Origin of the sequence: Streptomyces sp. Root1304 (assembly GCF_001426405.1) — a bacterium.
Lineage (GTDB): Bacteria > Actinomycetota > Actinomycetes > Streptomycetales > Streptomycetaceae > Streptomyces.
The window spans coordinates 224,482-282,152 of sequence record NZ_LMEP01000027.1 but is presented as its reverse complement, the minus strand read 5'-3'; the positions used below and the strand labels follow the sequence as shown (position 1 = coordinate 282,152).

At 72.1% G+C, this 57,671-nt stretch carries 43 protein-coding genes (2 of these 43 only partly in view); 12 read left to right on the top strand and 31 right to left on the bottom strand.

Going from position 1 to position 57,671, the window contains the following annotated elements:
* The 6 genes from ASD33_RS32325 to ASD33_RS32305 all read left to right on the top strand — a co-directional run.
* Positions 1–928, top strand: partial view of an MFS transporter gene (locus ASD33_RS32325; protein ID WP_056569010.1) — the 3' portion only. 353 nt of this gene lie to the left of the window's left edge; 928 of the gene's 1,281 nt are visible here — the last part of the coding sequence; the start codon falls outside the window, past its left edge; the stop codon is at positions 926–928.
* A 159-nt stretch (positions 929–1,087) separates the two neighbouring features.
* On the top strand, positions 1,088–1,246 hold the full coding sequence (locus ASD33_RS35645) for a hypothetical protein (RefSeq protein WP_157870108.1): 159 nt from the start codon (positions 1,088–1,090) through the stop codon (positions 1,244–1,246).
* 68 nt (positions 1,247–1,314) lie between these two features.
* Complete coding sequence (gene zapE, locus ASD33_RS32320) at positions 1,315–2,451, top strand: cell division protein ZapE (RefSeq protein WP_242427209.1); 1,137 nt, start codon at positions 1,315–1,317, stop codon at positions 2,449–2,451.
* Positions 2,452–2,537: 86 nt separating this feature from the next.
* Positions 2,538–3,107 (top strand): PadR family transcriptional regulator, encoded by a 570-nt coding sequence (locus tag ASD33_RS32315; protein WP_056568829.1) that lies wholly within the window; start codon positions 2,538–2,540, stop codon positions 3,105–3,107.
* 57 nt (positions 3,108–3,164) lie between these two features.
* Positions 3,165–4,889 carry an acyl-CoA dehydrogenase family protein gene (locus ASD33_RS32310; protein WP_056568826.1) on the top strand — a complete coding sequence of 575 codons (1,725 nt, stop codon included), beginning with the start codon at positions 3,165–3,167 and terminating at the stop codon, positions 4,887–4,889.
* Positions 4,890–5,036: 147 nt separating this feature from the next.
* Positions 5,037–5,858: a DUF4389 domain-containing protein gene (locus ASD33_RS32305; protein WP_063992007.1), complete on the top strand. Its 822-nt coding sequence runs from the start codon at positions 5,037–5,039 to the stop codon at positions 5,856–5,858.
* A gap of 67 nt (positions 5,859–5,925) precedes the next feature.
* Here the strand turns inward: ASD33_RS32305 and ASD33_RS32300 are convergent, their stop codons facing one another.
* The 6 genes from ASD33_RS32300 to ASD33_RS32275 all read right to left on the bottom strand — a co-directional run bounded on the left by ASD33_RS32300 (position 5,926) and on the right by ASD33_RS32275 (position 12,546).
* The gene (locus ASD33_RS32300; protein ID WP_056568824.1) at positions 5,926–6,351 is read right to left on the bottom strand and encodes a hypothetical protein; all 426 of its coding nucleotides are present in this window, start codon (positions 6,349–6,351) and stop codon (positions 5,926–5,928) included.
* Positions 6,352–6,384: 33 nt separating this feature from the next.
* Entirely contained in the window at positions 6,385–6,840 is a 456-nt protein-coding gene (locus ASD33_RS32295; protein ID WP_056568821.1) for an SHOCT domain-containing protein, read from the bottom strand.
* 113 nt (positions 6,841–6,953) lie between these two features.
* Positions 6,954–7,616, bottom strand: a complete 663-nt coding sequence (locus ASD33_RS32290) for an HdeD family acid-resistance protein (RefSeq protein ID WP_056568818.1) — start codon at positions 7,614–7,616, stop codon at positions 6,954–6,956.
* Between the two features lie 58 nt (positions 7,617–7,674).
* Positions 7,675–7,875: a hypothetical protein gene (locus ASD33_RS32285; protein WP_056568814.1), complete on the bottom strand. Its 201-nt coding sequence runs from the start codon at positions 7,873–7,875 to the stop codon at positions 7,675–7,677.
* A 113-nt stretch (positions 7,876–7,988) separates the two neighbouring features.
* The gene (locus tag ASD33_RS32280) at positions 7,989–9,614 is read right to left on the bottom strand and encodes an MFS transporter (protein WP_056569007.1); all 1,626 of its coding nucleotides are present in this window, start codon (positions 9,612–9,614) and stop codon (positions 7,989–7,991) included.
* Positions 9,615–9,819: 205 nt separating this feature from the next.
* The gene (locus ASD33_RS32275; protein ID WP_242427208.1) at positions 9,820–12,546 is read right to left on the bottom strand and encodes a LuxR C-terminal-related transcriptional regulator; all 2,727 of its coding nucleotides are present in this window, start codon (positions 12,544–12,546) and stop codon (positions 9,820–9,822) included.
* Between the two features lie 261 nt (positions 12,547–12,807).
* Between ASD33_RS32275 and ASD33_RS32270 the strand changes: the two genes are divergently transcribed.
* The gene (locus ASD33_RS32270; protein WP_199863633.1) at positions 12,808–13,254 is read left to right on the top strand and encodes a DUF6325 family protein; all 447 of its coding nucleotides are present in this window, start codon (positions 12,808–12,810) and stop codon (positions 13,252–13,254) included.
* A gap of 52 nt (positions 13,255–13,306) precedes the next feature.
* Entirely contained in the window at positions 13,307–13,588 is a 282-nt protein-coding gene (locus ASD33_RS32265; protein ID WP_056568807.1) for an SHOCT domain-containing protein, read from the top strand.
* A gap of 41 nt (positions 13,589–13,629) precedes the next feature.
* On the opposite strand, the gene ASD33_RS32260 is transcribed toward ASD33_RS32265, so the two are convergent.
* A complete protein-coding gene (locus tag ASD33_RS32260; RefSeq protein WP_056568803.1) occupies positions 13,630–14,196 on the bottom strand; it encodes an NADPH-dependent FMN reductase in 567 nt (188 codons plus the stop codon).
* Positions 14,197–14,408: 212 nt separating this feature from the next.
* On the opposite strand from ASD33_RS32260, the gene ASD33_RS32255 reads away from it, so the two are divergent.
* On the top strand, positions 14,409–15,104 hold the full coding sequence (locus ASD33_RS32255) for a phosphatase PAP2 family protein (RefSeq protein ID WP_056568800.1): 696 nt from the start codon (positions 14,409–14,411) through the stop codon (positions 15,102–15,104).
* 36 nt (positions 15,105–15,140) lie between these two features.
* On the opposite strand, the gene ASD33_RS32250 is transcribed toward ASD33_RS32255, so the two are convergent.
* The 23 genes from ASD33_RS32250 to ASD33_RS32140 all read right to left on the bottom strand — a co-directional run bounded on the left by ASD33_RS32250 (position 15,141) and on the right by ASD33_RS32140 (position 46,278).
* On the bottom strand, positions 15,141–16,460 hold the full coding sequence (locus ASD33_RS32250) for a glutamate-1-semialdehyde 2,1-aminomutase (protein ID WP_056568797.1): 1,320 nt from the start codon (positions 16,458–16,460) through the stop codon (positions 15,141–15,143).
* A gap of 7 nt (positions 16,461–16,467) precedes the next feature.
* The gene (locus ASD33_RS32245) at positions 16,468–17,019 is read right to left on the bottom strand and encodes a dTDP-4-dehydrorhamnose 3,5-epimerase family protein (RefSeq protein WP_056568794.1); all 552 of its coding nucleotides are present in this window, start codon (positions 17,017–17,019) and stop codon (positions 16,468–16,470) included.
* On the bottom strand, positions 17,016–18,239 hold the full coding sequence (locus tag ASD33_RS32240; protein ID WP_056568791.1) for a polysaccharide pyruvyl transferase family protein: 1,224 nt from the start codon (positions 18,237–18,239) through the stop codon (positions 17,016–17,018). Before ASD33_RS32240 ends, ASD33_RS32245 begins: the two co-directional genes overlap by 4 nt.
* Entirely contained in the window at positions 18,236–19,183 is a 948-nt protein-coding gene (locus ASD33_RS32235) for a glycosyltransferase family 2 protein (RefSeq protein WP_056568788.1), read from the bottom strand. Before ASD33_RS32235 ends, ASD33_RS32240 begins: the two co-directional genes overlap by 4 nt.
* The gene (locus ASD33_RS32230) at positions 19,180–20,526 is read right to left on the bottom strand and encodes a hypothetical protein (RefSeq protein ID WP_107103801.1); all 1,347 of its coding nucleotides are present in this window, start codon (positions 20,524–20,526) and stop codon (positions 19,180–19,182) included. Before ASD33_RS32230 ends, ASD33_RS32235 begins: the two co-directional genes overlap by 4 nt.
* Positions 20,523–21,776: a DUF4910 domain-containing protein gene (locus ASD33_RS32225; protein ID WP_056568998.1), complete on the bottom strand. Its 1,254-nt coding sequence runs from the start codon at positions 21,774–21,776 to the stop codon at positions 20,523–20,525. The genes ASD33_RS32230 and ASD33_RS32225 overlap by 4 nt, the downstream gene beginning before the upstream one ends.
* Positions 21,777–21,835: 59 nt before the next feature.
* Complete coding sequence (locus tag ASD33_RS32220) at positions 21,836–22,861, bottom strand: SDR family oxidoreductase (RefSeq protein ID WP_056568784.1); 1,026 nt, start codon at positions 22,859–22,861, stop codon at positions 21,836–21,838.
* Positions 22,862–22,864: 3 nt separating this feature from the next.
* Positions 22,865–23,512 (bottom strand): PIG-L family deacetylase, encoded by a 648-nt coding sequence (locus ASD33_RS32215; RefSeq protein ID WP_056568996.1) that lies wholly within the window; start codon positions 23,510–23,512, stop codon positions 22,865–22,867.
* Entirely contained in the window at positions 23,509–24,324 is an 816-nt protein-coding gene (locus tag ASD33_RS32210) for a hypothetical protein (RefSeq protein WP_056568781.1), read from the bottom strand. The genes ASD33_RS32215 and ASD33_RS32210 overlap by 4 nt, the downstream gene beginning before the upstream one ends.
* Positions 24,325–24,337: 13 nt before the next feature.
* Positions 24,338–25,573 carry a class I SAM-dependent methyltransferase gene (locus ASD33_RS32205; protein ID WP_056568779.1) on the bottom strand — a complete coding sequence of 412 codons (1,236 nt, stop codon included), beginning with the start codon at positions 25,571–25,573 and terminating at the stop codon, positions 24,338–24,340.
* Positions 25,570–26,781: a glycosyltransferase gene (locus tag ASD33_RS32200; protein WP_056568776.1), complete on the bottom strand. Its 1,212-nt coding sequence runs from the start codon at positions 26,779–26,781 to the stop codon at positions 25,570–25,572. The genes ASD33_RS32205 and ASD33_RS32200 overlap by 4 nt, the downstream gene beginning before the upstream one ends.
* 7 nt (positions 26,782–26,788) lie before the next feature.
* On the bottom strand, positions 26,789–28,015 hold the full coding sequence (locus ASD33_RS32195) for a hypothetical protein (protein WP_056568773.1): 1,227 nt from the start codon (positions 28,013–28,015) through the stop codon (positions 26,789–26,791).
* A gap of 1 nt (position 28,016) precedes the next feature.
* Positions 28,017–29,588, bottom strand: coding sequence for a right-handed parallel beta-helix repeat-containing protein (locus ASD33_RS32190; protein ID WP_056568770.1), 1,572 nt, complete (start codon positions 29,586–29,588; stop codon positions 28,017–28,019).
* A 2-nt stretch (positions 29,589–29,590) separates the two neighbouring features.
* Complete coding sequence (locus ASD33_RS32185) at positions 29,591–31,579, bottom strand: alginate lyase family protein (RefSeq protein ID WP_199863628.1); 1,989 nt, start codon at positions 31,577–31,579, stop codon at positions 29,591–29,593.
* Entirely contained in the window at positions 31,576–33,759 is a 2,184-nt protein-coding gene (locus tag ASD33_RS32180; RefSeq protein WP_056568765.1) for a bi-domain-containing oxidoreductase, read from the bottom strand. Before ASD33_RS32180 ends, ASD33_RS32185 begins: the two co-directional genes overlap by 4 nt.
* 16 nt (positions 33,760–33,775) lie before the next feature.
* Positions 33,776–35,710: an asparagine synthase (glutamine-hydrolyzing) gene (gene asnB / locus ASD33_RS32175; protein ID WP_056568762.1), complete on the bottom strand. Its 1,935-nt coding sequence runs from the start codon at positions 35,708–35,710 to the stop codon at positions 33,776–33,778.
* Positions 35,711–35,713: 3 nt separating this feature from the next.
* Complete coding sequence (locus tag ASD33_RS32170; RefSeq protein WP_056568760.1) at positions 35,714–37,243, bottom strand: Wzz/FepE/Etk N-terminal domain-containing protein; 1,530 nt, start codon at positions 37,241–37,243, stop codon at positions 35,714–35,716.
* A complete protein-coding gene (locus ASD33_RS32165; RefSeq protein ID WP_056568758.1) occupies positions 37,240–38,649 on the bottom strand; it encodes a hypothetical protein in 1,410 nt (469 codons plus the stop codon). The genes ASD33_RS32170 and ASD33_RS32165 overlap by 4 nt, the downstream gene beginning before the upstream one ends.
* The gene (locus ASD33_RS32160) at positions 38,646–39,911 is read right to left on the bottom strand and encodes a glycosyltransferase family 4 protein (protein WP_056568754.1); all 1,266 of its coding nucleotides are present in this window, start codon (positions 39,909–39,911) and stop codon (positions 38,646–38,648) included. Before ASD33_RS32160 ends, ASD33_RS32165 begins: the two co-directional genes overlap by 4 nt.
* Positions 39,901–41,217 (bottom strand): nucleotide sugar dehydrogenase, encoded by a 1,317-nt coding sequence (locus tag ASD33_RS32155; protein ID WP_056568751.1) that lies wholly within the window; start codon positions 41,215–41,217, stop codon positions 39,901–39,903. Before ASD33_RS32155 ends, ASD33_RS32160 begins: the two co-directional genes overlap by 11 nt.
* Before the next feature lie 82 nt (positions 41,218–41,299).
* Complete coding sequence (locus ASD33_RS32150; RefSeq protein WP_107103800.1) at positions 41,300–42,778, bottom strand: sugar transferase; 1,479 nt, start codon at positions 42,776–42,778, stop codon at positions 41,300–41,302.
* A 537-nt stretch (positions 42,779–43,315) separates the two neighbouring features.
* On the bottom strand, positions 43,316–45,634 hold the full coding sequence (locus tag ASD33_RS32145; RefSeq protein WP_056568748.1) for a M9 family metallopeptidase: 2,319 nt from the start codon (positions 45,632–45,634) through the stop codon (positions 43,316–43,318).
* Positions 45,635–45,849: 215 nt separating this feature from the next.
* Positions 45,850–46,278, bottom strand: coding sequence for a DUF4267 domain-containing protein (locus tag ASD33_RS32140; protein WP_056568745.1), 429 nt, complete (start codon positions 46,276–46,278; stop codon positions 45,850–45,852).
* A gap of 280 nt (positions 46,279–46,558) precedes the next feature.
* Between ASD33_RS32140 and ASD33_RS32135 the strand changes: the two genes are divergently transcribed.
* The 3 genes from ASD33_RS32135 (at position 46,559) to ASD33_RS32125 (ending at position 55,311) form a co-directional block, all read left to right on the top strand.
* Entirely contained in the window at positions 46,559–47,560 is a 1,002-nt protein-coding gene (locus ASD33_RS32135; protein ID WP_242427207.1) for a winged helix-turn-helix domain-containing protein, read from the top strand.
* A gap of 207 nt (positions 47,561–47,767) precedes the next feature.
* Entirely contained in the window at positions 47,768–48,307 is a 540-nt protein-coding gene (locus tag ASD33_RS32130) for an RICIN domain-containing protein (protein WP_056568739.1), read from the top strand.
* 668 nt (positions 48,308–48,975) lie between these two features.
* Positions 48,976–55,311: a DNRLRE domain-containing protein gene (locus tag ASD33_RS32125; RefSeq protein ID WP_242427286.1), complete on the top strand. Its 6,336-nt coding sequence runs from the start codon at positions 48,976–48,978 to the stop codon at positions 55,309–55,311.
* Between the two features lie 84 nt (positions 55,312–55,395).
* Here ASD33_RS32125 and ASD33_RS32120 read toward each other — a convergent pair whose 3' ends face one another.
* Positions 55,396–57,671: the 3' portion of a BTAD domain-containing putative transcriptional regulator gene (locus ASD33_RS32120; RefSeq protein WP_242427205.1), read on the bottom strand. The gene runs 583 nt beyond the window's last position; only the last 2,276 of its 2,859 coding nucleotides appear in the window; its start codon lies off the right edge, out of view; it ends in the stop codon at positions 55,396–55,398.

Below are 57,671 nucleotides of genomic sequence, written 5' to 3'. Positions count from 1 at the left end.
CCCGGTCGTCCTCGTCGTCGCCCGGTTGCTGCAAGGCCTTTCCGTGGGAGGGGAGTTCGCGGCCTCGACCACCTTCCTCGTCGAGTCGGCGGGACCCGGCCGGCGCGGCCTGTTCTCCTCCTTCCAGTACGTGTCCACCTCCGCCGGGCAGCTCGCCGCGTCCGGCATCGCAGCCCTGCTCGTCGGCACGCTCGGCGAGGACCGGATGAACGGTTGGGGCTGGCGCGTCCCCTTCCTGCTCGGCGCGCTCCTCAGCCTCGCCGGGTTCTGGATCCGCCGCGGCGCGGAGGAGACCCGGAGCGCCGCCCAGCGGGAGGCGCCCCGCCCGGGGCTCTTCGACGCGCTGCGCCACCACCCCCGAGCCTCGCTGCTGATCTGCGGCATCACCGCCGGCGGCACCCTCGCGTACTACACGTGGACCTCCTACCTGCCGACGTACGCGGTGCTCAACACCGGCCTCGACAAGGCCGACGCGCTGCTCGCCGGGACGCTGTCCCTGGCGTTCTTCGCGCTGCTGCAGCCGGTCGGCGGCCTGCTCTCCGACCGCTTCGGCCGCAAACCGTCCCTGCTCTTCTTCGGGATCGGCTTCGCCGCCCTCGGCGTGCCCCTGCTCCGCGCGCTCGACGGCTCGTTCCTCTCCCTCCTGCTCGTGCAGTGCGCGGGCATGGTGCTCCTGACCGGCTTCACCTCGATCTCGGCCGCCGTGAACGCCGAACTGTTCCCGGCCCGGGTGCGAGCGGCCGGGATCGGCTTCCCGTACTCGCTCACCGTCGCCGTCTTCGGCGGCACGGCCCCGTACGTCGGGACGCTCTTCAAGGAACTGGACCTCCCCGGGCTCTTCCCCTGGTACGTGGCGGCCCTCTGCCTCGTCTCCTCCGCCGTGTACCTGCGGCTGCCCGAGACGGCCCACCGGCCCCTCGACCGCTGACGGCGATCACCCAGCCGCCCTCCCGACGGCTCCGGTCCCGCCCGTGGGCGCCGCATCACCCGGTCGGCCCCTTCGCCTTGCCGGGGCGGCGCCCGGCGGGTTCCGTGGAGACGAACCGTGCGTCGAAGGGCCGGAGCCGCAGGAGAATCGAGGTCGCCCGTGCCCGAACACCCCCCGATCGCCGGCCACGGGCTGATCGGCGACCTCCAGTGCGCCGCCCTGCTCGACTACGTGGAGGCGCTGGCACGGGCCGGCCGGCTCGACCACGCCCGCTACGCGATGGACAAGATGCTCACCTACGCCGCCGAACGCTACTGACGGGGGGACCGCGGCCGAACGCACCTCGGTGACAGGCGTGTTCATGGCCGGTGCTAGTGTCCCCGCGCGTGAATCAGAAGACACGCGAGCAGCACGAGGCCATGCGCCGCCACCTCCAGCAGGCTGCGGAACAGCGGGGTTTCACTCTCTCCCCGGCCCAGGAACGGGCCGTCGAGCGGCTCGCCCTGCTGGCCGGTGAACTGGCCGGAGCCGGTGGCCTGTTCCGCTGCTCCCGTCCCTCGCCCCGCAACCTCTACGTGTGGGGCCCGGTCGGGCGCGGCAAGAGCTGGCTCGTGGACACCTTCTACGACGGCCTGCCGCTCCATCGCAAGAAGCGGCTGCACTTCCACGACTTCTTCCGCGCCCTGCACGACGGCGTGGCGCGAGAGAGCCAGGCCCGCGACGGCGGGAACAGCGCCGTGGACCGCGCGGTGGACGAACTGCTCGGCGACTGTCGGCTCCTGGTCTTCGACGAGTTCCACGCCCACGACGCGGGCGACGCGATGCTCGTCGCCCGGCTCTTCCGGACGCTCCTCGACCGCCAGGTCACCCTCGTCACCACCTCCAACTACCCGCCCGCCGGCCTGATGCCCGACCCCCTCCACCACCATCTCTTCGAGCCCACCATCCAGCGGATCGAGGAGCGGATGGACGTCCTCGACGTGTCCGGGCCGACGGACTTCCGGCGCCTGCCCGCGCCGGCCCACGGCTCACGGAGGTTCGCCGAAGGGGCCTGCCTGACGGACGGGCCCCACCTCGCGGAAGGAGGCGTCCCGGCGGAGGGGGACGAGGCCCTGCCGGCCGAGCCGGGACCGGACGCGCCGCAGCCCGGCGAGGCCGTCCTCGTGCCCGCGCACCGTCGCGAGCTGCCCGCCAAGGCGGCCCGCGCCGGTCTGGTGTGGTTCGGTTTCGACGCCCTGTGCGAGGCCACCACCGCGGTGCCCGACTACCTCGCCCTCGCCGAACGGTTCGACACCCTCGTCCTGGACGGCGTCCCCCCGCTCGCCTCGTGCACGGCGGACGGGCGCCGGCGCTTGGCCAACCTGGTGGACGTCTGCTGCGACCGCGACATACGCCTCTTCCTGATCGGCGCCGACCCGCTGGCCGGACTGTCCGAGGACTCCGGCCTCCTGCGCGACCTGGACCGTACGGCGAGCCGTCTGGCGATGCTCCGGCGAGGACGGCGCGCGGAGGTCGCGCCTTAGCGACCGGGTCCTTCCCGCGGTGAGCCGTGTCTCATCCGGCCGCTCCCCCTTGTCTATGCAACGAGTTGCATAGAAGGATTCCGGGTGTGGCGATCGAACACGCGATTCTCGTGTCCCTGCTGGAGCAGCCCGGGTCCGGCTATGAGCTGGCCCGGCGCTTCGAGCGGTCCATCGGGTACTTCTGGACGGCCAGTCATCAGCAGATCTACCGCGTGCTCAAGCGGATGGAGAGCGACGGATGGGTCGACGTCCGGGACGTGCCGCAGCAGGGCCGCCCGGACAAGAAGGAGTACTCCGTCGCGGACCTCGGCCGGAGCGCCCTGTCCGCCTGGCTGCACCGGCCCGTCGAACCCGAGAGCCTCCGGCACGACCTCGCGGTGAAGATCCGGGGCGCGGCCTTCGACGACCCCGCCGCGCTGATCCGCGAGGTCGAGCGACACCGGCAGGCGCACGCGGAACGCCTCGCGCAGTACCTCGCCGGAGAGGAACGCGACTTCCCGGGCGCCGGGGCACCCGGCGCGGCCGACGGCCCGCCCGACGCCGGACGGGAACTCCAGCACGTCGTGCTGCGCGGCGGCATCGCGTACGAGCGGATGACGCTCGCCTGGCTCGACGACGTCCTCGCCACCCTGCACCGGCTCGGCTCCGGACACTGAGACGCGCCGCACGAACCCCACCGACCCCCTCGCCCACCGGACCGAAAGACGGAGCACATGGCCGACTCGCCGCTGTTCAACCCCCGCACCTACGACCCCGCGCACTTCGACCCCGAGACCCGGCGGCTGCTGCGCGCCACCGTCGACTGGTTCGAGGCGCGCGGCAAGCGCCGGCTGATCGAGGACTACCGCACCCGCGCCTGGCTGGGCGACTTCCTCGCCTTCTCCGCCGAGGAGGGGCTCTTCGAGACCTTCCTGACGCCGTCCGCCGAAGCCGCCGAGGGCGAGTCCGAGAAGCGCTGGGACACCGCGCGCATCGCCGCCCTCAACGAGATCCTCGGCTTCTACGGCCTCGACTACTGGTACGCCTGGCAGGTCACCGTCCTCGGCCTCGGCCCGGTATGGCAGAGCGACAACGCCGCCGCCCGCGCCCGCGCCGCCGAACTCCTCGCCCAGGGCGAGGTGTTCGCCTTCGGTCTCTCCGAGAAGTCGCACGGCGCCGACATCTACTCCACCGACATGCTCCTGGAGCCCGACGCCGACGGCGGCTTCCGGGCCACCGGATCGAAGTACTACATCGGCAACGGCAACGCGGCCGGACTCGTCTCCGTCTTCGGCCGCCGCACCGACGTCGAGGGCCCCGACGGGTACGTCTTCTTCGCCGCCGACAGCCGCCATCCGGCGTACCACCTCGTCAAGAACGTCGTCGACTCGTCGAAGTTCGTGAGCGAGTTCCGCCTGGAGGACTACCCGGTGGCCGCCGAGGACGTCCTGCACACCGGCCGTGCCGCCTTCGACGCCGCGCTCAACACCGTCAACGTCGGCAAGTTCAACCTGTGCACCGCCTCGATCGGCATCTGCGAGCACGCGATGTACGAGGCCGTCACCCACGCCCACAACCGCGTCCTGTACGGCCGGCCCGTCACCGCCTTCCCGCACGTGCGGCGCGAGCTGACCGACGCGTACGTCCGGCTCGTCGGCATGAAGCTGTTCAGCGACCGCGCCGTCGACTACTTCCGTTCGGCCGGACCCGACGACCGCCGCTACCTCCTCTTCAACCCGATGACGAAGATGAAGGTGACCACCGAGGGCGAGAAGGTCATCGACCTGATGTGGGACGTCATCGCCGCGAAGGGCTTCGAGAAGGACAACTACTTCGCCCAGGCGGCGGTGGAGATCCGGGGCCTGCCGAAGCTGGAGGGCACCGTCCACGTCAACCTGGCGCTGATCCTCAAGTTCATGCGGAACCACCTGCTCGACCCGGCCGCGTACGAGCCCGTCCCGACCCGTCTGGACGACGCGGACGACACCTTCCTCTTCAACCAGGGACCGGCCCGGGGCCTGGGGTCCGTACGCTTCCACGACTGGCGGCCCGCGTACGAGGCGTACGCCCACCTGCCCAACGTCGGCCGCTTCCGCGAGCAGGCCGACGCCCTCTGCGCGTTCGTCACCACCGCCGCCCCCGACGAGGAGCAGAGCCGCGACCTCGATCTGCTGCTCGCCGTCGGCCAGCTGTTCGCGCTCGTCGTCCACGGCCAGCTGGTCCTGGAGCAGGCCCGCCTGACGGGACTCGACGAGGACGTCCTCGACGAGCTGTTCGCCGTCCTCGTACGGGACTTCTCCGCGCACGCCGTCGAGCTCCACGGCAAGGACTCGGCCACCGGGGCGCAGCAGGCCTGGGCGCTCGGAGCGGTCCGGCGGCCGGTCGTCGACGCGGCGCGCTCGGAGCGGGTCTGGAAGGACGTCGAGGCGCTGGCGGGCACGTACGAGATGGACGAATAGCGGACCGGCCCCCGCCCCCGAACCGCTGGCACTCTCGCGGTTCGGGCGGGGGCGCCCTCCTTCCAGTGGCCGATGTCCTGGTGCGGGGCCGGGCGGGCCGCGCCACCATCGAGGTGACCGCGGAATCCAGGAGGAGACGGAGCCGACATGGCGACAGGCTGGGAACCCCGTACCTCGGACGATCCCGACGGCGGCGAATGGCGCCCGGTCCTCGACGTGCCCCCACCGGGCAGCCAGCGCCGCTGGACGGTGCTGCTGCGCTGGCTGCTGCTCCTGCCGCAGTTCCTCGTCGTCGTCGTCCTGTCCTTCGCCGCGTTCTTCGTCACGATCGCGGGCTGGTTCAGCGCACTCGTCCTGGGGCGGCTGCCCGACCCGATCGCGTCCTTCCTCGGCTCGGTCCTCGCCTACCAGACCCGGGTCCTGGCGAGCGCGACCCTCCTCGTCGACCGCTACCCGCCGTTCTCCTTCGACGCCGCCGGCCACCCGGTCCGGATCGAACTGCGCAGCACCCCGCTCAACCGCTGGGCGGTGTTCTTCCGGCTGATCCTGATGATCCCGGCGTCGATCGTCGCCAGCCTCGCGCAGACCGGCTGGTTCGCGATCGGCTGGGTGTTCTGGCTGATCTGCCTCGTCCTGGGACGCCTGCCCGAGCCGGTCTTCGGCGCCACGGCGGCCGTCGTCCGGTACCGGATGCGGCTGTCCGCCTACGCGATGATGCTGACGCCCGTGTACCCGAAGGGCATCCTGGGCGACACCCCCCACCCCGCCGCCGCACAGCCGGCGTCCGCCACCCGGCCGCTCCTCCTGGGCACTCCCGCACAGGTCCTGGTCTGGCTCTTCCTGCTCCTCGGGCTCGCCGGCCACGTGACCTCGGGTACGGTCCGGGGCGACTCGGACGACTACGGGGCGGCTTCCCCGGGCCCGGCCGCACCGACGGAAGAGGGGCGGGCGGCCGTCCACGGCCGATGACTGTCCTGACCCGTGCGCGAGAGGCGGCCCGGGGAACCGTCGCCCCGGGCCGCCCTCAGGACGGCGGCTACTCCGTCGTGGCCCCGTCCCCTCCGCCCACGCACAACGCCCAGATGACGAACCCCGACATCGCGACCATGAGGACCGACCAGACGGGGTAGTACGGCAGGGACATGAAGTTGGCGAGGATGACGAGCGCGGCGATCCCCACGCCGGCGACGCGCGCCCACATCGTCGGCCGGAGCAGCCCCAGGCTCACGATCACGGCGATGACACCCAGGGCGAGATGGATCCAGCCCCAGCTCGTCAGGTCGAACTTGAAGACGTAGTTGGGGGTGTTGACGAAGACCTCGTCCTCGGCGATGGCCATGATGCCCCGGAAGATCCCGACGACACCGGTGATGCCGAGCATGACGGCGGCGAAGATCGTCACCCCGCCCGCCCAGGCCTGTCTCGTCGTGTGTACCGCGTGCGGCGTGTGCGTGGCGGTCATCTCGGTTCCTCGATTCGTGTGCCGGATACGGAGTCAGCGCTCGGGGACGGTCCCCGCGGGCGGGGATGCCGCGGCGGGCCCGGCATCGGTCAGGACCAGCGCCTTCGCCTGTCGGAACTCCTCGTCGGTGATGTCGCCCCGCGAGCGGAGATCGGACAGCCTGGCCAGCTCGTCGACACTGCTGGGACGGGTGGGCGCGGACGCGGTCTCGCGGATGTACGCGTCGAAGTCCTTCTGCTGGGCTCGGGCCTGCGCGATCTCACGGCGCCCCATGCCCTTGCCGCGGGCGATCACGTAGACGAGGACGCCGAGGAAGGGCAGCAGGATCGCGAAGGCCAACCAGCCGGCCTTCGCCCAGCCGTTCATGTCGTCGTCGCGGAAGATGTCGACGATGATCCGGAAGAGGAGCACGAACCACAGGATCCACAGGAAGAACCAGAGCAGCGCCCAGAAGGTGCTCAGCAGCGGAAAGTCGTACGCCAGGTACATGTCTCCTCCGTTCCGGCAGCCGACCGTCGGTCGGTTCCCCTCATTCAGCGTGCCCGTGGCGAGGAGCCGGGTGCCTCACCCGGGACGGGTGAGCGGCGGCCCTCACCGGAGGGTCACGGGGTCGACGTGCCGGGCTCGTCCCGGCCGCCCTTGATGCCCGCCCTGCGGAGCGTGGACCGCCAGGCCAGGGCGACCGCGGCTTCGGCCGCGCCGAGCAGGACGAGCCACAGGCCGAGCAGCCGGGTCAGGGCCTGCGCCGACTCGGAGGGCAGGGCGAGGACGACGATTCCCGCGACGATGCCCAGAATGCCGACGGCCATGACGACGGCACGGTGCGGCATGTTCCTGGTGGCGATGGCGGTGTAGAGGGTGAAGATGCCCGAGACGAGCCAGACGGCGCCGACGATCAGGGAGAGCGCGGCGATCGTCTGCAGCGGGTTCCGCAGGCACAGCACCCCGCCGAGGACGAACAGCACGGCCAGGAGCAGCCCCGGCAGGCGTTCGCCGGACTCCTCGCGCGCGAACACGGCCACGAACCGGAACACCCCCATCACCAGCAGGTACAGCCCGATGAGTACGGCCAGGACGTGCAGCGTCACATCGGGCCAGACCAGCGCCAGGACGCCCGGCACCAGGGTCGCGACGGCCGCGCCCATGATCCAGGTCCACGAGCTGCCGAGGCGCGCCAGCTGGTCCGCGGGGTCCGGCGCGGGAGGCGCGCCCTCGGCCAGGGGTTCCGGTCCGGCGGCGGGCGCCGGGCCAGGCGACGTGGTCATGTCTCCTCCTCGTTCGGTCGGGATCACGGTGCTCGGTCCGGGGTGTCCGGCCGGGCGGTCAGTGCCCCGGCAGCCGGCGCATCTCGACCAGGTGCAGGCCCAGCGACTGGAGGCGGGCCAGCAGCCCGTACAGATGCGCCTCGTCGACGACGGGGCCGAACAGCACGGTCTGGCCGGCCATCACCACATGGCTGAACTCCGGGAACGCGTTGGTCAGCGTGTCCGACATGTGTCCCTCGACGCGGATCTCGTAGTGCATCAGCTGCTCTCCCGCGGTGGCCTGGGGAGATGGACGGGCGGCTCTCTCGCTACGAGCGTGCGCCGGGGGCGGTTCTCCCGCCTCACCTCGTACAGGTGAGTCGGCCGTCGGGCTCAGGAGCTCGGCCCGTCCCCGGCCGTGGACCCGGCGTCCGGCCCGCCGGAACGCCCCGACCGGCCCGCCGGCAGGTGCCGGGTCACCGCGAGACTCGCGAGGGCGATGCCGCCCGTGGCGAGGATCGCGGCCTTGAGGCCGTCGAGCTGCGCCGAGGCGTAGGAGTCCGTGACGGCCTCGACCTCCGCGGCCGGCAATCCGGCGTTCTCCGCCCCCGTACGCACCTGATCGGTGGAGACGAAACTGATGCCCGCCTCCAGCGCCACACCGGTCTGGTGGCGGGCCTCGTCGGACAGACGCGGGTCGTTCGCCACCTGGGTGGTGAAGGCATTGGCCAGGGAGCCGATCAGGATCGAGCCGATGAGCGCGGTGCCCAGCGCGGAACCCAGGTTCTGGGCCGTGAACTGGAAGCCGCCGACCTCGCTGCGCTCGCCCTCGCCGGCGCTGGACTGCACGACGTTGCCCAGCTGTGAGGCGAGCAGCCCCATCCCCACGCCCAGCACCGCCATCGCCCCGGCGAACTGCGCGTCGTCGATGACCGGGTCGATGGTGGCCAGCAGCCACACGACGGCACCCAGCAGGGTCACCAGGGCCAGCTGGACCACCCGGCGCGGCCCGACCCACCGCCCCAGCGCGGTTCCGGACAGCGACACCACGACCATCGCGACGGACACCGGGAGCAGCCGTAGCCCCGTCTCGAAGGCGTCGAACCCCTGCACCACCTGGAGATAGAGGGGGATCGTGAAGAACAGCCCGAGCAGGATGAGGTTCTGGCTCACCAGGGTCAGCAGCCCGGCCCGCAGCGGCGGCCTGCCCAGCAGGGACAGATGCACCAGGGGGTCGTCCCCCCGGCTCTCGCGCCGGTGCTCCCAGCTCCTGAAGAGGACCAGGAGGGCGATCCCGGCGGCGACGACGAACAGCGTCGGCGCGAACCCGAGGATCGTGAAGGGCGGGTTACGGGGTTCCACCCATCCCCATGTGCTGCTCTGCAGGATGCCGAGCACGCCGAGCCCCAGCCCCGCCGCCGAGAGCGCGGCGCCGACACCGTCCAGGTGGGGCCGACGGCCGGTGTCCTCGGTCCGGGGGATCGCCCGGTGGGCGCAGAGGACGGCCACGACGACCACGACCTCACCGGCGAAGACCAGCCGCCAGGTCAGGTACGTCGTCACCCAGCCGCCGAGCAGCGGACCGATGGCGATTCCCGCGCCAGCGAGACCGCCGATGACCCCGTAGGCGACGGCCCGGTCCCGCCCCCGGTACGACTCCGCGACCAGGGCGGCCATGGCGGGCAGTACCAGGGCGGCGCCGAGTCCCTCGATGACGGACCAGCCGAGGGTGAGCACCCACAGGGTCGGTGCCACGGCGGTCAGGGCCGAGCCCGTGGCGTAGACGACCAGTCCGAGGAGAAACACGCGGCGGCGGCCCAGGATGTCCCCGAGCCGGCCGCCGATCAGCATGAACGCGGCCATGACCAGCGCGTACAGCGTGATGACGGCCTGGATGGCGGTGACCTCGGTGTCGAAGTCCTCCACCAGCTGGCTGATGGAGACGTTCATGACGGAGGAGTCGAGCACCATCAGGAACTGAGCCGTCCCCAGGACGATCAGAGCGCTCCAGCGTCTCACGCTGTCCACCTCGCCCTCTCGGGCCGGGCCACGGTCGGTGCCCGGACGGGCGGCGGCCCGGAGCGGCCCGCCGCCCGTCCCATTGGAGCGGAGAGACCGGCGCTCCGCCTCACCCGTCGCGGGGGAGGCGGAAGAAGTACGGGGCGGGCGCGGGCCCTTCCACGGCGGGGCGGCGCCCCACGGCGCGGCGGCACCCCCCGGCGGCTCACAGCAGCCCGAGCTCGCGCGCGCGGCGCACCGCGTCGTTGCGCCGGTTCACCGCGAGCTTCCGGTAGGCCCCCTTGAGGTGGGTCTTCACCGTGTTCACCGAGAGGTACAGGTCGGCGGCGATCTCCTCCGTCGACATCATCAGGGCCAGCCGCCGCAGGACGTCGCGCTCGCGTTCGCTGAGTCCCACCACGGCGAGCGGCGGCGCGGGATCCGCCGCAGCCGCCCCCGGGGCCGCGGCCGCCGCCGGACCCGGGGTGAGCCACCCGGCGGCCAGCTCCCGCAGGGGCGGCACGGCCAGGAGGTGCCGTATCCACGGCCGGGCGTCCAGGAACGGCCGGCGCAGCCGTTCGCGCCGGGCGTCGAGGAGTGCCTGCGCGACGAGCTTGCGCGCGGTGTCGCCGTCCCCCGCCTCCTCCGCCACGTGCGCCCTGACCAGCGCCGCCCGCACGGTGACCGCGGGCCCGGCCCGGCCGCCGGCGCGGATGCCGTCCACGAGCTCGGCCGCCGCCTCGGCCCGGCCCGCGTCGAGCAGGATCCGGGCCGCCTCCACGGCGACGGCCGGATGATCCGGAGTCACGTCGCCGAGCAGCTCGGCGGCCTGCTCCGGCCGCCCTTCGGCCAGGTGGGCCGCGGAGACGACCAGCGCCTCGTGGCCCGACGCCCAGGGCGAGTCGACGGCCGCCGCGACGGCGGGGTGCGCCGCCGCGGCGGCGGCGCGCGGATGGCCCTCGACCAGCAGCAGCCGGCCCAGGGCGAGGGCCCGTCCCGCCGAGGTCACCGGATCGTGCGTCGCCGCGTCGAGCTGCGCGGTCTCGTCGAGGAGCGCGCGGGCCCGGTCCAGCTCGTCGCGGTCCACGGCCACGGCGGCGAGGACGATCCGCCCCAGCGCGAGACCCGGCCCCAAGCCGAGACCTGGTACCGGAGCCGGACCCGCACTCGCATCCGCGCGTCCGGGGCCGGGCTCCGGAGGGGGCTCCGCCTCCGTCCCGGCCGCCCCGGCCAGCACCCTCCGTTCGGCCCTGCCGGGCCAGCCGTTCAGGTGGTCGATCAGCGCCAGGTGCTCTCTCGACTCCTCCAGGGGGAGCGCGACGGAGTCCGAACGGGAGCTCTCGGCCACCGAGGTCAGCGTGGCGCGCGCGTCCTCGAAGCGCCCGGCCCACAGCAGCGCCGAGCCCAGATGCGTCCCCAGGAGCGCGCCGTGCTCGGGATGCCCCTCCAGCAGCCGGGCGGGCACCTCCTGCCGTAGCCGTTCGGCCGCCTCCGCCGCCCTCTCGGCCCGTACGGGACAGCCCGTCAGGCGTGCGGCCAGCGCTTCGAGGAGCGCGCGGCCGAGCTGCGCCTCGGGCGCCTCCGAGGCGGGGGAGTCCGCGAGCTGTTCCCCGGCCCGGCGCAGGTGCGCGAGGCCACGGGGGAGGTCGTACCGGGACAGGTCCAGGGCCGCCCGTACGAGTTCCGGCGCGGTGCCCGTGGCCTCCGGCGGCATCGCGGAGCACAGCCGGACCAGGTCGTCGGAGCGCAGACCGGTGAAGAGCTGCCCCATGGCCAGATCCTCGACGAGGGCGTCGGCGGCGAAGCCCCATTCGCCCGCTGCGGTGCTGTGGGCGAGCGTCTCGTACAGCGACCCGGAACGGCGCAGCCACCGTGCGGCCCGGCGGTGGAGTTCCGGCTCCAGCGCGGGGAGACGTTCCCGCAGGTGGGCCCGGAGTATCTCCCTGAACAGCGGGTGGAGGCGGTACGAGGAGTGTCCGAGGGCCTCGACGAACGCGTTCTCCCGGACCAGCGCGCAGAGCAGCGGCTCGGCGTCGATCCGGCCGGTGAGGGCGTTCGCCAGGCCGGGGTCGAACCGGGTCAGGACGCTGACCCGCAGCAGCAGGTCCTGGGCCTCTTCCGACCGGCCCTTGAGCACTTCCGCGAGCAGGAAGTCCGCGACCGTGCTCCGGTCCGCCTCGAAGTCCTTCAGATACGCCTCCGGGTCGGGGCTCTCGCGCGCCGCCAGGGCGCAGAGCCGCAGGCCGGCGGCCCATCCCCGCGTCCGGTCCACCAGGGCGCCCACCGCGTCGGCCGACAGACTCAGGCCGTGCAGGTCGAGCAGGGCGCCGGCCTCCTCCCGGGTGAAGGCCAGCTCCGCGGCGCGGATCTCCGTCAGCCGTCCGGCCAGCCGGTAGCCGTGCAGGGGCATCAGGGGCTCCGTGCGGGTGCCGATGACCAGGCGCAGGCCCGGACCCGCGTGCCGCAGGACGAGCGCGAGCTGCTCCGCGACTTCCGGGGAGGTCACCCGGTCGAACTCGTCGATCACCAGCACCGCGGGCTCGGCCAGCTCGCACAGCTCGGCCGCGAGCGCTTCGAGCAGCCGGGGGTCCACCCCGGGCGCGTCCGGCCGGACCGCCAGCGCGGGCCGCAGGGGCGTCCCGCTGCCGCGCAGCGCCTGGAGGACGTACGTCCAGAACACCGCGGGCCGCTCGTCCCCGGCCTCCGCGGTGAGCCAGGCGACCGGACGGCCCAGGCCGGCCGCCCAGTCCGCGGCCAGCAGCGTCTTGCCGGCCCCGGCGGGACCGTTCACCAGGGTCAGCGGCGTGCCGGGGGCCGGACCGAGGCGCTCGACGAGCCGGGGCCTGCGCAGGAACGTGGCGGGCAGCGTCGGCGGCACGATCCGCGTCCGCAGGAAGGGATCACCGAGGGGAAGCCCCGGCGTGTCCTCGTCGGTCTCGACCACGGCGCTCACCGTCACCATCCGTCGGAGCCGGGCCGGTCTCGGGCCGGCCTGTGGCGCTCCCCTCCCAGGATCCGCCGATACGCCTCTCGGCGCACGGGGCCGGGCGCGACGCGCCCGGGACCGGCTCAGGGCGGGAGGGACATCAGGTGCGGGGCATGGCGGGTGGTGTTGGAATGGCAGGGGTGCCGCCCCGCCGTCCCTCACCGATGAGGGCGGCGGTCCGGTTCCTCCCGCGCGCTGGGGCGCGAGCCCGAAGGTGAAGGAGTGGCGATGAGCGAGGATCTCTCGGAGCTCGAGGACATGGGGCCCGTCGACTACCTGATTGTCGAGTTTCCCGGCAGCCGGATGACGGGCGAGGGATTTCCCCTGCTCGTCGATCTGGTCGACCGAGGCATCATCCGGGTCCTCGACCTGCTGTTCGTCCAGAAGGGCGAGGACGGTTCGGTGTCCGTCGTGGAACTCAGGGACATGGGGGGCGAGATGGACCTCTCGGTGTTCGAGGGGGCCTCGTCGGGACTGCTGGACCAGAGCGACATCGATGACGCCGGTGGTGCGCTGGAGCCCGGGAACTCCGCCGGGATCATCGTGTACGAGAACGTGTGGGCGGCCCCGTTCGCACGGGCCATGCGGCGCGGCGGCGGGCAGCTGGTGGCAGGCGGGCGGATTCCCGTCCAGGCGCTGCTGGCCTCGCTGGAAGCGGCGGAGGGCGCGGCGTGAGCCGTGCGGTCGTGGCCGGATCCGTACCTATGTTCCTGGGAGTTGACTGATCATGCCCGGACTTCTTCGTGGCGTCGCCCGTACCGCCGTCGTGGCGGGTACGGCCACCGCGGTGTCCAACCGTGTGTCGCGCCGGCAGGCGGGACGCTGGGCGCAGCAGGAGGAACAGCAGTACCAGCAGCAGCCCCCGCAGCCGCCGCCGGCGGCCCCGGCGCCCGCCGCCGACGACATGAGCGCCAAGATCGACCAGCTGAAGCAGCTGGGGGACCTGAAGGAACAGGGCGTGCTGACCGCCGAGGAGTTCGAGGCCCAGAAGCGGCGCATCCTCGGCTAGCGGGGAGCGGTTCTCCCGGCCGTACGGTCAGGACCGTGCGGTCAGGCCGGGTCCGCCACGGCGACCGGCGCGGCGGACCCGGCCAGCAGGCCCAGTACGCGGGCGATCTCGCCCCGTACGTCCGGGTCGGTGATCAGACCCTGCCCGTCGACCGTCCCACGGTCCACGGGCACCTTCACACAGGCCTGCTCCACGATGGCGGCGCCGGTGTAGCCCAGCACGGTCCGCAGGGTCGCGTCCGCGCCCTGGCCCCGGCCGGGAGCGGCGGCGTTGATCCAGGCGGTCGGCTTGTCGCAGATCTCGGTTCCGCCGACCGTCCAGTCGAGCAGGTTCTTGAACGAACCCGGCAGGGTGCCCGCGTACTCCGGGGCGCAGATCAGGATCCCCGCCGCCGCGTCGATCGCCGCGCGCAGCCCGGTCACGGCGGCGGGCAACGGGTCGGTGTCCTCGTCGGGGTTGAAGTGCGGAAGCCGCGCCAGACCGTCGTACCGGACGGCGCGCACGTCCACGGACGACGCCAGGTCCTGCGCGGTGCGCAGCACGGCCTCGTTGGTGGAACCGGAGCGGAGGCTTCCCGACAGCAACAGGATCAAGGGCGAAGTGGTCACCCGCTCAACCTACCCGGCGCATGCGTCCCCGCGCGGCGCACTCCCTCGGGTCATCCGCCGTGCGCACCCCCGCAGTTGGTTAAGGTGCCGTGGAGGACCTTCGGGGGAACGTCCGCGGAGAACCGGGGGAGTTGACGATTGCTGCACACGTCGGATTCGAGGGACACAGCGGGTCCGCCGTCGACCGCGCACCGGCCGGACGCGGTGGGTGGGTGACCGGCCGACCGGCGCCCCCGGTGCTGCACCCGCCGCTGCGCGCGTGGCTGGGGCCGCTCGCGGTCCTCGCCGCGCTGACGGTCCTCGCGCTGGGAGTGCTGTACGCCGACGGCGGCGCGCCCGGCAGGGTGGACGCGCGCATCGGGGCGGCGGTGGACGGCGTGGCGCCGCGGTGGCGGGACGTCGCCCTGGCCGTGGACTTCCTGGGGGAGCCCGTGGGAGCGGCGACGCTGATCGGGATCACCGTGACGGGCTGCCTGCTGCTGCGGCGTCCTCGCGCGGCGGTGCTCCTCGTCGCCGGCGTCGGCCTCACGGTGGCGACGACGACGCTCCTCAAGCCCCTGGTGGGACGCACCATCCACGGCGAGGAGAACCTGTCCTTCCCGAGCGGGCACACCGCCTTCCTCACCGCGTTCGCCCTGGTGGTGGCGCTGCTCGTGGCCGGCCGCCTCCGCCTCGGCAGGACGGCCGGCACCTCGCTCGTGCTCGCCGCGGGGCTGATCGCGGGCGCCGCCATGGGCGGGGCGCAGGTCGCCCTGGGCGCGCACTACCCGACCGACACCCTCGGCGGCTGGTGCACGGCGCTCGCGGTGGTGACGGCGACCGCGTGGCTGGTCGACCGGGCGGCCGACCGGTGGGCCGTCCCCACGGACGACGGGACGGCCGACACCGGCCGACGGGTGCGCCGCTGACGCTTCCGCACCTCACGACAGCGGCACCGCCTCAGCTCACACCCTGCGCCGGAACACCGGCTTCACCGGCCGCCCCGCGAACCAGGCGCCCGGATCCCCGGCGTCCAGCGCCTTCCGGTACACCGCGCACGCCTCGGCCACCACGTCGACGGTCCGGTCGATGTCGTCCTCGTCGAGCGCACCGCTGACCACGAACGACGGGGCGAGCACCCCGCCCGCGAGGAGCCGGCGCAGGAACAGCGTGCGGTACTCCTGCGACGGCTGCCCGTCCCCGTCGAGGGTGGCGAAGACCAGATTGCTGGCCCGTCCCCGTACGACGAGGTGGTCACCGACGCCCATCGCCGCCGCGGCCCCGCGCACACCGGCGGCGAGCCGCTCGCCGAGGGCGTGGAGCCGCGCGGTGACGCCCTCCTCGACGTACGTGGTCTGCACCGCCATCGCGGCGGCCAGCGAGTGGGTCTCCGCGCCGTGCGTGGTGGACAGCAGGAACACCCGGTCGCCGGAGTGCCGCAGGCCGCCCCACTCCATCAGTTCGCGGCGCCCGGCCAGCGCGGAGACGGCGAAGCCGTTGCCGAGCGCCTTGCCGAAGGTCGAGAGGTCGGGGACCACGCCGTAGAGGCCCTGGGCGCCTGCCTCCGACCAGCGGAAGCCGGTGATCATCTCGTCGAAGACGAGCACGCAGCCGTGCCGGTCGGCCAGTGCGCGCAGACCGGCGAGGTACCCGGGCGGCGGTTCGGAGTGGGTGGCCGGTTCGAGGATGAGGCAGGCGATCTCGCCCTCGTGGCGGGAGAGCAGTTCCTCGGCGGCGGGCAGGTCCCCGTAGGGGAACGTCACCGTGAGGTCGGTGGCCGGGATGCCCGCCGACATCGGCGTCGTACCGATGAACCAGTCGTCGACGGAGAAGAAGGGATGGTCCCCGCAGAGGGCCACCCGGGGGCGCCCGGTGACCGCGCGGGCGAGGCGCACGGCGGCGGTGGTGGCGTCGGAGCCGTTCTTCGCGAACTTCACCATGTCGGCGGTCGGCACGGTGGCGAGGAAGCGTTCCGCCGCCTCGACCTCCACGAGGGACGGCCGGACGAAGTTGCTGCCCCGGCCGATCTCCCGCCGCACCGCCTCGACCACGCGCGGGTGGGCGTGCCCGAGGCTGACCGACCGCAGGCCGGAGCCGTACTCGATGTAGCGGTTGCCGTCGACGTCCCACACATGGGCACCCAGGCCGTGGCTGATGACCGGGGCCAGGCCCTCGGGATACTGGTCGTCGCCCTTGGCGTAGGTGTGCGCGCCGCCGGGGATCAGGGCGTGCAGCCGCTCGTTGGCCCGCCGCGACCGGGGGAGCTCGAACTCTTCGGTGGTCACGGGTCTCTCAGCTCTCTCTCTGCTTCAGGACCTCGGCGAGGCTCGGCGCCTCCCGGTCCCGCCGGGACATCGACGTGGCCGGGAGCGGCCACGGAATGGCGAGCTCCGGGTCGTCGAAGGCGATCGTCACGTCCTCGGCCGGATCGTGCGGGCGGTCGATCCGGTACGAGGTGTCGGCGGTCCCGGTCAGCGCCTGGAAGCCGTGCGCGCATCCCGCCGGGATGTACAGGGTGGCCTGTGTCTCGTCGGACAGTTCGAAGAAGGCCCGGTTGCGGTAGGTCGGCGAGTCCGGACGCAGGTCCACGACGACGTCGAAGATCCTCCCGTACGAGCAGCGCACCAGCTTGGCCTCGCCGTCGCCGGAGCGCAGGTGCATGCCGCGCAGCACGCCACGGACCGAGCGGGACAGACTGTCCTGGACGAAGGCGCCCGGGTCGAGGCCGACCGAGCGGACGACGTCGGCGTCGAAGGTGCGGCTGAAGAAGCCGCGTTCGTCGGCGAAGGGGGTCGGCTCGAACAGGTACGCGCCGGCGATCTCCGGTACTGCGGTCGCTTTCATGGAGCCTCTCGATACGCGGGGGCACGGGTGGGGGTGGTGGCCGGGAACAGGGCCGCGGTCAGGGCGTCGAACTGGTGCCGGAGGCTCAGGGCGGCGGCGAGGTTCCGCTCGGTGAGGGTCCGCCGCAGCTCGGCCGACCGCTCTTCGAGTGCCCGGAACTGGGCGAGGAGCCGGTCGGCGTCGACCTCGCGCGCCGGGTGGCAGTACGCGCCGAGGCCCATCCGCTCCATGAGCGCGTCGCTCTTGGCCGCGTAGCCGAGGGCGAGCGTCGGCGTTCCGGCCTTCAGCGCGCAGACCAGATTGTGGTACCGGGTCGCGACCACGCTGTCGGCCGCCGCCATCTCCTTCATCAGGTCCGCCAGCGAGGCCGCCTCGGCCGCGGTGACCAGCGGCGAGTCCACCGCGTCGAGGATCGCGGCGACCACCGACGCGTCGCAGGCGTCACCGGTGAGGAGCCGGACCGGTCTGCCGTCCTCGGCCAGCGCGCGGACGAAACGCGTCGTCCCGTCGAGATAGCTCCGGTGGATCTCCTCGGCGCGGGCGCGGTCGTCGTTGCCCCCGTGGAAGTCCATGACGCCCACACAGACCGTGCCCGGCGGGCCCGGGGGCCCGCCAGGAGGGGGCGCGGGCAGGGCGAACGCGAGGTCCGGGTAGACCTCGTCGCGCGCGGTGTCCACACCCATCGCCCGCATCGCGTCGCGCGACAGGGAGTCCCGGTACGACCGGTACGCGGCGAGCCGTGCCGACCAGCGCACCAGGGCCCGCGTCGGCCGCTCCCGGATCGGGGCGGCGCCGACACCGACGAGCGCCACCGGGGTGCGCAGCAGCCGGCCCGAGGCGCAGAGCAGGAACAGCGCGTACGGGAATCCCCACGGCCGCAGCGGCAGCGTGGCCTCCAGGACGCCCATGCCCGGCACGATCACCACGTCGTGCCGGCGCACCCAGGCGGCGGTGCGGAAGGCGTCGACGAGTTTGCCGAGCCCCTTGCCGGCGATCGCGCCCGCGCGGGACGCGGTCCGGTACTCACCGCGGTACCAGTGCAGCCGGGTCGCGGGGATGCCGTACCGGGCCGCGACGGTCTCGGGGCCGCCGCACAGCGCGTCCACGGCCGCCTCCGGGTGCTCGGCGCGGAGGTACCCGAGGACGGCCTCCAGCGAGCCGTCGTTGCCGAGGTTGCCGGAACCGAGCAGACCGAACACCCCGACCCGGACCGGAGTCACGCCCGCCTCCCCTCGCGCCCGGCGACGATCGCGTCGAGGGAGACGGTGAGCAGCGCCGGGTCGACCGGGGTGCGGTCCTCGACCCGCTCGCCGGCGCCCGGCCGGGCCCGGCTGGCCGCCCACTCCGCCAGATGGCGGAAGCACGCGCGCCGGTCGGCCGGGGACAACGGCGCCCGCCGGATCGCCGCGACGAACCCCCAGACGTACTCGGCGAGCAGCCGGGGCGTCGGGTGCAGCGGGCCCGCCCTGCGCGGATCCAGGTTGACGCACCGGGACCGCTTGGACGGGTTCGCCCGCTCGGCGCGGGTGGGGTGGTCGCGGCGGAAGTACAGCAGCTCCGGCACCTGGTGGAAGGGCCCGTTCAGGCCGATCTCGGCGACGAACGTACGGTCCGCGTGGTGGTAGCTGTCGTGCGGCTTCACCCGGCGCAGCACGTCGGCCCGCATCACCCCGTAGAAGTCGTCGCCGCCGGGCTCGAACAGCATGCTGCGGAAGCGCTCCGGGGGGCGCGGGGACGCGGTGGCGAGCCCGTACTCGTACGGGACCTTCACCTGTCCGTCGCCGTCGATGACCGCCTGGTCGGCGTGGGCGAGGATCACCTCGGGGCGCTCGTCCAGCGCCTCCACGCAGCGCCGCAGCAGGTCCCGGGCGTAGAGGTCGTCGTGCGAGGCCCACTTGAACAGTTCGCCGTGGCACTGGGTGAACACGTAGTTGTGGTTCGGCGCGGCGCCGATGTTCCGGGGCAGCCGGATGTACCGGATGCGCGAGTCCCGCGCCGCGTACGTCCGGCAGACCTCCTGGGTCCCGTCGGTCGAGGCGTTGTCGGAGATGACCAGCTCGAAGTCCTCGTACGTCTGGCCGAGCAGCGCTTCGAGCGATTCGGCGAGATACTCCTCGCCGTTGTACACGGGCAGGCCGATGCTCAGCCTGGGTCGGGCGGTCATGAGGTCCTCACTTCGGGGATGGGATTCCGGTGGTGCTCGCGCAGGGCGGCGTGCAGCTGCAGCCACCACACGGCCGAGCTGCCGAGCGTCGCGGCGGCGACGCCCCAGGCCGAGCCGACCGTGCCGGCCGCGGCGGCGCCGCCGAGGCCGCCGGCGACGTAACAGGCGGAGGCGATCAGCTGGCTGCGCAGACTGCGCCCGGCCGCGCCGAGCGCGCGCAGCCCGGCCGCCGCGCCGGTGCCGAGTCCGGCGCCCGCGACGCCGAGGGTGACCGGCACGACGAGCTGGGAGGCGGAGTGCCAGACGCCGCCGAGCACGAGCTCGCCGAGCCGGTCCGGGACGAGCAGCAGTGCCCCGCCCCAGAGCGTCGCGGCGACGGCCTGCCCGCCGCCGAGCAGGAGGCAGAACGAGGCGAGCCGGTGCGGGGCCCGCCGCAGCACCCGCGCCGCCTCCGCGACGGTGACCAGGGACAGCCCCATCAGCACGGCGAGGAACGGGCCGAGGAGCAGCTCGGCGCCCCGGACCACCCCCACCGCGCCGACCCCGACGATCGCGCCGAGCCCGTACGCCCGCAGCTGGCTCGCACCGCTGTTGGTGACGTTCTCGACCAGGTATCGGGAGCCGAGGTCGTGGTGTTCGCGCAGCCACGCGCGGGCTCCGGTCGGCCGGGGCCAAAGGCCTGCCTGGAAGCCGCCGTACACGGCGGCCACCGCCGCGGACACGCCCCAGGCGAGGACGAAGGAGCCCACGCCGCCCGTACGGGCCGCCACCACCATGGCGGGGACGAGCGCGACCGCCCACACCATGTCGTTGACGAACGCCTTCCGCCCGGCGCCGGCGGCGAAGAACGCGAACCGCCAGGCGTCCTGCAGCAGCAGCCCCGGCAGCACGGCACCGAGGCAGGCGAACGCGGTTCCCACCGGGCCGCCGAGGGCGAGACCGAACACCAGGGACACCGCGCCCAGGACCGTGCCCACGCCGAGCGCGGTCCCGGACGCCCGGGCCACTGCCGTACGCCAGGACGCGGCCGGCACACCGCTGAAGCGCACCACCAGCGGATCGGTGGCGAGGCCGCGGGAGACGTTCAGCACCACGCCGTAGGTCACCCAGGCCAGGCTGAACACGCCGAACGCGGTCAGCCCCAGCGAACGCGCCACATAGATGCCCACCGCGAAGTTGGAGATGCTGGAGGCCGCCTGGTCGGCCAGCCCCCAGGACAGCCGCCCCGCGACGGCCCGCCGGGCCGTCGGCCGGGCGTCGCCGGCCCCGGCCTCCGCCTCCGCCGCCGGCGGAGGCGTCAGTGATGTGGGTGGGGTCCCTCCCTCGGCGGCCATGGGCGTCATGCCTTGATCAGCCCGGCGCCGCGCAGGGCGTCGGCCGCGGCGGCGACGGTGTCGAACGGCAGCCCCGACCGCTGGGCGACGTCCAGCAGGCTGTGCCCGCCGTCGGAGAGGTTGAGCACCCAGAGCATGGCCATCTGCGCCTGCTGGGTGTCGCTGCGCCCACCGAGCGCCTCGTACAGCCCGCGCCGGCCCAACTGCGGTTCGCCGTAGGGGCTGAGGTTGACGTACCGCCGGTTCCGGTCGAGCACGGCGAACGCCTCGCGGCAGACGGCGAGCGTGTCCGCCATCGCCTCCGGAGAGACGAAGTCCGGGTTGTCCGCCGAGGTGTGATACTCGGGGTAACCCGCGTACGGGGTCCGGGTGAGCGAGCCCACCCCGAGATCGAACCCGGGCGAGCAGAACTGCCGCTCGTCGTAGCCGTACGGAGTGAACTCGTTGACCTGGTGCGGCCGTTCGGACGTGGTCAGCACATGCCGCATCACCCGGTCGATCTCGGCGTCGCCGCGCCTGCTCTGCTTGTACGTCACCTGGCCCCGGTCTCCCGCGCAGGCCAGCACGAGCCCGTGCTTGACCCGGTCCACCCGCTCCGCGTTGCGGGCCAGCCAGGTGATCGCCCCGATGGTGCCGGGCGCGAAGATGAACCGGTAGGTGTAGTACGGGTTCCGCTCCGCCAGCTCGCGGGCCAGGAACGTCGCCACCGCGACGCCGGCCAGGTTGTCGTTCGCCAGCGACGGGTGGCAGACGTGGCAGGAGACGATCACCTCGTCGGCTACCCGACCGGGCACCACGTGCTCGGCGTAGGTGAGGTGCCCGTCGGCGAGGGTGGAGTCGACGCACACCTCGTACTCGCCGTCCGGCAGCGCGTCCAGGGTCTCCTGGGCCAGGCAGAACCCCCACTCCGGCTTGTAGTAGCTGGTGCGGTACGGCACCAGCGCCGGCTGGTCCGGCAGGGTGTGCAGATGCCCGCGCAGTTCGGAAAGCGGCATGGTGCGCGCCACCGGCACGCTGTAGCCGAGCACGTGCAGGCTGGACGCGGCGAAGTCGACGACACGGCGGCCCGAGCCGTCGGCGACGTACGCGTCCCGGATGTTCCACTCCTGCGGCACCGTCCAGTCGAGCACCTGCGTCCCCGTCGGCACCTCGTGCACCTGGAGCGGCAGGTACTCGCCGACGATGTCCAGGGTCGCGCGCACCCCGTCACCGGTGATGCTCCGGCACAGCGGGTACAGCCGCTCCACCAGTGCGTGCATCCGGTCACCGGTCGCCCGCGCCTCCCGGCCGGCCGCGTCGTCCTCTCCGTCGGCCGCGGTCACCGGCGCCACCGCAGCGTGTCGTCGACCGTGCCGGCCTCGGACGCCGCGCGCAGCACGGCCAGCCGGGTGAAGAGACGCTCGAAGTCATCCTTGGTGAGTTCGAAGTTCCGGTAGGCGTCGGCGAGTTCGAGCGCTCCCCGCTTCACCGTCCACTCGCAGTCGAAGCCGGGAATCGCGGCGCGGAACCGGGAGAAGTCCACCCGGTACGACCGCGGGTCGGCGCCGTGCTCCCCGGTGATCCGCACCTTCGATCCCGGCACCGCCTCGGCGACCTGCCCGGCGATCTCCGCGACCGTGACGTTGTTGGCCTCGCTGCCGATGTTGAACGCCCGGTCGTGGACCGCTTCCCACGGTGCCTCCAGCGCGGCCGTGAAGGCGCGCGCGATGTCGGCGGCGTGCACCAGCGGACGCCACGGGGTGCCGTCGGAGAGCACGAGCACCTCGCCGGACAGCAGCGCGTGGCCCACCAGGTTGTTCAGCACGATGTCGGCGCGCAGCCTGGGGGAGTAGCCGAAGGCCGTGGCGTTGCGCATGTACACCGGGCTGAAGTCGCCGTCGGCCAGCGCGTGCAGGTCGTCCTCCACCCGCACCTTGGACTCCGCGTACGGGGTGACCGGGCGCAGCGGGGCGTCCTCGGCCACCAGCGCCTCGCCGCCGGCGGCGCCGTAGACCGAACACGTCGACGCGTACAGGAAGCGCCGCACCCCGGCCTCGCGGGCCAGCCGGGCCAGCCGTACGGACGCGTGGTGGTTGATGTCGTAGGTGAGGTCCGGTGCCAGCGAGCCCAGCGGGTCGTTGGAGAGCGCGGCCAGATGGATCACCGCGTCCACCCCGGCCACGTGCTCGGCCGTGACGTCGCGCAGGTCCACCCGGACTCCCGGCGGGTCGGCGGGAGTCGGCCCGAGCACACAGTCGGCGAACAGGCCGGAGTCGAGACCGACGACCTCGTGCCCGGCGGCCGCGAGGACGGGAGCCATGACGGTGCCCAGATAGCCCTGGTGCCCGGTCAGCAGTACGCGCAAGGTTCATTCCCCCAGGTCGAGAGTGAGTTTGGTGACGGCGAACGCCTCGGCGTAGCGCGCGTGGCATTCGATACCGCGAATCCGGGCCAGCCCGAGGAAGGCCTCCCGGTCGTACCAGGGACGGTGCCGCTGCGAGGGATAGTGCTCCTGCAGCAGCCGCACCTTCCGTTCGGCGATCTCCGTCGACAGCGGCTGGTACGCCACCGGCCGGCCGAGATCGGCGTCCCACTTGACGATCTCGTAGCCGAGCACGAGATGGTCGCGGAACGCGGTGGGAAGCAGCCGCGCCAGCCCGCGGTGGTCCTGATGGGCGTCCTCGGTGCGCGGGGCGAGCACCAGATCCGGATCGGTCCGCTCGCGCAGTTCCTCGACCGCGGCCTTCGCCTCGTCCCAGTGGGCGGGAAGACGCCCGTCCGGCAGCTTCAGCACCGTCAGCCGCAGATCGGCACCCGGACAGAAGGCGGCCAGCGCGGCCCGCTCCTCGTCCTCGCGCTCGCCGCCGCCACCGGAGAGCACCAGCGCGTCGACGCGGACGCCCGGCCGGGCCAGGCACAGCGTGAGCAGCGTGCCCCCGGCGCCGATGGCGATGTCGTCGCAGTGCGCGCCCACCGCCACGACCCGCTCCACGCGCCCGCCCCCGAGCCGGATCACGCCCGCGCCCCGGAGGAGTCCGGGGCGACGGTCACGCCGTCCCGCTCCCACACGGCCCACGGGCGCTCGCCCCTGGCGTACGCCTCGTCGAGCGCGGCCCGCTCCTTCACGGTGTCGGTCGGCTTCCAGAAGCCCCGGTGCTGGTGCGCCACCAGACGGCCGCGCTTGGCCAGTTCGGCGCACCCGTCGGCGACCAGGTCCCCGTTCTCCGGGATGTGGTCGAAGACCTCCTGGCGGAGCACGAAGTAGCCGCCGTTCTCCCACAGCGGCAGCTCGCTCACCGGGGTGATGCCCCCCACCAGCCCGTTGTCGCCCAGGTCCACGCAGTGGAACGAGGACTGCGGCGGCACCACCATCATCGACGCACCGGCGTCCCGCCGGGAGAACCGGTCGATCATCTCCGGCAGCGGGGCGTCGGTGAGCACGTCGGCGTAGTTGGCGAGGAACATCTCGTCGCCGTCCAGGTGGTGCCGCACCCGGCGCAGCCGCTCCCCGATCGGCGACTCCATGCCGGTCTGCGCGAAGGTGATCGTCCAGTCGGATATGTCGGTGGACAGCAGCTCGGTCCGCCCGCCCCGCAGCACGAAGTCGTTGGACGTCGTCTCCTCGTAGTTGAGGAAGAAGTTCTTGATGTGATCGGCCCCGTAGCCGAGGCACAGGATGAACTCGGTGTGCCCGTAGTACGCGTAGTAGCGCATCACGTGCCAGATCAGCGGCCGGGGGCCGACCATCGCCATCGGCTTGGGCACGTCGTCGGAGGCTCCGCTGCGCATCCGCAGCCCGTAACCGCCGCAGAACAGTACGACCTTCATGCTGCTACCTCTTTCACGACGTGGCCTCGACGACGGTGAGTTCCGGGATGGGGAAGACGAGCCGGCCGCCCCACTCGTGGACGAAGGACAGCTGCTCGGTCAGTTCGGCCCGCAGGTTCCACGGCAGGACGAGGACGTAGTCCGGCCTGTCGGCGGCGATCCGCTCGGGCGGCAGGATCGGGATGCGGGTGCCCGGGGTGAACCTGCCGTGCTTGTAGGGGTTCCGGTCGACCGTGTAGGCGAGCAGGTCGGGCCGGATGCCGCAGTGGTTGAGCAGGGTGTTGCCCTTGCCGGGGGCGCCGTAGCCGACGACGGTCTCGCCGCGCTCGGCCGCCTCGATGAGGAACCGCAGCAGGTCCCGGCGCACCTTGGCCACCCGGGCGGAGAACTCGGCGTACCCGGAGAGGTCCTGGAGCCCGGCGGCCTTCTCCCGGTCCAGCACCTCGGCGACCCGCGCGGCCGGCTCGCCGGCCACCTCGGACGGGCGGGCCCACAGCCGGATGGAGCCGCCGTGCGTGGGCAGCAGCTCGACGTCCACGAGCGTCAGTCCGCCGCTCGCGAGCGCCCGGATCGCGGACGCGACCGTGTAGTACTGGAAGTGCTCGTGGTAGATCGTGTCGTACTGGTTCTCCTCGATCAGGGTCAGCAGGTGCTGCACCTCGATCGAGACCCAGCCGTCGTCCGCGACCAGGGCCCGCAGCCCCTGGGTGAACCCGACCACGTCGGGGATGTGCGCGTACACGTTGTTGGCCACGACCAGGTCCGCCGGGCCGTGCTCGGCACGGACGGCCGCCCCGGTCTCCGGGCTCAGGAACTCCGTGAGCGTGGGCACGCCCGCGTCCCGCGCCGTCGCCCCCACGTTCACCGAGGGCTCGACGCCGAGGCAGCGGATCCCCCGGTCCACCACGTGCTTCAGCAGGTACCCGTCGTTGCTCGCGACCTCGACCACGAAGGCGTCGGGGCCGAGCGCGAGCCGCTCCACGGCGTCGGCGACGAAGGTCCGCGCGTGCTCCACCCACGAGGTCGAGAACGACGAGAAGTACGCGTACTCCTTGAAGGTCTCCTCCGGCGTGATCAGCGGAGGGATCTGCGCGAGCCAGCAGTCGGCGCAGACCCGCAGATGCAGCGGGTACGCGGGCTCGGGACGGTCCAGCTGGTCCGCGGCGAGAAAACTCTCGCACGGTGGCGTCGCCCCCAGGTCGACGACGCTGGTCAGCGCCGCCGAACCGCAGAGTCGGCATCGTGTCATTTACTGCCCCCCATTGATTCCGTCCGCCCCGCTGTCGCGGAGCGGTACTCCTCCACCAGGCGCTCCAGACCGACGGCCGGGCTGAAGCCCCGCTCGTAACGGCGCTGGGCCGCCCGGCCCATCTCCCTGTTGCGGTCCGGCCCGGCCGTGATCCGGCGCAGACAGGACGCCAGCGAGGCGGCGTCGCCCGGCCGGTGCAACAGCCCGGTCACCCCGTCCTCGACGAGTTCGACGAAGGCGCCGTGCCCGGCGGCCACGGCCGGCACCCCGGCCGCCATCGCCTCCGCCACCACCAGGCCGAAGGTCTCCCGGGCCATCGACGGAGCGACCACGCAGACCGCCCGCGACACGGCCTCCCGGCACTGGGCCGGGTCGTACAGGCCGACGTACCGCACGTCGTCCCGGCCCGCCGCCCAGGCGGTCACCTCCGCCTCCAGCGGCCCCGCACCGGCGACGACGAGCGGCACGCCCACCCCGCCGTCCGCCGCGAGCGCGTCCCACGCGGACATCAGCAGCCGTATGCCCTTGGGCTCCGCGAGCCGGCCGAGGAAGAGCAGGTGCTCACCGTCGCCCGCCCGCACGGTGCCCGGGTCGGGCACGAAGTTGTGCTTCACCACCAGGCGTTCGGCCGGCATGCCGGACCGCACGAGGATGTCGCGCTGCGCCGCCGAGATGCAGAAGAACCGCTCCACACCGGACCACCACCGCCGCCGGTTGACCGACAGACCGACCGCCAGCGGAACCGTCGCGAGCCGGGAGTTCCGGTAGCAGCCGTGCCGGACGGCGGGCAGCGACGTCGCCGACCCGACGCACTCGGTGCACGGCCGGCCGTCCCGGTGCAGCGTGCCCGGCGGGCACACCTGGGTGTAGTTGTGCAGCGTGGCGACGACGGGCACGCCGACGTCGGCGCAGGCGGCGAGCACCGCGGGCGAGAGCAGCGGGAAGACGTTGTGGACGTGCACCACGTCCGGCCGGTCGGTACGGAGCCGGGCGGCGAGTTCCGTGCGGACCCCCGGGTTCCACGGCACCAGCAGCGGCACCGCGACCTTGCCGAGCAGCGACCGGGCGGCGATGTCGTCGCTGCGCCGCTCGAACAGGTCGACCCGGTGGCCGGCCGCGCGAAGCAGCCCGACCTCCTCGTCGACGACCCTGTTCTCGCCGCTCGGCTGCGCCGAGGAATAGCGGTTGTGCACCACGAGGACATGCATGGTCAGATCACCTCCGGGCCCATCGCGGGACGCGTTGTCGGGGAAGTTCCGCCGCCTGGAGCGGCGGCGGGGCCGTCGCCGCGGGCACCACCAGCAGCGAGGCGGCCAGGGTCAGGTGCAGCAGATACGCCGAGGCGTCGCCGAGACCGACCTCGGTGTACGAGGACAGCGCGCAGTAGCTGATCAGGAAGATCGCGCAGGCCCTCGGCAGCGACGGCGGGCGCAGCAGCGCGACGGCGCCGAGCACGACGACCATCGCGGCCACGAGCGTGACCCCGATCAGCCCCTGCTCGTCGTAGACGGCCAGCCAGCTGTTGTCGATCGGGAGCCCGTCGAAGGACTTGTCGCCGAGTCCCGTGCCGAACAGCCGCTCCGAGGTCGTCCGGGGCGCCGCGAGCAGGGCGTCCCAGACCTTGGCCCGGCCGGTGAGGTTGGAGAAGTTCTGCTGGCTCTGCCCGCGCAGGAACCAGGCCCGCAGCGCGGAGCCGAACACCACCGCGGCCACCGCGGCGCACAGCACCGCCCAGGCGAAGGACCGGCGGGCGGCGCCGCTGGTCAGGACCAGCGAACCGATCGCCAGCACCAGGCCGATGATCAGCCCGAGCGTGGCCGTCCGGGTGTGGGTCATCGCGAGCAGGACCAGCGAGGGCACGATGATCACGGCCGCGCTCCTCCCGGAGATCCGGCGGTTCAGCGCCAGCAGCACGGTGAGCCCGATGACCACCGCCGCGTACTGCCCGATCTGCGGCGGGGTGAGCGGCCACAGGGCCCCGACCAGCCGCCCGCCGTAGTACTCGGGCATCGCCGTCCCCGGCGCGAGGACCAGACCGGCGGCCACGAGCCCGAGCACCGCGAAGTACATCCGGATGTGATGGCGTACGAAGGTCAGCCCGCCGTCCCACCAGCGGCTGAGCAGCCACAGCGTGGCGACGAACAGCGCCAGCCGCGCGCAGCGGAAGAGCGCGCCGGGGCCGACCTCCAGATGCACGCTGGAGATCACGCTCGGCACCAGCAGCAGCGTCAGCAGGAACACGAACGCGCTGGGCCGGACGCGCAGCTGGAGATTGGCCGCGAGCGCCAGCGCGAACGCGGCGACCAGCGCGCCCATGGTGACCATCTGGATGAGGGAGCGGGGGAGCGGGACGACGGTCTTCGCCCCCGCGGACCCGAGCGTGTTGAGGGCGAGCAGCGCCCAGGCCGTCCCGACGAACTTCGACGTGTGGTCCCTCACCATCTCAACCACCGTCCCGTGCGCGGAGGGTGCTGCCCGCGTCCTGCCCGTACGGCGCGCCCCGCCACTGCCCGAAGCCGAGCGTCCGGCCCGCGTCGTGGGCGACGAACGTCCACGGCCCCACGTAGACGTTGTCGTGCCAGCGGTTCCGCTGCTCGCGGGTGATCGCCTCGGCCACGCGCCCGCCCCGGTACGGCGACCAGTCCGGATCGGTGCCGTGGTTGGCCAGCACCGCCATGCGGTCGCAGCCCACCGTGCAGTCGACGACGGTCTTGTCCAGCGCGAACCGGTTGCCGTGGATGTCCACCCGCTGGGTCTTCCACCGGCAGTCGGCGTAGAGCGGGGCCCGGGAGATCGCCGGCGGCGCGCAGCGGCCGGTGTCCTTCACCAGCAGGGTGCAGTAGCCGGTCGAGGTGTTGGCCGCGCTGTTGCAGAACCGGTCGGCGTTCTCCCACAGGGTGATCCCGGACCAGTTGTCCTCCAGCACGTTCCGGTAGATCTCGATCCTGTCCGTACGGGCCCGCACCCGCGGTTCCCCGCCGGACTCGGAGACGTACACCGTCCCGTACGGGAAGTCGTCGCCCTGCGCGGCGGCGGCGCGGCCCTCGACCCAGTTGTTCCGCCGGATCGTGTTGTTCCGGACGACCGCGTTGTAGCTGGTCTCGTAGATCAGCGCGGCACCGTCGTTGCCCTCCAGGACGTTGTCCTCGATGAGGAAGTCGTTGTTGTTGGTGTCCGCCCACAACCCGGCCCCGCGGTTGTCGTGCACCCAGTTGCCCCGTACGTCGGCGCCGTCCACGGCCCAGAACTTGATGCCCCCGGTGCAGCCGCAGCCCGGCTCCCGCCGCTCCCAGTCGTCGGTGTTGTTGCCCACGACCTCGTTGCCCTCGACCACCAGGCCCTTGAGGGAGTCACCGGTCTTGTAGGCGTTCATCCCGTACTGCCCGTTGGCGCGCAGACAACTGCCGCGCAGCTGCTGGCGGGCACCGGCCATCAGCCCCGCGCCGGAGTTGTACTGGATCCTCGCGTGCTCGATCACCCACCCGTCGGCCATGTCGTGGTTGACCACGCCCTCGTTGTTCGGCGCGACGAAGCCCTGCACGGTGAGGAAGCGGAGGGTGACGTCACGGGCGGTGCCGCCGAACGCGTACTGGTTGACCTTCCGGCCGTCGAGCACCGCACCCGGCGCGCCGAGGTAGCGGTTCCCCTCCTTGGGCGTGACCTGGGCGTAGAGGTCCGCCTCCAGCGTGTGCGTGCCCGGCCGGAGCCAGAACGTGGTGCCCGGGGGACTGTTCTCGGTCTTCGCGGCCAGGTCGTTCACCACCGCGGGGTCGACCGTCACCGCCCCCGGCGGCGGCTTCGCCGGCCCGGGAACGGGCGCGGCGCACACCCGGGCCACGGCGGCGGAGGGCGCACCCGCGCCGGAGGGCGCGCCGGAGGCGGTGCCCGCCCCGGCCGTGGGGCGCGCACCCGTCGCCCCCGCCGGGGCGTCCGGCGTGGCCGTGCAGCCGGTCGCCGCGAGCAGGAGCAGCACCAGCGGTGCCGTCGGCACCGTCAGGCGCCGCCGCTCGACCACCCTCACACGCCCTCCCGGCCGCGGAACCCGAGGACCGTGGTGAAGCTCCCGGCGCCCTCGGTGAACCCGGTGCCGACCAGGGTGGTCGCGGGTTCCTTCCGGCCGAAGCCCGCGGAGTACCAGCCCAGCGGCGGGTCGCTCTCGCCGCGGTGCGCCCGCCAGGTCAGCTCCCCGGGCAGGTCGAGCACCGCGGAGCGGTCCTCGCCGTCCCGGGTCCAGACGAGCACCGCCCGGTTCCCCACCAGCTCCGCGGTGACCGCGGGGCCGAGGTGGAACGCCAGGCGCACGGGCCCGCGCTCGCCGTGGACCTCGTCGACCACCCGCAGTTCCCGGGTCGCGGCGGTCAGCTCCACCCGGCGGCGGTGCACCGAGCCCTGGTAGCCCTCGTGCTCGGCGGACCAGCGGGCCGTCCCCCCGTCGGAGACGTCGGACGGGCCCGCGGCCAGGACACGGGTCCGGGCGTGCCGGGTCCACAGGAACGGTCCGCCGGACACGGACTGGTCGGCGCCGTCCCGCTCCAGGGTGTTGTGGCCGAGCGTCGACCGGAAGTACCGCCGCCACTCGGGCTGCCCGTGGTAGCAGTACGTCCCCGGGTCGGCGAGCACGTCGACCCCGTCGTGCCGTACCTCCACGGACAGCGCGTCCGCGTGCGCGTGCGCCGCGATGGACAGGAACCCGTGCGGGCCGCCGTCACAGCGGCACCAGATCCCCTCGGGACCCCGCAGGACGGTCATGCCCGCGTCGGCGAAATGGCCCGGCCGGGCCGCCGGACGGGACACGACCGGAGCGGCCGGGCCCTTCGCGTACGGCCGGACGAGCGCGGCGAGCAGCGGAGTGCGGACATCGGTGCCGGAAACCTCCGGCCACCAGTCGAGTCGGCCGAACACGGCCTCCCCGGTGGCGAGCAGCGAGCCCCAGCGGTCGGTTCCGGCGCCGTCCACGACGAGCCCGTGGCCGTCGTCCGCGTCCCCCTGGCGCGGCGGCCGCAGCCGCCCGTCCACGACGGCCGCGAGCGCGTCGGTCATCCGCAGCAGCACCAGCCGGATCGACGGGGGGACCGGCTCCCCGAAGGCGTCCGCCTCCGCCACCGCCGCCAGGCCGAGTTCGAGGACCAGCCCGTGGTACTCGGTGGCCAGCTCGCGGTTGAGGCCGGAGAGGAAGGTGTTGCTCCGCAGATGGCGGTCGAGGGACCGCATCGCCTCGGCCCGCCGGCGCGCCGAGGCCGGGAACCAGCCGAACGCGCAGGACGCCGCCAACTGGCCGGCGGCCTCGGCGATGACGTGGTTGTTCGCCGAGGAACCCCGGCTGGGGAAGGCGGCCAGCCAGCGCTGGTGGTGCCAGATCTGATGGAGCGCCACCGGGTTCTCCTCGAACAGCCCGGCCGCGCCCGGCCAGCCGTCGAGCAGCCGCCGGACCCACACCCAGGACAGCAGCCGGATGCCCAGCTCGATGCCGCTGGTCCAGTGCACCCCGCGCAGCGGCGCGTTGGCCGCCCACCACGAGCGCAGGTGCTCGGCCACCCGCTCGGCGTACCGCTCGTCCCCGGTGACCGCGTAGGCGGCGGCGAGCACCGTGAGGTACTGGTGCCGGGACAGCTCCCAGATCTGCTTGATGTCCCCGACGGCCTCCTCGTCCCGGTACGGCACGTCGAAGGCGTAGCCCCACGGCGCCCGGCGCCCGGTCTTCGGGTCGTACCACCAGTCCGGGGCGACCAGGTCGTCGCGTTCCACCCCGAAGTACTCGGCGTGCCCGGCCATCAGCCGGTCCGCCTCCGCGACCAGCCGCTTCGCGGCGTCCGGAGGGATCGCGGCGACCGTCCCCGCGGGCAGCACCGCGGTGAACCGGGCGCCGGTCACCCTCGGGGCGCCCGGCCGGGCCGACCGCCAGTGCCGCCTGCGCGCCGCGTCGAGCGCCCGGCCGCCGACCTCCGCCGGCCCCATCCGGGACAGCCGCCGCAGGTACCAGCCCGGACTTCCCGAACTCACCGTCATATCGTCCTCGCCAACGACACCGGAGCACCGCCCGCCAGGGCGTCCTGGACGGCGAGGGTGGCCGTCGTGGTGGCGACCAGCGACTCCAGCGGCACCGGCATCGGACCGCCGGTCCGCACGGCCCTGACGAACGCGGCCAGCTCGGCGGACTGGCCCTTGTCCCGGGCCTTGGGCAGCCGCGAGGAGACCCACCGCTTGCGGCCGCCGTCGTACACGGCGGCACGGACGAAGTCGTCGAGCCGCAGCACCCTGCCGTCCGCGACCAGGTCCAGCGTCTCCTTGGGGAAGCCGGGAGCGCCGGTGGTGACATAACTGACGGTGGCGGTGGACCCGTCCGGGTAGCCCAGGACGACCTGCAGGTCCTCGTTGCCGGCCGTGCCGACCGCGTACACCGACACCGGATCGTCCCCGAGCAGCCAGCTCGCCGTGTCGATGAAGTGCCCGCCCTCGCCGACGAACCGCGAGCCCTCGGTGCCCTGCCGGAGGTACCAGCTGCCGTGGTCGAGGCGGCCCGCGTTGACCAGGTAGCGCAGGCTCGCCGGGCCGGTCCGGGCGCCGAACCGCTGCCGGGCCTCCCGCAGCATCGGCGCGAACCGGCGGTTGAAGCCCACCTGCAGCCGGTCGTTGCCGGACTCCTCCACCGCCGCGAGCACCCCGGCCAGTTCCTCCTGGTCGAGCGCCAGCGGCTTCTCCACGAACACCGTCTTCCCGGCGAGCAGCGCCCGCCGGGTCAGCTCGGCGTGCGAGCTGTGCCGGGTGACCACGAACACCGCGTCGACGGAGTCGTCGCCGAGCACGGCGTCGAGATCGGTGGTCGCCGCGGCGAAGCCGAACTTCCGCTGCGCGTTGGCCGCGGACAGCGCCGTCGTGGTGACGACCGCGGACAGCTCGACGCCCTCGCGCCCGGCCAGGTGCGGCAGCAGCATCGACGTGGCGTAGTTGCCCGCGCCGACGAACGCGAGCCGCACCGGCTTTCCGGCGCGGACCGGGGCGGACGCCCCGGTGCTCCGCCGCACCGCCGGCACGGTCACCGCCGGAGCCTCGGCCTCCGTCGTCCGCTCCGGGTACCGGAACAGCACGGTCACGGCCTTCAGGTCGCCGTCCTTCAGCCGCCGGTACGTCTCGACGGCGTCGTCGAAGTCGGCGACGTGGGAGACCAGGGGCTCCACGTCGACCGAGCCCCGGGCGAGGAGATCGAGGAAGCACGCCAGGTTCCGGCGCTCGGTCCAGCGCACATAGCCGATCGGGTAGTCGCGCCCCGCGAGCTCGTACTCCGGGTCGTAGCGCCCGGGGCCGTAGCTGCGGGAGAACCGGACGTCGAGCTCCTTCTCGTAGTACGCGTTCCACGGCAGGTCGAGGCGGCACTTGCCGATGTCGACGACCCGGCCGCGGTCCCGGCACATCCGGGCGGCCAGCTCGACGGGCTGGTTGCTGTCCCCGCCGGCGGCCAGGTACACCTGGTCCACACCGTGCCCGTCGGTGAGTTCGGCGACGGCGTTCTCCACGGCCGCCGAGGAGGGATCGCCGCACGCCGCCGCGCCCAGGCTCTCGGCCAGGTCACAGCGCGCCGGATCGGGGTCGACGCCGACGACGCGGACGCCCGAGGCGACGAGCAGCTGCACCACCAGCTGGCCGATCAGCCCGAGGCCGATGACCAGTGCCGATTCGCCGAGCTGCGGCTCGCCCTGCCGGACGCCCTGCAAGGCGATCGACCCGACGGTGCCGAAGGCCGCGTGCCGGGGCGCGAGACCCTCCGGCACCCGGGCGTAGAGGTTCTTCGGCACCCAGTTCAGCTCGGCGTGCAGCGCGTGCTCGTTGCCGGCACAGGCCACGAGGTCGCCGACCTTCACGTCGTCGATGCCGGGGCCGACCTGCTCGACCACCCCGCACAGCGAGTAGCCGAGCGGCGTGTACGAGTCCAGCTTGCCCATCACCTTGCGGTAGGTGGCGGGCACCCCGTTGGTGGCGACGCTCTGCACGACCTTGGCCACCTGGTCCGGGCGCGAACGGGCCTTGCCCAGCATCGACATGCCGGCCTCGGACACCTTCATCAGCTCGGTCCCGGTGGAGATGAGCGAGTAGGCGGTCCTGACCAGCACACCACCCGGCTTGCAGCCCGGCACCGGCACGTCCAGCACCGCCAGCTCGCCGCTCTTGTAGTTCTGTACGACCTGTTTCACCGAAGTCCTCTTGTCTCTACGCAGTCGAGGAAGCGCTCTGGCCGGACCCGGAGGTCGCGCCGCGATACCAGTACTCGAGGGTCAGCACATGCCACAGATGCTTGGAGTAGTCCTGCTGTCCGGCGGCGTCCGCGGCGACCATGCGCGCCAGCGCGTCCCGGCGCAGCAGCCCGGAGCTGACGAGCAGGCCGTCGTGCACCACCTCGCGCACCAGCGGCGCCAGGTCCCGGCTCATCCAGGCCCGCAGCGGGGCGCTGAACAGGCCCTTGGGGCGGTACACGATCTCCCGGGGCAGGACCGAACTCGCCGCCTCCTTGAGGACGGCCTTGCCCTGCCGGCCGACGATCTTGCGGTCACCTGGCACCGCGAACGCCGCCCGGACCACCTCGACATCCACGTACGGCACCCGCACCTCGGTCGACGCGGCCATGCTCGACCGGTCCGTGTAGGCGAGGTTCAGGCCCGGCAGGAACATCCGGGCGTCGGCCAGGCACATCCGGTTGACGAAGTCGTCGAGGCCGTTGTCCTCGTAGACGTCCGCGTGCTCGGTCAGCACGTCGTCGACCGTCCCCGCCAGATCCGGATCGATCAGGGCGAGCAGCTCGTCCCGGTCGTACATGGTGTAACTCCGCCGGAACGCCGTCTCCTCCGGCAGATCGGCGAAGGAGAGGAACCGCTTCGCGAACCGCACCGACCGGTACCCCCGGCGGGCCGACGCGACCGGCAGCCGGCCCACCCCCGCCGAAAGACCACGCCGCAGCGGCCCGGGGACGCGCTGGTAGCGCAGCGCGATCCGGTTGGCCAGGTGCTTGCGGTACCCGGCGAACAGCTCGTCGGCGCCCATCCCCGAGAGCATCACCTTGACCCCGGCCTCCCGGGCGGCCGAGCAGATCAGGAAGGTGTTGATCGCGGCGGGATCGCCGATCGGCTCGTCCAGGTGGTACGTCATCCGGGGCAGCAGGTCCAGCACGTCCGGCGCGATCTCGATCTCGTGCAGATCGACGCCGAACCGCTCGGCCACCTGCCGGGCGTACCGCAGGTCGTCCGGCATCGCCTCGAACCTGGCGTCCTCGGCGCGGAACCCGATCGTGTAGGCGGAGATCCCCGGGTGCTCACGGGCCGCGAGCGCGGTCAGATAACTGGAGTCGAGCCCCCCGGAGAGGAAGGTCGCCACGGGCACGTCGGAGAGCAGATGGCGCCGGGTCGACTCCTCGACGACGGCGGCGAGATCCGGCAGCTCACCGGAACGGGCCCGCTCCCGGCCCTCGGCCGCGACCTCCTTCAGGCTCCAGAACCGGCCGCGGTCCACCCGCCCGTCGGGCCGGCACCGCAGCCAGCTTCCCGGCGGCAGCTTCTCCGCCTCGCGGAACGCGCACCGCGAGTCCGGCACCCAGTAGTAGAGCAGCGAGGCCACCAGAGCCGCGTGGTCCACCTCCAGAGAGCCGCCGGTCACGGCGGCGAGCGCCTTCAGCTCGGAGGCGAACACCAGACCCTCGCCGCGCCGCAGCAGGAACAGCGGCTTGATGCCGAGCTGGTCGCGGGCGAGCACCAGCTCCCCGGTCCGCTCGTCGAAGATCCCGAACGCGAACATGCCGCGCAGCCGGGGCAGACAGTCCGTGCCCCAGCGCCGCCAGGCCTCGAGCAGCACCTCGGTGTCGGAGGTGCCGCGGAACCGCACCCCGGCGGCCGTCAGCTCGGCACGCAGCTCCGGCGCGTTGTACAGCTCACCGTTGTACGTCAGGACGAGACCGTCCGAGACCATCGGCTGGGCGCCCGTCCCGGACAGGTCGACGATGGCCAGCCGGCGGTGCCCGAGCTGCACCTCGCCGTCACCGACGGGGTGGCTGTACCGGCCGGCCCCGTCCGGTCCGCGATGGGCGAGGGCGTCGGTGAGCCGGTCGGTCACGGCCTTCCCGTCCGGCCATCGGTACGTACCTGCGATGCCACACATGTGCTACCTCACCTCCTGGTCACTGTCCGGTCCCGTCGACGCCCACATCGGCAGCCGCTCCTTCCGCCGCCGGCCCGTCCCGTTCTGCCGGGCCGGCCCCTCCTCCGGGCCACGCGCGGCGCGCCGCGGCCCGTCCCACAGCGTCCCGTCGGTCCGGTCCCGCGGATCGGGGTCGATCAGCACCACGCCGATCACCGCGACGCGCTGCTCGGCGAGCTGCCGCGCCACCGTGTGCAGCCAGGCGACGCTGCCGTGCCCCGCGCGCACGACGAGGAACGTCCGCGTACCGAGGTACGGGAGGTCGCTCCACGCCGCGCCGGGCGCCACCGAACCCACGCCGATCCGGCGCTCCTGCGGCGACACGGCCCCGGTGGCGTCGACGCCGACCACGGTCGGGTCCCCGGGTTCCGGGCGGCGGCGGGCGAGCTGCGGGCCCGGCAGGTCGTCGACGACGACCACGGGACCGTCCGCGGCCAGCAGCCCCGCGAGGTCCAGGGCGATCGTTCCCGCGGCGCGGGGACAGCCCAGTTCGAGCAGCGACACCGGTTCCACGGTGCCGCGCACCGTACGGGCCAGGGACCTGGTGAGCCTGGTCCGCGCCGCCCGGACGCGGCGGCGCTGCCACCGCCTGCCCGAGCGGCCGGGCAGCTCGCCGACGACCGAGGAGCCGAGGTGCGACGCGATCTCCCGGCGCAGCACCGGGCGGTCCGCGACCACCGTGCCCACCGCGGCCACCGCGAGCCCGAGGGCGAGTCCGAGGACGAGCCCGATCCCGGCGTCGGTGGCAAGGGTCTTCGGAAGGGAGCGCCGCACCGCGCGGGGGGCGTCCACGATCTGCGTCCCTGCGATCAGGCGTGGCGCACCGATCCGCGCCTCCTCGGCACGCTGTCCGAAGTCGGATATGCGCGAGGTGAGTTCGGCCCGGCGGGCGAAGAGCGACTCCATGTTTGCCGAGGCCTTCGGCACGCCGTTCGGCGAGCCGCCCCCGATGTCCCTGTTGACCTGGGCGAGTTCCTGCCGCAGCCGGTCGCGCTGGTCCAGGAGCGCCTTCGCGTCGGCCTCGGCGACCTGCCGTATCCGCCGTACGTGGTCCGCCACGAAGGCGTCGGCCAGCGCCTGGGCGCGGGCCACCGCCTCCGCGTCGCTGTCGCCGGTCACATCGATCTGCAGCAGGTTGTTGGTCACACCGGAACCCGTGTATTCCTTCATGAAGTCCTCAGGTTTCTCCGAGGACTTGAGGGTCTCCAGGGCCTTGTCGGCGATCAGGGTCGTCTGCAGCAGCGCGACGTCGGTGCGGATCAGCGTGCCGGGGTCGTTCGGCTGGTCCTCCTGGTGCGCGACCAGCACCTTGGTCACCGCGGTCGGCGGCTGCGGCAGGACGACCGCCACCGCCGCGCCGAGGACCAGGCCGAGGAGCGCCAGGGAGCCCCAGAGGCGCCGCCGCCTCCGGACGGCCACCACCAGCGCCTGGAGGTCGAGGAGCGGCGCGGCGTCCGTGGACTCCGGCGACTCCGATGTCGTACGTGTCGTCACCGTGCGCCTCCCGAAGCGCTCTCGCCCACCGCGAGCACCGGCTCGGCGTCCCCGGGAGCGGCGCTCCGGGGACGGGCCGCGGACCGCTTCGACCGGTCCCGGACCGTGCCCACGAGGACGATGCCGACGACCTCGTGCCGGGCGTCCGCGCAGGCCTCGGCGATCCCGGCGAGCTCGCCCGCCGTCCAGCTGCCGGCACTGACCACGACCAGGGCACCGGACTCGTCGTCGCGGTCCGGCATCATCGGCCGGGACGCGGAGACCCCCACCGTCCGCAGCGCGGGCAGGCCAGGGCCCGCCGGACCCGGGGAAAGAGCGCTCTCCGCCTCGGCGACCAGCTCACCGGCGGCCCGGTGGGCGATCTCGTCCCCGTCCGGGACGACGACCAAGAGGCGCCGGGCGGCCGGAAGCCGGTCCTGGAGCCGGGCGTACACCCGCCGGTAGCGGATGCGCCGGCCGCCTTCGTCGCCGGACCCCCGAGGGTTCGGCATGTCCCAGCGGACGTCGGTGCCGAGCAGCCGGCGGAGCCGGGACCGCAGCCCCCGGCCCTCCGGCCGGTGCGCCGGCCGGCCGCCGGGCACGTCCACGGTGCCGAGGAGCGCCGAGCCCAGCGCGGCGGCGATCTCCGTCTCCGTCCGCAGCCGACGGCTCATCCGCGCGGCCGTGAGATGACCGACCACCGCCAGCAGGAAGAACAGCAGCGCCCCTCCGGCGATGAGCTGCGTCCTGGTCGGCGGAGCCTCGCCCGCCGGCCGGGCCGCCTGCCCCATGACCACCAGGTGGGCCTTCTTGGACGTCGGACCCGCCTGGTCCAGCTTGTCGATGGACTCCTGCAGCGCGGTGCGCAGCCCCTCCAGCTCGGTGCGGGTCTGCACGCTCTCCACGCTCCGACCGGGACCCGCCGTATCGGCCAGTTCGGTGATGCGGCGGCTGGTCTGCACCACCGTCCTGCGCAGGGCGTCGAGCCGGGCCGCCGCCTCGGGATCGCCGGCGTCGCCGACGATCCGCGTGGCGAACGCGACGTACTGCTGGGCCACCTGGTCGGAGAGCCGCTGCGCCCGCTCCGGGGTCTCCGCCGTGCCCGAGATCTTGATGATGTTCCCGTCGGCGGCCTCGGCGGTCACCCGCTCCCGCAGCTCGATGCCGTCCACCCCCGCCCAGCCGAGCGTGGCCGCCACCCGGTCGACCACCACCGAACTGGTCGCGACCTGCGCCTGGGTCAGCAGCTCGCGCTCCTCCCACGCCCCCGGCAGCAGCACCGACACCGAGGTCGTGTAGCGCGGCGGGAACAGGACGGAGGCGCCGTAGCCGACGAGCGCGCCCATCACGACGAGGAGGGTGAGGAGCCGTCCGCGCCGACGGATAATCCGCCCGATGGTGACCAGGCGTATCGTGTCGTCGCTCAACTGCGCGGCCTCGTCCCTGCCCGGTCCGGGTCGCCCGCCGACAGCGGAGGCCGGTCACCGCAGGCAGCGGCGTAGGCGGCGAGCAGCGATCTCTGGGAATTCCGCCAGGACAGCGGCCCGTCGACCCGCTCCTGGCCGAGCTTCCCCATCCGGGCCCGCTGCTCCGGATCGTCCATCAGCAGCGCGATGAGCCGGGCGAACTCGGACTCGTCGTCGGCGGACGCGTACACGGCGGCGTCCCCGGCGGAGACCCGCGCCTCCCGGAGGTCGAACGACACCATCGGCCGGCCCATCACCATGTACTCCAGGACCTTGTTCATGGTCGACACGTCGTTCAGCGGATTGCACGGGTCGGGGGAGAGGCACACGTCAGCGGAGGACAGGTAGCGCACCAGGTCGGCGTCCGGCACGCGCCCGGTGAACTCCACCTGCTCCGAGAGCCCGAGCTTCCGGGACAGCTCCACCATCGCGTCGAAGGTGTCCCCGGCGCCGACGAACACCGCGTGCCAGTCGGTACGCCCCACCTCGTCGCGCAGCTTCGCGAGGGCCCGCAAGGCGTAGTCGACGCCGTCCTGCGGGCCCATCACGCCGAGATAGCACAGCAGATGGGCCTTGCCCCGCTTCAGCTCCGGCTCGGGAGGGACGGGACGGAAGCGGTCGGTGTCGGGCGCGCTGCGCACCACGAAGACGTCCTCGGGCCGCTTCCCGCCCCGGCGCACCGCGACGTCCCGGTAGCTCTCGTTCGTGGCGATCACCACGTCTGCGGCCCGGTAGGTCCGTCGTTCGAGCGCGCACACGGCGCGGTAGAGCAGGTCCTCGCCGCGGTCGAACCGGGAGAGGTACAGCTCGGGCACCAGGTCGTGCTGGTCGAAGACGAACCGCGCGCCGCGCCGTTTCATCCACAGCGCGGGCAGGAACAGCAGGTCCGGCGGGTTGCAGGCGTGCACCACGTCGACCGGGCCGACCTTCCGGGCCAGCCGGAACGTGTGCCACAGCGCCGACCCGTACTCCCGCAGGTAGCCGGCCGGACCGCCGGTGGCCGCGCGCAACGGGTAGCGGTGGATCCGCACCCCGTCGATCACCGCCTCCGGCTCCGTGTCCCGCTTGCCGCCCTGCGGACAGATGACGTGCACCTCCCAGCCCGCGTCGCGCAGCGTCGTGCACTCCTGCCACACGCGCCGGTCGAACGGCACCGACAGGTTCTCCACCAGGATCAGCGCGCGCCGGTTCTTCCCGCCGCCGCCGGTCTTCTCACCAAGCAAGGCCCACGTACCCCGGTTCGGTCCGGCGCGCCTCGGCGTCGGGAAGGTGGATGAGATCGATGATCACCGGGTCGCCGCCGTGCGGCAGCGCCGCCAGGACGGCCGGGTCCCTGGTCCCCACCAGGCACACCTCGGCGTGGTCGAGCACGTCCTCGACGGAATCCGCGAGCAGCTGCGCGAGGTGCGGCAGCCGCGTCTCGATGTACTCGCGGTTCGCGCCGAGCAGCCGGGACAGGCTCACATTGGCGTCGTGGATCCGCAGGTCGTAGCCCTTGCCGAAGAGTCTCTCCGCCAGCTCGACGAGCGGACTCTCACGGAGGTCGTCGGTGCCGGGCTTGAAGGACAGGCCGAAGAGGCCCACCCGCCGCTTCCCGGTCCGCTCGACCAGTTCCACCGCGCGCTGGAGATGGTCGGAGTTGGAGGGCAGCACATGCGACAGGATCGGCACCGAGACGTCCGCCCGCTGCGCCGCGTGGACCAGACTGCGCAGGTCCTTGGGCAGGCAGGAGCCGCCGAAGGCGAAGCCGGGCCGCAGATAGGCGGGGCTGATGTTCAGCTTGCGGTCGGCCAGGAACACGTCGATCACCTGGTGCGAGTCGACCCCGAGCGCCTGGCACACCGCGCCCAGCTCGTTCGCGAAACCGATCTTGAGGCCGTGGAAGGCGTTGTCGGCGTACTTGATCGCCTCGGCCGTCGGGACCGGCACCCGGAACACCTCGCCGGGCAGCCCTTCGTACAGCTTCGCCACCACATCGCCGCTCGCCGCGTCGAGTTCGCCGATGACGGTCTTGGGCGGGTCGAAGAAGTCCCGCACGCTGGTGCCCTCGCGCAGGAACTCCGGGTTGACCGCGACCCCGACGTCCACGCCGGCGGTGCCGCCGACGTACTTCTCCAGGATCGGCACGAGCAGGTTCAGACAGGTGCCCGGAAGCATGGTGCTGCGGAACACGACCGTGTGCCGCCCGCCCCGCTCGGCGAGCGCGGCGCCGATCTCCTCGGTGACCCGCTCCAAGTACGTCGTGCACAGGCTGCCGTTGGGCTCCGAAGGCGTACCCACGCAGACCAGCGACACCTCGCTCTCCATGATCGCCTCGCGGACGTCGTCGGTGGCGCGCAGGGCGCCGGTCCGCACGACCTCGGCGACGAGCTCGCCGATCCCCTCCTCGACCACCGGGGCCTTGCCCTCGTTGACCAGGTCGACCTTGACCTGGTTCACGTCCACCCCGATGACCTCGTGCCCCATGCTGGCCAGGCACGCGGCCGACACACAGCCCACGTAACCGAGCCCGAAAACGCTGACCCTCACGAACCGTTCCTCCCCCCAGGCAGGCCCTCCCGGCCTGCGGTCCACACGCCGTCCGTACGAGGACGACGCCGCCCCCCTTGCATCAGTAGGCCCCCTGCCCGTGGAGCACCGCTCGCAGCGTCTTCCACAAGATCACCGTGTCCAGCGCGAGCGACCAGTCCTCCACGTACCGCAGGTCGAGCCGGACCGCCTCCTCCCACGGCAGGTCGCTGCGCCCGCTGATCTGCCACAGTCCGGTCAGGCCGGGCTTGACCAGCAGCCGGCGCCGGATGTCCGGGCCGTACGCGGCGGATTCCTCCGGTAACGGAGGCCGCGGGCCCACCAGCGACATCGATCCGGTAAGCACGTTGAGCAGCTGCGGCAGTTCGTCGAGCGAGTACCGGCGCAGCACCGCGCCCACCCGGGTCACCCGGGGATCCCGGCGGAGCTTGAACAGCGGGCCGGCGCCCTCGTTGCGGTCGGCCAGCGCGGCCCGTGCCCCGTGGGCCCCGGTCACCATGGTGCGGAACTTGAAGATGGTGAACTCGCGGCCGTCCTTGCCGACCCGGCGCTGGCGGTAGAACGCCCCGCCCCGGCTGTCCACGAGTACCAGCAGTCCGACCAGCGCCATCAGCGGCGCGAAGAGCATCAGCAGGACCGCCGCGCCCATCCGGTCGACGACTCCCTTGACCGCCCGGCGGCCCCCGGTGAACGCCGGCATGCTGAGCCGCAGCAGCGGTATCCCGAGCACCGCGTCGACGTGCAGCCGCGGTCCGGCCACCTCCATCAGCACCGGCGCCACGATCATCTCGGCGTCACTGCCCTCGAGGTTCCACGCCAGCCGCCGCAGCCGGTCCGGAGACCAGTGCGGGTCCGGGGTGACCGCGACGACGCGGTAGCCGTCGCGGCGGACGTGGTTGGCGACGTCCGCCAGCCGTCCCACGACCGGAACTCCGTCCACCTGGTCGCCGTCGGGCCCGAGGCCGTCCGTCGTGCACACCCCTTCGACCCGCCAGCCCAGGTGCGGGAAGTTACGGGTCCGGGTGATCAGATCGCTCACGGTGGACGGGCTCCCGGCGGCGAGCACCGGGCGCAGACACCGCCCTTCCTTGCGCTGCTTGTGCAGCCAGAGGCGCAGCAGATACCGCGCCGTCATGGTGACCAGCGCGATGGCGGGGATCGCGACGAAGATCCAGAGTTTGATGTTGCGCGAGGTCAGGGCTGTCCCGCCGAGCGCCAGGACGACGGTCGCCGCGAACAGCGAGCGTCCGAGCCTGCGGAACTCCTCGGCGCCCTGACCGAGCACGGCCGGAGCCCATGACCGGCTCACCGCGAGGGCCGCCAGCACCAGCAACTCGGTGCAGCAGGCGAGTATTTCCCACTTCTCGTGCCAGTTGGCCGCGTCCCGGGCCCCGAAGAACTCCCCTATCGCCGCCACCACGAAGGCGGTGGCCACGGTGTCACTGATGATCACGGAACGGCGGTACCGCTGTTCCCACTCGATCGTGGGCTGGTCGATGGCCCCGTCCGCCAGACGCTCGCGCGCCGACGGAAAAGGGCTGGCTAGTCCCCCTTGCCGCACAGAACCCCCCAGGTTCCCAGTGGTACGACGTGTTCGCCTCGCACTGTTTCCTCACCGGAGGTCCCCACCCCCCGGCGCGCGACGTGCCGGCCATTGAAGAGCTACGTGAACGACTGAGCCGGGCGGCGGACGTGCGTGTCCCGCCCGACTCTCGAAGTGCGCGACCGGGAACCCTTCGAGACCTCGGGTGCTCCCCGCACCCGAGGCCCCTGACGGGGCCCGGAACCGATCATCCCCACATCCGGCACCGGGGCCGTGACTGACGGCCCACCATGATGCCGGACCTTTGGAACCTTATTGGTCGCCTTGTGTCCGAACAGCTGAAGCACGGTCAATCTAGAGCATCGGGGCGGGACTTGAAGAGGGTATGTGGGAAATTTGTGTTCAAGATTTGGGGTCGGATCCACGGCTCGGGCACCACCCGCGGAAGCCCCCGCGCCGGGGGTGGGCGGGGGCCGACGGACGGGGGTCGACGTGCTGTTCCCGGGAGTGAAAAGGGGTTCGCCGGTGCCCGGTGGGCACCGGCGAACCGGGGGGTCACTTGGTCTGCGTGGAGAGGCTCACCCCGCTGAAGTCCTGGGCGGCGGCGAGGCTGAAGTAGACCCAGCCGGACGGCGGGTTTTCGATGGTCAGGGTCTCGCCGTTCCCGGCGTTGGTGGACTTCGCCTGGTAGGCGGTGGTGGTGGCCCAGCTGCCGCCGCCGTAGTAGAGGTCGGCGTTGCCGGTGCCGCCGCTGCTGGTGATCGTCAGCTGCTTGACGCCGGCCGGCAGGTACACGAAGTGGTAGCTGTAGTTGCCGGCGGCCGCGGCGAGGTTGTCCCGGCGGCAGTTCTGGTCGAACTGACGGGGGTCGCTGATGGTGCAGAGCGGGACGGCGGACACGGTGGCGGCATCCGGCAGCGGACCGCAGTCGTTCGTCGCGCAGTCGGTGGTCAGCCAGGTCGCGAAGTCCGCGTCGTAGCGGGTGCCGATGGTCTGCTTCAGGACGGTACGGGCCCCGGCCCAGTCACCGGCGCGGTACTTGCCGAGCACGGTCTGGACGTCGGCGGGGTGCTTCTGGAGCATGTAGCGGACCGCGAGCCAGCCCCAGCGGTAGACCCGGTTCGAGCTGACCTCGGGGTCCTCGTCCTGGCCGTAGACGGTGTCGAACAGCTCGCTGAGCTTGTACGTCTGCTTGCCGGCCTCGGCTATCGCGTCGGCGTTGCGCTCGTTGCGGTAGCCGTACGAGATGTTCTCGGCGATGCCCTCGACCCACCAGATGGTCGGCGTGGTCATGCCCGCCTCGAAGTCGCCGTACATGTTGAAGCGGCCGTCGAGGAAGTGGGTGTACTCGTGGTTGAGGTTCCAGATCTGGAACTCCGGACGGATCCAGCTGGCCTCGTGCGCGATGAAGCGGGCCTGGTTGCCGGGGAGGGCCGGGTCGCCCTCCTCGTACATGCCGCCGTTGTCGACGTCGATGTTGTAGATGGCCCAGGCGTACAGCGCGTACTGGGTGTAGTCGTCGAAGGCGACGACCTCCAGGTTGGTGTTCACGTCACCGGGGATAGCGCCCTTGTCGCCGATGATCCGGTGGAAGTAGGCGTCCTGGTTGATCAGGCTGGTACAGGTGCTCGCCAGCTGGCCGGGGGACATGTCCTGGGCGCGGATCTTGAGGCCCGGGGTGCAGGTGTGCTGGATCGGCAGGACGACGGGAAGCACGCGCTCGCCCAGGTCGCAGATCGCGTAGGCCGCGCAGTTGCCCCGGTCGTACTGGCGCGTGTACCAGCCCAGGTTCATGGTGATCGGAGCCGTGGGGCCGACGTTCGGGTACCGGTTGATCAGGTCCTTCAGCAGCGGCCGGACCCGGTCCTTGAGCTCGGGGACGTCCAGGGCGTAGCCGAGGTACCGGCCGACGTTGCTGACGACGTCCAGACGGTTCAGCTGGTCGCCGTTGCGCGTGATGAAGCCGGCCCAGGTGTCGAGGACGGCGGGGTCGGCCTTCAGGGCTGCCCGCCAGCCGCGGTCGTCGTTCTTGGCCTTGAAGCCGTTCTCGACGACCCACTCGACGTGCTGCATGGCGAGGTTCATCTGGCCGGGCCACGTACCGTTGTAGCTGCCCAGCATCCACTTCACGACACCGGCGTACCGGCCCGCCTCGTGGGTGCTGTCGATCAGCGTGACGACCTCGTTGAGGATCTCGCCGTTGGCGTCGGTGACGTCCTTGCTGCGCGGGGAGGCGAAGTAGGCGTCCAGCGCGCCGCGCGCCGCACCTGCGAGCGCCGTGCCGTAGTCGCCGACGACGGCCGCGTTGTTGTCCTGGACGTAGTAGCCGGCGCGGAGGAACAGCACCAACTGCCCTAGGGAGGTGCTGTTGTCGCCCGCGTAGGTGGCGGAGCCGTCGCGCAGCGCGTTCGCGACCGTCACCATCTGGTCCTCGCGGAAGGCCTTCCGCGCGTTCTCCCCGGTGAGGTTGAACAGCGGGTAGGTGCAGTCGATCCGGGGGAGGGCCTTGAGCTGCTGGACCAGCGTGCCGCCGGTCGAGTTGATGACGCCGGAGAGGTCCGGGCACGTGTCCGCGGTGGCGGTCAGCGACGACTTGCTCGCCTTGAGCGCGGGCGCCGGCGCCGGGCCGGACTCTTCGGCGCGGTCCTGGGAGGAGAGCCGGAATCGGGGGTTCTTGCTGATGGCGTGCGGCGACTTGGGGACCGGGATCGCCCGCGGCGCGGCGGCGGCCCCGCTGTTCCCGGGTGTCGGAGCCGTGGCGCCGACGGGGGCGGCCTGACTCTGCGGTGCGAACAGGCCGAGGGTGATGAAGACGGCTGCGCCGAGCGCGGGGAGTCTTCGCGCACGGTTCTTCGGTATGCGGAAGGGATGCATCTGTGGGGGCCTCCGAGGCCGCTGTGGCCATGTGCTGGGACACACAGGCAGTGGACGAGCGACCTGTAAAATTTCACATGTCGCATTGTTCTGGAAGCCCTCTGGCCGAATTCGATGCCCCAAGTGCAGGGAAAATTTCCCGACTTCCCGACCGGAACAGACAAAAGGGGTGGTCCGGCCGTATGGCCGGGCCACCCCTTCGGGGTGTGCGGGTGTCAGGCGGACCGCACGGCGGACGTCGGAGCGGGGGCCCGGTGGGCCTTGCCGGTCTCGCGGAGGACCAGCAGGCCGGTGACCGCGATCACGGCCGAGGTCAGACCGTGGATGCCGAACGCGGCGGCGGGGGAGCCGTGATGGGTCAGGACGTTGATCATGTCGCCGAAGGGGGCGACGGCCTCCATCAGCAGGACCCAGCCCAGGGCGCGGCGGTGGCCCGTCGCCAGCAGGACGGCGAGGACCAGTCCCATCGAGAACTCGCGGATCCCCTTCATGACGAGGAAGCCGCCGCCGTCCCCCGCGGGCCAGGTGGGCAGGCCGACGCCCGGAGTGGCCGTCTCGGGGGCCAGGATGAAGGTCAGTCCGAGGTAGAGGACGAACAGGGTGCCGACGGTGGCCAGGACGGTGTTGACGTTCTTGAGCGACATGGTGCTTCTTCCTTCGGGGTTCGGGGTTCGTGCTGGAGGCGGTGCAGGCGTCGGCGCGGAAGTGGGAACCCGCCGGGGCTGAATCTAGTGCCGCTAGCTGTTGAGGCAACGCTAGTGCTGCTGCCGCTTGATTGTCTAGCGGCGCTAGCATCGAGATGTGTCGGTACAGGAACGCAAGGAGCGCGAACGGGCGGCGCCTGGCCTGATCGGCCGTTGTGGGGCCACCGGCCCCTGTCCGAGACTGATGTGTGCGAACGGGAACGCGGGGACGGAATGTTCGGTGAAACGGATCCACTTCACGGGCCAGGACCTCATGCGGATCCGCGTGGCCGGGACGATCGGCGCGGCGGCCGAGACGCTCGACACCGTGCGGCTGTTGCGGACCCCTGACGCCGGGCTCGCCTTCAGGCGCTGGCAGGTGTCGGTCCGGGGGCGCCTGGACGAACGGGCGCGGCCCCTCCTCGCGCTGCTGCCGCCGCTGGGACCCGGGGTCGACATGAGGAGCCTGGCGGGCGACTCGGTGTGCGTCGAGGAGGCGGTGGACCGGCTGCTCGGCGCTCCCCGCGCCCTGCTCCGCGCCGAGTTCGAGAACATCCGCTTCCGTCCGGCGGACCGCTCCTGGGCCCGCGGCCTGGTGGACGGCGACCGTGCGACATGGCTCCAGGTCACCGAGGCGCTGCGGGCCTGCCACAGCGTGACCGTGGCTCCGTACTGGGGCGGGGTGCGCGCGCACCTGGCCGACGTCCGCGCCGCGTGGGCGAACGCGCTGGCCGAGGGCGGAGTGGAGCACCTGCTGAAGACCCTGTGCGGCCCGTTGCTGCACTGGCGGCCGCCGGTCCTCGAACTGGAGCATCCGTACGAGGCGGACGTCCATCTGAACGGACGCGGACTCGTCATCGCCCCCACGATGTTCTCCACCCCGCAGGCCGAACTGCTGCTGCCCGCGCTGGATCCGGACGAGGCCGCCGTGCTGGCCGTCCCGACCGTCACGGAGGCCCTGGTGGGCGGCGCACTGTGGGACGGCGGCGGCGCGACCGACAGCCGAGGCCTCGAGGATCTGCTCGGACGCACCCGCGCCGCGATCCTGGAGGCGGCGACGGCCGGTCGCAGCACCACGGACCTGGCACGCCGGCTCAACATCTCCCCGGCGACGGTGAGCCACCACACCGCGGTGCTCCGCAACGCCGGCCTGGTGGCCACGAGACGGGAAGGCAAGGCGGTCCTCCACACCGTGACGCCGATGGGCATGGCCCTGCTGGAACCGGGCTCGCGCCTCCTCTGACGAACGAACGGGTTCCTCGCCGGAATCCACCGCCACGGGTGCCGATGGTTTCGACGGGGCTCGAATGCTTGGCCCCGCCACGGATCCCGAACCTACGGTGAGTCCACGTCAACCGGCCGCGCCACGAGTCGACCGGCGTGCTGCAGAGCCCGGTTGACGAAGGACCGCGGGAGTCGCTCGCGGTGGCAGGACGAGAGGAGAAGAGAGATGCGTTCGCATTCCTTCCACAGGGGGACCCTCGCGCTGGTGGCCGCGGCCGGATTCCTGGCGGTGGGCACCACGACGGTGTCGGCGCAGCCGGTGACCCGGCCGGCCGCACCCGCCGGGACGGCCGCCACGGCAGGTGCCCTGCGTACGACAGGCGCCGCCGCCGGTGTCCTGGGCGCGACGGACGTGGTCCAGACGTTCGGGAACATGGCCACCGGATCGTGCCTGGACGACAGCCAGCAGTTCGGCCTGCGCGGCTACGGCTGCAACGGTGGCGTCTACCAGAAGTGGAACGTGCACGTCTGGGGCGACGGCACCCGCCAGCTCCGGAACCTCGCGACCAACGAGTGCCTCTACGACGACGGCTACACGCTCGCGACCCGAGCCTGCAACTCCTCGCGGGAGCAGAGCTGGTTCGCCCACAAGAACGGCGACCGGGTCACCTTCGAGAGCCAGGCCACGGGCGAGTGCCTGGACGACAGCGAGTACGGGCTGCGCACGATCCAGTGCTACTACAACCGGAACCAGACCTGGCGCTGACGCGAACCCCACCCGGCCGGGTCCCTGTCCTACGGGGGAGGACGGGGACCCGGCGGGGCGGCAACGGAGGCGGGCTCAGACGGCCGCATTCCGCGAACTCGCCTAAGGATGACTCACCGCATGAACGCGACGGCCTGGCAGCCGTGCTGAATCAGGACCGTGAAGCGGAGATGTACTGAAGGTGATTATTGAACGTCACGGTCGGCGGGGTCTTGGCGGAATGCCTCATGGCCCCACTGGTCGCACTACTCGAAATGCATCTCGCGCGCGTCTCCGAGAATGCCGTCGTCGGAGTGGAACTCGGTGCAGAAATGAAAGAGGTCCCGATCGTCGAGGGAGGCCGCTGAGCTTTGCAAAGTCTTACCCAAGGATGGAAGGATGATTGATCCCTACTTTGGGTCAAATGATCGATCGTAGCCTCATGGGCAAGCGAAGATCATAATGGCGCAAGCGGGAATTCTGAGGCACAAACGGCCTGCCTTGAACGGGGATTGAGCGGTCTGCGCTGCCGTGATGGGGGCATGACAGGCTGTATGTGGCATGTGAAGATGCCGTGCTGTCGCAGCGCATGACTGCGGCAGTGAGGAATTCGCGTGTCATCTCTCTTCCGCAGAACCAAGCGGCACGGATCCGCCGGTTCTGAACAGCCCTATCTACCGGTGCCATCCGTGCGTCGTCTGCGCCCGGTGGCCGCGGCCCTGACGTTGCTGATGGCCGTCGAGGCCGCTGTGGTCATCGAGGCCACGGGTCAGGCCGCCGCTTTACCCGACAAGGCGCAGAGCGTCACGGCATCCAGCAAGGAGACCAAGGATCTGGGCCCCGCGACTGCCGCTTCGGAAGCGGCGGCACGGCTCAAGGCCAGGATCCAGAAACGTCGGATCGAGGTCACCGACGCGCGTACGGAGACGTCGACCCTCTACGTCGACCCTGAGGGGACGGTGACGGAGGAGGCGTACGCCGGCCCGATCCGTTTCAAGGGTGACGACGGCACGTGGCACGGTGTCGATCCGTCGCTGGAGAAGGCCGGTGACGGATCCATCACGGCCAAGGGGCACCCCCACGGGCTGACCCTCACAGGGAGGCACGCTGCCCCGAAGGGCCTGAGGGCGGCCGGCGAGAAGAGTGCCTCGGCTGCGGTGCCGTTGGTCACCATGGAGGACGGTACGGGTCGACAGCTGCGGCTCGGCTGGTACGGAGCGTTGCCGGAGCCCACGATCGAGGGTGCCGGTGACACGGTCGCGCGGTACAGGAACGCGCTGCCCGCCACCGACTTGCTCATCGAGTCCACCAGGACCGGATACGAGCAGTTCCTCGAGCTGAAGGACCGCTCTGCCGTCGGTGCCAACGGCGAGGTGGCCTACAGCCTGACCGCCAAGGGGCTGCGGGCAAAGGCCCAGGCGGACGGATCGATCACCTTCACCGACGACAAGGGCAAGGCCACCGGAGTCCTCCCTTCGCCGATGATGTGGGACGCTCGCGTCGACAAGAAGTCGGGAGAGCACACGCATCGGGCGAAGGTCGGCGTGAAGGTCGCCCAGGTCGGGGACACCGTCACCATCACGCTGACCCCGGACGCGGAGTTCCTCGCGGCCGAGGGCACGCAGTTCCCGGTCACCGTCGACCCGGCGATCAACGTCGGTGCCAGCTTCGACACCTTCGTCCAAGAGGGCTACACCACCGACCAGTCCGCCTCGACGGACCTGAAGATCGGCAACAACGGGTCGTCCCAGGTCGCCCGTTCGTTCCTGTCGTTCCCGATGAAGAACATCACGGGCAAGCAGGTCACAGCGGCGAAGCTGAACCTCTTCAACTACCACTCCTGGTCGTGCACGGCCAAGAGCTGGGAGGTCTGGTCCACCGGGATCGCGAACACGTCCTCCCGGTGGACGGCGCAACCGAGTTGGGGCACCAAATACGCCACCAGTACGCAGACCAAGGGTTTCTCCAGCTCCTGCAACGACGGCTGGGTGAACGCGGACGTCACCTCCCTGGCCAAGTCGTGGGCGGCGAACGGCAACGCCACCAATGCGCTGGGCATCCGGGCCACCGATGAGACCGACCCCTACGGGTGGAAGCGTTTCAACTCGGGCAACGCCGCCTCAAACACGCCCTACATGTCGGTCACCTACAACTCGATCCCCGGGGTTCCGACGCTGATATCCCCGGCCGACAAGGGCGCCACCAACGACACCACGCCGACGCTGTCGGCCAAGGCACTCGACGGCGACGGTTCGCAGGTCACGCTCGACTACGAGGTCTGGGCCTCCAACGGAACGGCCGCACTGCGCTCCGGCTCCAGCGCCTCCGTCGCCTCGGGGGCGACGGCCACCTGGACGCCCACGGCGCTGCCGACCGGCGCGTACAAGTGGCGAGTGCGTTCCGGGGACGGCAGCGTCAACAGCGCCTGGTCGGCCTTCCGCGCACTCACCGTCGACACCACGGCTCCAGCGACGACGGCCGTGTCCTCCAGCGCGTTCCCGGCCGGTCAGTGGTCTGGGACGCCGGACGGCAACGGCGACTTCACGGGCACCTTCACCTTCACTCCACCGACCGGTGACGTGAAGGAAGTCCAGTGGAACCTGGACGGCGCCGCCTGGCAGTCGGTGGCCACCACCGGCACCGCCGTGACCGGCAAGCCGGTCTTCCGAGCGGGCAAGCATGTCTTGACCGCGCGGACCAAGGACGCGGCGGGCAACGTTTCGGCGGGAACGGCCTACACCTTCTACGCGGGTTCCGGCGCCGCTCTGCTCACCCCCGGCGACGGAGACCGTCCGGCCCGTCGTACGGAGCTGACGGGCCAGGGCAAGACGGGCGACACCGGGGCGCGCTATCAGTACCGACGCGGTGAGACGGACACGTGGAAGGACATCCCTGTCGCGGACGTGCGCCGCAAGTCCGACGGCTCGGTGCCGACCGCCTGGCCGGTGACGGTCACGAGCGGCTATGCCGAGGCGCTGAACTGGAACATCACCGACACCCTGAGCGAAGACGGTCCGGTGGACGTCCGCGCGGTGTTCACCGACGGATCCACCACGGACGCTTCCCCGGCCACTGCCGTCACGGTGGACCGCGACGCGGGCGAGGCACCGAGTGAGAGCGTCGGCCCGGGCAGTGTGAACACGCTGACCGGTGACTTCGGCCTGTCGGCCACCGATGCCTCGGGCTTCGACCTGACGGCCACCCGGTCCTTCTCCTCCCGCCGGCCCGCGAACGGTGCCGGCCAGGAGGGGCAGGCCGCGATCTTCGGCCCGCAGTGGACGGCCGGCACGGTCGCCGAGATCGCCGACAGCGACTGGACCTACGTGCGCAAGTCCTCGGCCACCTCGGTGGCGGTCGTGGACGTGGACGGCGAGGAGACCGGTTTCACCGCCACCAGCGGCGGAGGCTGGAAGCCGGAGTCGGGTGCCGAGGACCTGACGCTGACCGGCAGCCTGACCGGCTCCTTCACCCTCAAGGACAGCGACGGCACCACCTCGGTGTTCAGCAAGGTCGACGCCGCCGCCACCACCTGGCAGCTGTCCACCACGTCCCTGCCCACGGACACGTCCACGACCACGGTGATCTCGGAGAAGACCACGGTCGACGGCAAGACTCTTGCCCGGCCCAAGTACGTGATCGCGCCGTCCTCGGCCGTCTCCGCCGCCACCTGCGCGGGCACTCCGTCGACCAAGGGCTGCCGGATCCTGGAGTACCAGTACGCCACCACGACCACAGCCACCGGCACGACGCTGGGCGACACGGCCGGACAAGTGACCCGGATCCGCTTGTGGACCACCGCCCCTGGCGCCACCACCTCCACCGCGACGGTCGTCTCCCAGTACGCCTACGACAGCACGGGCCGCCTGCGGGAGCAGTGGGACCCGCGCATCTCCCCGGCGCTGAAGACGGCCTACGCCTATGACGGCGCAGGTCGTGTCACTACGCTCACCCCTCCCGGTGAGCTGCCCTGGACGTTCGAATACGGCAAGGCCGGTTCCAGCGCGGTGGCCGGGGACGGCATGCTGCTGGCCGCGTCCCGCCCGACCCTGAAGGCGGGCAGCAAGGACGAGCAGGACGGCGCCAGGGCCGTCACCTCCGTCGTCTACGACGTACCGCTGTCCGGTGACAAGGCGCCCAACCAGGTCGCGCCGGGCGACGCCGTCACGTGGGGCCAGACGGACGCGCCGACGGACGCGACCGCGGTCTTCCCCGCCGACCAGGTGCCCTCCTCCCACACCGGCGGAGACCTGGCCGCGGCCGACTACGACAAGGCGAGCATCACCTACACCAACGCCTCGGGGCGCGAGGTGAACACCGGCCTGCCTGGCCGGCACCTGACCGTCACGCAGTACGACCGGTTCGGCAACACCACCTTCGAGCTCACCGCCACCAACCGCGAACTGGCACTGGGCAGCGCGCAGTACCAGGTCAACACCCAGAGCGAACTCGGCATCCTGTCCGACTCCACCGCCGAGCGCGCCCGTCAGCTGGGTACCGTCTCGGTCTACTCGACCGACGGCAAGCGGGAGTCGGAGGAGTTCGGGCCGCTGCACCTGGTCACCCTCACCAAGGCCCTCGCCGGCGACGCGGACAGCCCCGACCTTCCGGCCGGGGTCCAGATCCCGGCACGTGAGCACACCGTCAACAGCTACGACGAGGGCCGGCCCACGGACGGCACCGCCACGGTGACCGACCAGATCACCACCGCCAAGGTGGGGGCAGCGATCGACGGCTACCCCACGGACGGGGATGCGCGCACGACGGCCACCGCCTACGACTGGGTCAAGGGTCTGCCCTCCAGCGTGACGACCGACCCCGATGGGCTGAAGCTGACCAAGTCCACCAGCTTCGATGCCCAGGGCCGGGTCACCAGGACCACACTGCCCAAGTCCACTGGCACCGACGCCGGAGCGACCGTGGTGCGCTACTGGTCCGCCACCGGCACCGGAACCTGCGAAGGCCGGCCGGAGTGGGCCGACCTGGAGTGCTCCACCGGCCCCGCCGGCGCGATCACCGGGGGCGGCTCCAACCCCAGCGAACTGCCGGTGAAGTCCATCGAGTACGACCGCTGGGGCAATCCCTCGAAGGTCACCGAGACGGCCAACGGCGTCACTCGCACCACGACGAACACCTACGACACGGCCGGCCGCCTGAACCGGACTCAGGTCACGGGCGGGGTCGGCACCGCGGTGCCCGCTCAGACCACCACCTATGACTCGGCCAGTGGTGATGTGGCGACCGTTTCCGACGGAACTGCCACCATCAGCCGCACCACCGACCTGCTCGGCCGGGAAATCGCCTACGACGACGGTGCGGGCAACGTCACCCGGACCGAGTACGACAGCCGTGGACGCAGGACGCGGGTCACCGACTCCGCACCCTCGACCATCACTTACGACTACGACAGTCCGGCCGGTCTTCCCACTCGGATGCACGACTCGGTGATGGGCGGCATCGGCGACGTCACCGGCTCCTACGACTCCGACGGCCGCCTCTACAAGCAGGTGCTGCCCTGGAACATGGACGTCGAGTTCAACCTCGACCCCACCGGCAGCGAGACCTCCCGCTACTGGCACTGGGAGTCCGGCTGGACCATCCAGGGCGAGTCCACCACCGCGTCCATCCACGACCAGATCGTCTCCCGCACCACCTACACGGGCGGCGGTGCCTACCAGGAGTACACCTACGACGCGGCAGGCCGCATGACGAAGGTGCACGACGCCCAGGCCGGTGTCACCACGCACCGTGCGTATGCCTTCGACGACAACACCAACCGCACGTCCCTGACCACCACCATCGATGACGTCGACGGGGGCGCTCCCACCGTCAGGACCGCCAACTCCGCCTATGACAGTGCCGACCGGCTGATCGCCACCGGCACCGTCTACGACGCCTTCGGCCGCACCACCGCGCAGGCCGGCGGCACACAGAACGCCTACTACGCCAATGACCTGGCGCGTCAGATCACCGCCGGCTCCAAGCGCACGACCTGGAACCTGGACGCCGGTGGACGCCTGGCCTCCTGGGCGACCGAGGAGCAGGCGGAGGACGGGACCTGGGGAACGCCCGCCACCTCGACGAACCACTACGGCGGCGCCGGCGACAGCCCGGACTGGACCTCGGCGAGCAACGGCACCATCAGCCGCAGCCTCGAAGACCTGGCCGGGGGCCTGATCGCCACCACCAGCGCGACCGGCGACGTCGTGGTGCAACTGTCCAACCTGCACGGTGACATCGCGACCCAGATCCCGCTCGTGGACGGCTCCACCCCGGTGGTCAACACCTACGACGAGTACGGCAACCTGCTGCCCGGCACGGACCCGACCCGCTACGGCTGGCTCGGGGGAAAGCAGCGCTCGAGCGAAACCCCCAGCGGCGCCACTCTCATGGGGGTCCGTCTCTACGACCCGACCACGGGCCGCTTCCTCTCCGTCGACCCCGTCCCCGGCGGCAACGCCAACGCCTATGACTACGTCGACGCCGACCCGCTCAACCGCTACGACCTCGACGGCAGGTGGGGTTGGTGGAAGCGCGCCAAGCGGAAGTTCAACCGGTGGACGGCCAGCGGCGTCGGCTGGGGTCTGTCCAAGGCCGGTCGCCTGCTGGGCTACCGCTGCTCCTACCGCTACGGAATGCGAGTGTGCCGGGGAGGCCACTTCCTGCATGCCCGAGGCGGAACCACCCTCGGCACCACCTACTTCACCGACAGGAACCGGAGAAACGTCACCAGGGACAGGATCCGGCACGAGAAGGTGCACCGTCGGCAGTGGCGGCGCTATGGCTTCGGATTCATCCCGCGCTACCTGCGCGCAGGAAGCAACCCCTGCCGCAACCGCTACGAAAGGCAAGCCAACTGGCGACGGGGGACGTCCCGCCGCCGGCCGTCGTCCCCGCGTGATCCCGAGCGCCACGAACCCGTACTGGCCCACATGATGGCGAGTGGGCACCCGCCGTGCCCCTGTTCACCCCCGGTCCGTGGTGGTCGCGGACGAGGCCCAGCCGAGTTCTGTGTACACGCCGCGTAGATCTGGATGTTCCCCTCGGTGACGTAGGGGCCGTGAGCCCTATCGCCCGCGTGCTCGGTGTGTGCGGGGTCCTGGAGGCGGCCGTCAGCGGTTGGCCCTGGAGCGGGTGTGGGTGTCTTGTACGGTCCGGAACTCGCCTTCGGCCTGACTCCAGCGTCCCGTCGCCAGATAGGCGTGGCCCAGCCGGGTGCGGATGTCCATCTCCAGCCAGTCGTAGCTGGGCTCGGTGAGGCGGGAGAGCGAGTGGTGCTGGCGCAGGGCTTGATGGTGCAGGGCGATCGCGGCCTCGGGGTCGCCGTCGGCCTGCTCCGCCGTACCCAGTCGGGTCAGACTGCGGGCGCACAGGAAGTAGTCGCTGACCTGGTCGACCAGTACCACTGCCGCTCGCAGATGGCGATTGGCCTGCTTGAACTGGCCGAGCCGGAGGTGCGCGTCGGCGGCGCAGCTCAGCGCCCGGCCCAGCATCCGGGGGCGGCCGATCGCCTCCGCGTGCGGGAGGGCGTCGGCGAAACAGGTCAGCGCCTTCTCGTTCTGGTGGGCGAAGTAGTACGACAGTCCTTGGATGACCAGTGCGGTCGCCGCGACCCAGTCGTTGGTCCCGCTCCTGGCGAGGGTGAGACCTTCGCTCGTGTGACGGATCGCGGATTCCGCGTCGCCCAGGCTCAGGGCCATGGCACCCAGAGCGATGCGGGTCCGGCTCTCCTCGTAGGTGTCGGGACGGTTCGCGAGCAGTGTCAGTGTCTGGTCCAGACAGGTGCGGGCCCGTGCGTATCGGCGTTGGTGGATCGCCGTGTAACCGAGGCAGTTCCACAGGGCGAGCGGCATCCGGGGATCTGTCGTCCCGTCCACGTGGGCCAGGGCGGTCTCCACGGCCGTCTCGGCCTCGTGGTAGCGGCCCTGCCGGACGAAGTAGTCGGTCAGGGCCTCGGCCAGCCAGCAGGCGTGATCGGCGTCGCCCGCGTTCGCGGCGTGACCGACGACATCGGCGAGTTCGCTGCCTGCCCTGTCCAGCCAGGTCTGCGCCTCCTGCCAGGTCGTGAACGGCCCGTCCAGCGGCCGAGGGCCGGTCGGGAAGCCTTGGACACCCCAGTCGCTGGCCATCCGCGCCGCGTCGAGATGGAGACGGAGCGCGGCGGTGCGGGCCCCGGCGGCCTCGTCCGGCGTCGCCTTCGAGAGTCGTCGTGCGTGTGCCCGGACGAGATCGTGCAGCCGGTAGCGGCCGGGCCGAGGCTCCTGGACCAGGCTGGTGTCGACGAGTTCCTCCAGCAGAACCTCTGTCTCGGCACCGGGAAGCCCCAGCATGGCCGCCGGTGTCAGCGCGTCGAACTCCACGGTGGGCGTCACCCCCAGGACCCTGAAGGTGCGTCGTTGTGCGGGGGCCAGGTGCTCGTAGGACATCTGGAACGCGGTCTCCACGCTACGGTCCCCGGCGTTCAGCTCTCCGAGTCGCTCCTCGCCCGTCATCCGGCCCACCAGGTGGTCGACGGTCCAGGTGGCCCGGTTCTGCAGGCGTGACCCCGCCAGGCGCAGGGCGAGCGGCAGCCCGTCGCACAGCCGGGCCAGCCGCCGGATCGCGTCGGGCTCCTGGTCCGACCGCCGTGCCCCGATGATGTCGGCGAGCAGGGATACGGAGTCGTCCGCTCTCAGCGGTTCCAGGGTGACCCGCAGATCCGCGTCCAGCCCCGCCAGCCGCCGGCGGCCTGCCACCAGCACCCGGCTTCCGGCGCCCGCCGGCAGCAGCGGCCGTACCTGGTCGGCGTCCAGGGCGTCGTCCACGACCAGCAGCAGCCGCAGCCCGCTGGTCGCCGTCCGCCAAAGGGACACCAAGTCGTCGAGTTCGCCCGGAAGTTCGCCGGTCCGTGTGCTCAGCGAGCGCAGCAGCCGTTGCAGCGCCCGCACGGGCGTCTGCCGCCGCTGTGTGCTGTGGGCGCGCAGATCCACGAACAGACAGCCGTCCGGGTACTCGCCGCTCAGCTCGCGCGCCGCGCGGACGACAAGCGCCGACTTGCCGACTCCCGCCGGTCCGTCGACGGTCCGGACGGTCACGGCCCCGGGGGCCGCGGCGCCTGTCAACCGGGCCAGTTCGGTCTCCCGCCCGATCAGGCGGCCCGCGTCGCCTGGCAGTTCATTGACCGTTCGGCGGGCGGGCGGGGGAGTCCCGGGCATCATCGCCGGATCCCCGCGCAGCATCGCCTCGTGCACCCGGCCGAGCGCCTCACCGGGGCTCGCCCCCAGCTCGGTGCGCAGCAGCCGGCTCAGCTCCGCGAAGACGGTGAGGGCCTCGCCCTGGCGACCGCTGCCGTACAGGGCCCGCATCCGCAGTGCCGCGAGCGGCTCGTCGTAGGGGTGGGACGCGCACA

Excerpts from the sequence above, each read along its gene's own strand:
- ASD33_RS32200 (WP_056568776.1), bottom strand. The coding sequence starts at position 26,781 with ATGCATGTCCTCGTGGTGCACAACCGCTATTCCTCGGCGCAGCCGAGC.
- ASD33_RS32310 (WP_056568826.1), top strand. The coding sequence starts at position 3,165 with ATGGCCGACTCGCCGCTGTTCAACCCCCGCACCTACGACCCCGCGCAC.
- ASD33_RS32230 (WP_107103801.1), bottom strand. The coding sequence starts at position 20,526 with ATGACGCCCATGGCCGCCGAGGGAGGGACCCCACCCACATCACTGACG.
- ASD33_RS32305 (WP_063992007.1), top strand. The coding sequence starts at position 5,037 with ATGGCGACAGGCTGGGAACCCCGTACCTCGGACGATCCCGACGGCGGC.
- ASD33_RS32145 (WP_056568748.1), bottom strand. The coding sequence starts at position 45,634 with ATGCATCCCTTCCGCATACCGAAGAACCGTGCGCGAAGACTCCCCGCG.
- ASD33_RS32185 (WP_199863628.1), bottom strand. The coding sequence starts at position 31,579 with ATGACGGTGAGTTCGGGAAGTCCGGGCTGGTACCTGCGGCGGCTGTCC.
- ASD33_RS32245 (WP_056568794.1), bottom strand. The coding sequence starts at position 17,019 with ATGAAAGCGACCGCAGTACCGGAGATCGCCGGCGCGTACCTGTTCGAG.
- asnB (WP_056568762.1), bottom strand. The coding sequence starts at position 35,710 with ATGTGTGGCATCGCAGGTACGTACCGATGGCCGGACGGGAAGGCCGTG.
- ASD33_RS32140 (WP_056568745.1), bottom strand. The coding sequence starts at position 46,278 with ATGTCGCTCAAGAACGTCAACACCGTCCTGGCCACCGTCGGCACCCTG.
- ASD33_RS32235 (WP_056568788.1), bottom strand. The coding sequence starts at position 19,183 with ATGACCGCCCGACCCAGGCTGAGCATCGGCCTGCCCGTGTACAACGGC.
- ASD33_RS32290 (WP_056568818.1), bottom strand. The coding sequence starts at position 7,616 with ATGACCACGTCGCCTGGCCCGGCGCCCGCCGCCGGACCGGAACCCCTG.
- ASD33_RS32130 (WP_056568739.1), top strand. The coding sequence starts at position 47,768 with ATGCGTTCGCATTCCTTCCACAGGGGGACCCTCGCGCTGGTGGCCGCG.
- ASD33_RS32205 (WP_056568779.1), bottom strand. The coding sequence starts at position 25,573 with ATGACACGATGCCGACTCTGCGGTTCGGCGGCGCTGACCAGCGTCGTC.
- ASD33_RS32210 (WP_056568781.1), bottom strand. The coding sequence starts at position 24,324 with ATGAAGGTCGTACTGTTCTGCGGCGGTTACGGGCTGCGGATGCGCAGC.
- ASD33_RS32285 (WP_056568814.1), bottom strand. The coding sequence starts at position 7,875 with ATGCACTACGAGATCCGCGTCGAGGGACACATGTCGGACACGCTGACC.
- ASD33_RS32195 (WP_056568773.1), bottom strand. The coding sequence starts at position 28,015 with ATGGTGAGGGACCACACGTCGAAGTTCGTCGGGACGGCCTGGGCGCTG.
- ASD33_RS32270 (WP_199863633.1), top strand. The coding sequence starts at position 12,808 with ATGAGCGAGGATCTCTCGGAGCTCGAGGACATGGGGCCCGTCGACTAC.
- ASD33_RS32295 (WP_056568821.1), bottom strand. The coding sequence starts at position 6,840 with ATGTACCTGGCGTACGACTTTCCGCTGCTGAGCACCTTCTGGGCGCTG.
- ASD33_RS32265 (WP_056568807.1), top strand. The coding sequence starts at position 13,307 with ATGCCCGGACTTCTTCGTGGCGTCGCCCGTACCGCCGTCGTGGCGGGT.
- ASD33_RS32225 (WP_056568998.1), bottom strand. The coding sequence starts at position 21,776 with ATGCACGCACTGGTGGAGCGGCTGTACCCGCTGTGCCGGAGCATCACC.
- ASD33_RS32300 (WP_056568824.1), bottom strand. The coding sequence starts at position 6,351 with ATGACCGCCACGCACACGCCGCACGCGGTACACACGACGAGACAGGCC.